The organism is Massilia sp. CF038, from assembly GCF_900129765.1.
Lineage (GTDB): Bacteria > Pseudomonadota > Gammaproteobacteria > Burkholderiales > Burkholderiaceae_D > Telluria_A.
Map to the genome: position 1 here is coordinate 1 of NZ_FQWU01000001.1, position 57671 is coordinate 57671.

A 57671-nucleotide genomic window follows, 5' to 3' on the forward strand; every position below is an offset into this window, starting at 1 on the left:
CGAAACAGGCTCACGGCCTTGAGGACGATTCAGCCTGCCTGCGCTCGGTTTTCCAAGCGTCCCTGGAATCATAACGTCTTCGTGACGTATAGAGGGCGATGTAGGGTCCGCGTCGAATTGAGTTGCACGCTTGCAGCCTCGCCAATACACTAGGCCTGCATTCTTACAATTCCAAGGAGACAACAAATGCAACGTCGTTCCTTCATCGGCAAGGCGGCGCTGGGCGCCTCGGCTGGCATCATCGCCGCCCCGGCCATCGCGCAGTCGCAGCCTGCCGTGACCTGGCGCCTTGCCAGCAGCTTTCCCAAAACCCTCGATACCATCTACGGCGCTTCGGACACGCTCACCAAGCGCGTGGCGCAACTGACCGGGGGCAAGTTCAATATCCGCACCTTCGCTGCCGGTGAAATCGTGCCGGGCCTGCAAGTGATGGACGCGGTCCAGGCCGGTACGGTCGAGATGGGCCACAGCGCTTCCTACTATTACTTCGGCAAGGATGCCACCTTCGCCTTCGACTGCGCGGTGCCGTTTGGCCTGACTTCGCGCCAGCACACCGCCTGGTACGAGCAGGGCGGCGGACGCGAACTGATGCGCGATTTCTTCAAGGGTTACGGCATCGTCAACTTCCTGGGTGGTAATTCCGGCACCCAGATGGGTGGCTGGTTCCGCAAGGAGATCAAGTCCGTGGCCGACCTGAAGGGCACCAAGATGCGCGTGGGCGGTTTTGCCGGCAAGGTGCTTGAGCGCCTGGGCCTGGTGCCGCAGCAGCTGGCCGGCGGCGACATTTACCCGGCGCTGGAAAAAGGCACCATTGACGCCGCGGAATGGGTGGGTCCGTACGACGATGAAAAGCTGGGCCTGTACAAAGTGGCGCCGTTCTACTATGCGCCAGGCTGGTGGGAAGCAGGCGCCAGTTTCTCGTTCTACGTCGGCATCAAGGAATGGGAAAAGCTGCCCAAGGAATACCAGGCAGCGCTGGAAGTGGCCACCTACGAGGCGCACATCGTGATGCAGGCCGAGTACGACGCCAAGAACCCGGCAGCACTGGCGCGCCTGCTCAAGAATGGCATCAAGCTGCGCACCTTCTCCAAGGACATCATGAACGGCTGCTATGCGGCCGCCCAGGATGTGATGCGTGAAGAAGCGGCCAAGAATGCCAAATTCAAGAAGGTGTACGAGCCTTGGCAGCGCTTCCGTCAGGATCAGAACATGTGGGCGTCCGTCTCGGAAGCAACCATGCAGCAATTCCTGATCAACGCCGGGCGTGCCAAATAAGCGATAATCCGCTATTCGGTCCCTGCGCCGCAGGGACCGCTTTCCCCGACCCGACCATCATGCTCAGAATCGTCTTTGTCATCTGCCTCGCCTTTGGCGCCTTCCAGTTCTACAAGCACGGCAACCCCTTCACGGCCGCGCCAGTGACCGACAAGGCGGGCAAGCCGCTGGTGATCTTGTTCACCGGACCCAATTGCGCCGAACATTGCGAGGGTCTGCGTGCCACCCTCAAGGCGCGCAAGGTGGACTTCACCGAAATCGATCTGGCCGGACCCGATGGCCGGCTGGCGCGCAAATATGGTGTCGATGCGTATCCGACCACCATGATCGGCAAGCGCATGGTGCGTGGCAGCGACGTCAAGCCGGTCGCCGGTGCGCTGGCGGAAGCGTTCGGATCGGACGTGCTGACCCGGGCCGAAAAAATGGCAATGAGTAATCACTTCGATGCCCAGGGCCGGCCCAAGGTGGTCCTGTACGGCACCACCTGGTGCGGTTATTGTGCCAAGCAGCGCGCCCTGTTTGCCGAACAGCAGATTCCGTTTGATGACATCAATGTCGAGGCGTCCGAGCGCGGCCAGCTGGCCTACAACGCCCTGGCCGGTACCGGCTATCCGCTCACCTACGTCGGCTACAACCGCTTTGACGGTTTCAATGATGATGAATTGATGGCGTCCGCCGCCGCTGCCGTCAAGGCACGCTGAGCGCACGCCCCTGAGCGATCAGGGCCAGCAGGCGCTCGGCCTCCACTGGCTTGACCAGATGCTGGTCGAAGCCCGCCTCCAACGCCCGCGTGCGATCGTTCTGCTGGCCGTAGCCGGTGACGGCGATGAGCATCGCGTGCGCTGTTTCCGGCATCGCGCGCAGGTGCTCTGCCAACTGGTAGCCGTCCATGTCGGGCAGGCCGATGTCAAGAATGCACACCGTTGGCGCATGCTGCGCCGCCAGCGCAATGGCGTCAGTTGGGCGGTGCGCCACCAGCACCGTGTGGCCTGATGCTTCCAGCAGCATCGCCAGCATGACGGCCGCATCTTCGTTGTCGTCCACGACCATGATGTTCTCGGGCCCGCCGGCCACTGGCGGTGCCGCTGTGGCTTGCACCGACTGCTTGATGGCCCGATGCCGTGGCAGGCGCACTTCAAAGGTGCTGCCGCGGTTGGCGCCGTCGCTCAGACAGCGTACCCGCCCGCCGTGCAGCTCAACCAGGCTGCGCACCAGAGCCAGTCCCAGACCCAGGCCGCCTTGCGATCGGTCGGACGTGCGTTCGGCCTGGGCAAACAGTTCGAATACGCGGGTTTGCATATCAGGCGCGATCCCGATCCCGTTGTCGCTCACGCGCACCAGCACCTGCCCCAGGTCTGCTTCCATCGACAGGCGCAATTGGCCGCCGTCGGCCGTGTACTTGGCCGCGTTGTTGAGCAGGTTGGTGAGGATTTGCACCAGCCGGTTGGCGTCACCCAGCACTTCGACCGGTTCCGGCGGCAGCGTCAGCGCCAGCTGATGGCGGCGCGCTTCGATCATGGGTTTGACCTGCTCAACCGCGCTGGCAACAACCGCCTTCATGTCTTGCGGACTCGGTTCGATCTTGACCTGGCCGCGGGTGACGCGCGACACGTCCAGCAAGTCGTCGACCAGCCCCGTCATGTGGCGCACCTGGCGGCTGATGATGGCGCTGGTACGGCGCAAGGCCGGGCCGTCCAGTACCGATTTTTCCATCAGCTCGGCCGCCGCGCTGATGGGCGCGAGGGGATTGCGCAGCTCGTGCGCCAGCATCGCCAGGAACTCGTCCTTGCGCTGGTTTGCCTCGCGCAGTTCGGCCTGGGTACTGGCGTTTTCCATGGCCGACCAGGTGCGCTCGGCCATGTCGCGTGCCATCTGGACCTCGGCCGTGGTCCACTGGCGCGGCTGCGCATCGTGCACCGACAAAATGGCGGTCATGCGGCCCGATTTGATCAGTGACAGCGCCAGGTTGGTCCCAATGCCGAGCGCCGCGTAGGCTTCGGAAAAGGCAGACGTGCGCGGGTCGCGTGCCACGTCGTTGACCACCATTGGTTCGCCGGCGCGCAGCAGGGCCACCACCTCGGGGCCAAAATCGTCGAGACGGCGGATCTGGCCTTCGATGCTGGCGGCGGCGCCTTGCATCCAGCCGCCGCGCACGCTGAACACACCGCGCTCGTCATCGACCTCGCAGTACTGCACGCGCGTGACGCCCAGCTGGCGCCCCAGGCTTTCGCTGGCGGCGGCGACCACCGCGTCGGCGGAGGCAAGGTCGCGCAGCAGATCGGCCAGGTGCAGCTGGAAAGCTTGCGCCTGGCGCGCAACGACCGACGGGGTTGTTTCGACCACGGTGCAATACAGGCCAGCCACGGTCCCGGCCCGGTCTTCCATCGGGGAATACGAAAAGGTGAACCAGGCCGGCTCGGGGTAACCGCGCCGATCGATCAACAGCGGCAAGTCTTCGAAGTAGGACGCGCGCCCGGCCATGGCCGCATCGATGATGGGCAGAATGTCGCTCCAGATTTCCGGCCAAACCGTGCGGAACGGCTGGCCCAGCCCGGCCGGATGCTTGTCACCCATGATGGCGGCGTACTCATCGTTGTACAGGAAGCCCAGTTCGGGGCCCCAGGCGACAAACATGGGGAACTTTGAACTGAGGATCAAATTGACCGTGGTGAGCAGTTCCTGCGGCCAATGGACTGGCGGACCGAGCGGCGAGGCTTGCCAGTCGAGCGCACGCAGGCGCGCGCGCACGTCGCCATCGCCGTCAAAACTGCGCGGTTGCCAGGAGATTTTGTCCATGCAATATTTTCGCATGAACCCCGTTTCCCGCGCGCCGCGCAATCGTGCGCGCTAAAACCGATAGCCGAGCCCGACGGCAATGAGGGTCGGATCGACCTTCACTTCACTGACAACCATGCCGCCCAGGCGCACGTCGCTACGGATATTGACACGTTTGATGTCGACATTGATCGACCAGTGGCGGTCGATGGCGACATCGACACCGGCCTGCAGGGCCAGGCCCACACTGTGGTTGTCCAGGTCGGCAGCGCCGTCCAGCAGATGCACGCTGGAAATTCGTGTGTAGTTCAGGCCGGCGCCCAGATAGGGCGTGAACTGGCCCACGGGATCAAACCGGTATTGCGCCAGCAGCGTAGGCGGCAAGTGACGGAAGCTGCCGATGCGCGCGCCATCGAGCATGACATCGTGTTTTTGCGGGACCGTCAGCACCAGTTCGGCAGCCAGGTTGGGACTGAAGAAGTAGCTGATGTCAAATTCTGGAATGGTGCGGCTTTCCACGGTCAGACGGTCGGCTGCCCCCACGCCGCCGATGGGCGCTGATTTGTCGGCCGGCGACAGGTGGACCGCGCGTGCGCGCACCAGCCATGGGCTGTCCTGCGCGCTTGCCACGGGCGCGGCGGCGCTAAAGACGGTGGCCAGGGTGGCGCTCAGGAGGGAGAGGGTAGTGCGTTTCATGCTTGCGTCCTTCATCGTTTTTGAAATGGGTATGCGATGAAGTTTATTGACTCGCCTCAATAAAATCGTTGATGCAAATCAAAAAAGACAATTCATGAATCGTATGACTGCCATCGCCCGCGCGAAGCAGGCGATGGCAGTGGCGCGCGTTACTTCGCCGTGCGCAAGGTATGCAGAATCGGCTGCAACACGGCCGCGCCCAGGCGCGAACTGCGGGCGCCGTCCCAGCCGCTATGCGCGTCCGGGTCGTTGGCATTGTCCTTGAACGGCAACTCCAGCGTCAGCGACAGGCAGCCAAAGGCGTGCGTGATGTGGGGCGAACCCATGCTCAAGGTTTCCGGCGTGTAAGGCGAGTCGCCATAGCCGTGTACATCCTGGAAGTCCGGGCTGGCCACCTTGTACAGGTCGGAGAAGGCTTTTTCCTGTGCTGCTTGCTCGGCGGTAAAAGTCGGCAGGGCCGCACTGCCGGCCACAAACACGTACGGCAAGCCTTCGTCGCCGTGCACGTCGAGGAACAGGTCGCAGCCAGTCTCGTGCATTTTCTGCTTGACCACGAACACTTCGGGGCTGCGTTCCATGGTCGGATTCAGCCATTCGCGGTTCAGATTGGCGCCGGCGGCGTTGGTGCGCAGATTGCCGCGCACCGAGCCGTCCGGATTCATGTTTGGCACCACGTAGAACACGGCTTCCTTCAGGCACTGGCGGCCAAAGGCGTCGGCCGGGTCGAGCAGGGCATCGAGCATGCCTTCGACAAACCATTCAGCCATGGTTTCGCCGGGGTGCTGGCGTGCGATGACCCAGACTTTTTTCGCCGCCGCCGGGTCGCCGATGACCAGGGCATTGATGTCGCGTCCGTCAACGGTGCTGCCCAGGTCGAGCATGCGCACGTGTTCCGACATTTGGGCACGGTCCAGCAGTTCCAGGTGGCGCTCCCACGAGTAGGGTTCGAAGTAAGCGTAGTACACGCTGTCCATGCCCGGCGTGTGGGAAATGGTCATCACGTCGCCGTCAAAGCTGGTCGGCACGCGGAACCAGTTCACGCGGTCGTAGCTGGCCATGGCTTGATAGTCGTTCCAGCCGTCAGGGTAGGCGGCTTTGCCGGCGTTTAAAAAGCGGATGGTGCAAGCCTGGCCTTGCGCGCCTTGCAGGCGGAAGTAGAACCATTGCGTGATGTCGGCATGCGAATCCTTGCGGATGTTCAGGTCGATGGCGTCGGCGCTGGTGGCGCGGACGACGTCGATAGCGCCAGCGTCGAACTGGGAGCTGATTTTGATCGACATTGTGTGTCCTTGGCTGAATAAATGGGAGGGCGCGAACCCGTGGCGCCATGATAACGCCTGGCCGGATGTCATGCACTCGAAACAAGCTTGCGCCATACTCATCCAATGTGTTCTTGTAAAGAAACAGAGGCTTCACATTTCATGACACTTTCTTCGCTTTCGCTCAAACAAACAGATACAATTGTCAGCTCATTGTCATGTTGGTAATGGCAACAAGTTGACAGGAACACCAGGAGAGTCGCATGCGTCGTCGGTCCTTCCTTAGCAGTGCAGCAGTGGGTGCAGGTACGGGCATGGTTGCCGCGCCCGCCCTCGCGCAAGCGCTGCCGGCAGTGAGCTGGCGACTGGCGTCGAGCTTTCCGAAGACGCTGGACACGATATTCGGCGCCGCCGATGTATTTACGCGACGCGTATCGCAGCTGACCGGCGGAAAATTCCAGATTCGCGCATTTGCAGGTGGCGAGATCGTACCGGGCCTGCAAGTGCTTGACGCGGTCCAGGCCGGTACCGTGGAAATGGGCCACACCGCGTCCTACTATTACTTCGGCAAGGATCCGACGTTCTCGTTCGATACCGCCATGCCTTTCGGGCTGACCTCGCGCCAGCAAACGGCGTGGTACGAGCAGGGCGGCGGGCGCGATTTGCTGCGTGAGTTCTTCCGCGGCTATGGTGTGGTGAACTTCCTTGGTGGCAACACCGGCACGCAAATGGGCGGCTGGTACCGCAAGCAGATCAAGACCGTGGCCGACGTCAAGGGACTCAAGATCCGTATCGCCGGCTTTGCTGGCCGCGTGATGGAGCGCATGGGCGCGGTGCCGCAGCAAATTGCCGGTGCCGATGTCTACCCGGCGCTCGAAAAAGGCACGATCGACGCGGCCGAGTGGGTCGGCCCGTACGACGATGAAAAACTGGGCCTGGCCAAGGTGGCGCCGTTCTACTACACGCCAGGCTGGTGGGAGGCGGGACCGCAGTTGTCGTTTTACGTCAACATCAAGGATTGGGAAAAACTGCCCAAGGAATATCAGGCAGCGGTGGAGGCGGCCAGCTACGAGGCCCACGTCGTGATGCAGGCCGAGTACGACGCGCGTAATCCAGCGGCGCTGGCGCGGCTGCTCAAGAGCGGCGCCAAACTGAACACCTTCTCCAAGCCGATCATGGATGCGGCGTACAAGTTTTCGCAGGAAGTGATGGATGAAGAGGCGGCCAAGAACGCCAAGTTCAAAAAGATTTACGAGCCATGGAAACGGTTTCGCCAGGACCAAAATATGTGGGCCTCGGTGGCGGAGGCGCAGATGCAGAATTATCTGATATCGGCCGGACGCAAGTAATTTGTTCAGCTTGTTTTTGTTTTAAGTCAAAACGCGTAATGGCGTCGCTGTTAATTTAGCCGGTGCGCGTCGACAAGGCGGGTCCGTAATGGAGGTTTTACATGATTGGTATTTTCTTGAAATCGGCAAAAGTCACTAGCATTAATAGCTATGGCTTCTGGATTCAGTGCGGCGAGGAAGAGCTGTACCTGCCGTTCGTCGAATTCCCCTGGTTCGAGCACGCGACCGTTCCGCAAATCTGCAAGGTGCGTTACGTCAGCTCCACCCGCCTGTACTGGCCGGACCTCGATCTGGACTTCACGCTCGAATCGCTGCGCAATCCTGTCGCATCGCCCAACAGTACCTTCCACTACGACTGCTAAGCGCCGTACAATGGCGACACAAACTCCGCGGGAGTGTCTGTGTCGCCCAAGCGCAAATGGCTGGTCGCTGTCCTGTTTGCCCCGGCCTTTGGCCTGGCGGCCGAACTGCGGATGTGCGTCGACCAGCATGCCCATCTTCCCTATTTAACGCCGCAAGGCGGTGGCACCGTCGGCCGCCTGGTTGAGCGCGCCGCGCGCGAAGCCGGTTTCAAGCTCACCCTGTTGGTTGCCCCAGTGGCGCGCTGCCGGGTTGAAGTCGAACGCGGTACGGCACACGCCTATCCTCTCACGCCATACCTTCCTGCAGTGCTGCCGTTCGCGCAGTACCCGATGCAGGGCGGCCTGGCCGACAGCACCCGCGCCACCGTGCGCGCGCGGGTGGCGCTGTTCCGCCCTGTCGGTGGCCAGGTCAAGTTTGACGGTGTCAGCATCAGCGGGCTTGATCGTAAAGTGCTGGTGCCCTTTGGCAGTCTGGTGCTGAGCGAGGTGCTGCGCGCACGCCAGGTGCCGTTCGATCAGGAAGGCCGTTCACTGGCCATCAATTTCGCCAAGATGCTGGCCGGGCGCGGCGATGCGGCAGCGGGTTTCGAAGCGGAGGGCCTGCAGCTGATGGCGCAGCCGCCGTTCGCGGGCAAGATCGAAATGCTGCCGCTACCGCTGTTCGAACAAACCTACTATCTGGGTGTGTCGAAGGATTACTACGCGCGCCACGGCGTCGCCGTCGAGCGCCTGTGGGATGCGATCGGCCGCTTAAACAAGGCCGCCGAAGCGCAGGAAAAATGAGGGGTCCGCAGGTGGCGGATGCAGCTCTTCGCGCAGCAGGGCATGCATAATATGGGTCTCGGCCGCAGCATAGGTCAGGCGGTACACGGCGCGCGCCAGTTCATAAGCCTGCGAACCGGGCCAGGGGTCGGGCAGCAGTTCCACCGGCAGCATCGGATCGTGCAGCTGCACCCGGCGGTAGGCGTGGATCAGCAGCGTGCGGATCATGAATGCCTGCTGGGGGCCGGCTGATTCACCGGCCTCCAACGCTGCCAGCAAAGGCTGGAACTCGCTGATGAAGCGGTGGTAGCCTTGTTCGACGATGGACAGATCCCAGCCTTCGGCGGCCAGCTCGCGCAGCGGCCGGCTCGATACGCCCGCCAGTTCGCTGCTGCGGCACACCAGCAGCTTGCCCTGGGCGCCGTGGCGCTGCAGGATTTCTTCGATCACGTCAGGGCTGGCCACCGGGTGGCCAAAGATGCCATTCGAGATCATGGCATAGCCTTCCCACTCAAGCTCCTTGCGCAGCTGTGCGCGGGTCGGCGCGTCCACCGCACCATTCGGCGCCAGCAGCATGGTCCAGCTGCCATCCCAGTGCGCGGTGAGGGGCGCGTAGATGCGGCGGTTGGCGCGCTCGAAGCGGGGCAGCGCCTGCGGCAGGATGGCATACGAACTGCGGCGCCCGTCGCGGTTGGCCACCAGCCAGCCTTCCTGCGCCAGGCGGAACACGCTGGTGCGCAGCAGCCGGTCATTGACGCCGAACGGCGCCAGCAACTCGATCAGGCTGCCCAGCCAGATGGTGCCGCCATGCGGGGCAATGGCGTCGCCGAAAATTGTCATCACCAGCGACTTCGAGCGCGGCGGGTCGTTGGCCAAAAATGCGGCTATCCATTCGGTGCTGGTGATTTGTTTCATATATGAATCTTAACGCGGAATCGATATGATTCACAAAAATAGGTGGACTAAGTCAAAAACTGTATCGTATTATGGATCTACAGCCTTTGCAAACGGGAGAAGCACCATGTACGCACAATTGGTAGAAACCGGCCTTCAAAAAGTTCAGACGGCCGAGGACATGGGCGCGGACGAGCTCGCCTTCCAGGCCCGCATCGACGCCGGCGTCAAGATCGAAGCAAAAGACTGGATGCCGGACGCTTACCGCAAAACGCTGGTGCGCCAGATTTCGCAGCACGCGCATTCGGAAATCGTGGGCCAGCTGCCGGAAGGGAACTGGGTCACGCGTGCGCCTACGCTCAAGCGCAAGTCCATCCTGCTGGCCAAAATCCAGGACGAAGCAGGCCACGGCCTGTATCTGTACAGCGCCGCCGAAACGCTGGGCGTCTCGCGTGACGAGCTGCTCGCCGCCCTCCATTCGGGCAAGGCCAAGTACTCCAGCATCTTCAATTACCCCACTCTATCGTGGGCCGACATGGGCGCCGTGGGCTGGCTGGTCGACGGCTCGGCCATCATCAACCAGATTCCCTTGTGCCGCTGCTCGTATGGTCCATACGCGCGCGCCATGATCCGCGTCTGCAAGGAAGAATCCTTCCACGCGCGCCAGGGCTACGACATCATGATGAGTCTGGCCAAAGGCACGCCCGAACAAAAAGCCATGGCGCAGGATGCGCTCAACCGCTGGTGGTGGCCGTCGCTGATGATGTTCGGCCCGTCCGACGCCGAATCGGTCAACAGCGCGCAGTCGGCCAAGTGGCGCATCAAGTTGTTCTCCAACGATGAGCTGCGCCAGCGCATGGTCGACCAGACCGTGCCCCAGGCCGAGTACCTGGGCCTGACCATTCCCGACCCTGACCTGAAGTTCAACGCCGAGACCGGCCACTACGAATTCGGCACCATCGACTGGAGCGAATTCAATAACGTCCTCAAGGGCAATGGCCCGTGCAACCGCGAGCGCCTGGCGACCCGCGTCAAGGCCTGGGACGACGGCGCCTGGTTCCGCGACGCCATGGTGGCCTACGCCGATAAAAAAAGCGCGCGCGCAGCCGCGTAAGTTCGAATCAACTGGAGAGCGACATGAGTAAAGAATGGCCACTGTGGGAAGTCTTCATCCGCAGCCAGCACGGCCTGGCGCACAAGCACGTGGGCAGTCTGCACGCGTCCGACGCTGAAATGGCGGTCAACAATGCGCGCGACGTCTACACCCGCCGCAACGAAGGCGTGTCGATCTGGGTGGTGCGTGCGGCCGACATCGTCGCCTCCAGCCCGGGCGACAAGACGGCGCTGTTCGAGCCGTCGAATAACAAAGTCTATCGCCACCCGACCTTCTTCCCGATGCCGGAAGAAGTCAAAAACCTGTGAGCGCGCCAGTGAACGAGAAGATCGACGGGGTCAAATTCGACTACCTGCTGCGCCAGGGCGACAATGCCCTGATCCTGTCGCAGCAGTTGTCCAAGCTGTGCGGCAAAGGCCCGGCGCTGGAAGAAGACATGGCACTGACCAACGTCGCGCTCGACCTGCTGGGCCAGACCCGCATGTGGCTGACCTACGCGGGCGAACTGGAAGGCGCCGGCCGCGACGAGGACAAGCTGGCCTACCTGCGCGACGCCCACCAGATGCGCAACTGCCTGCTGCTGGAACAGCCCAACGGCAATTACGCCGACACCATGGTGCGCCAGTTCTACTTCGATACCTGGCACTACTTCCTGATGCTGGGCCTGACCAAGGCTAGCGATGTGCGCATCGCCGAAATCGCCGAAAAATCGATCAAGGAAGTGACGTATCACCTGCGCCGCAGCGGCGACCTGATTGTGCGCATGGGTGACGGGACGCCTGAAAGCCATGCCAAAACCCAGGCGGCGGTCAACGCACTGTGGATGTACTCGGGCGAAGTGTTCCTGTACGACGCGGTCGATGAAGCGATGGTGGCGCAGGGCGTGGCGCCCGCCGCCGAAGGCTTGCGCGCCCAGTTCATGGAGCATGTGAGCGAGATTTTCGCCGAAGCCACCTTGACCATGCCGGATCCGGCAGCGTGGATGCAGAAGGGCGGCAAGCAAGGCCGCCACAGCGAGCACCTGGGCTACATCCTGGCCGAGATGCAGTTCCTGCAGCGCGCCTATCCCGGCAGCGAGTGGTAATGAACGCGCAAGCGGCCAGCGTGGCGGAAGTCTGGTCCTGGCTCGGCGAAGTGGCCGATCCGGAGATCCCCGTCATCTCGGTGGTCGACCTGGGCATCGTGCGCGATGTCGCTTTCGACGGCGACGCCTGCGTGGTCACCATCACGCCCACCTATTCGGGTTGTCCGGCGATGCAGGTGATTGCCGAATCGGTAGAGCAGGCCTTGCATGTGCATGGCTTGCGCGATGTGCGCCTGGTGACGCAGCTGTCGCCGGCCTGGACCACCGACTGGATGAGCGAGGCAGGCAAGGCTGCACTCAAGGGCTACGGCATTGCACCGCCAGCCCAGCAGGTGATTGACATCAGCGGCTTGCATGCTGGCGTCAAGCGGCGCGCCGCGCCACCGCTGGTGGTGAGCTGTCCGAATTGCGGCTCGCAGCACACGCAGCTGACCAGCCAGTTCGGTTCTACGCCGTGCAAGGCGCTGTACAAGTGCCTGGACTGCCGCGAACCCTTCGATTATTTCAAGTGCCACTGAGGCAAACCCGGGCCACCCATGAGTAAATTTTATCCATTGACCGTCGCGCGCGTGCACAACGAAACGCGCGACACCATCGCTGTGACCTTTGAGGTGCCGGCCGATCTGCAGCCCAGTTTCGGCTACCAGCAGGGCCAGCACCTGACGCTGCGGGCGCAGATTGAAGGTGAAGATGTGCGCCGCTCGTATTCGATCTGCTCCGCGGTGCAGGACAACTGCCTGCGCGTTGCCATCAAGCGCACCCAGGGCGGACTGTTCTCCAGCTGGGCCAATGAACATCTCAAGCCGGGCATGCAGCTGGAAGTGATGCCACCCATGGGCCACTTCAATGTGGCGCTGGCGCCCGAGAACGCGCGCCACTATCTGGCCTTTGCGGCCGGCAGCGGCATCACGCCGATCCTGTCGATCATCAAGACCACGCTGCTGCACGAACCGAACAGCCGCTTCACCCTGTTTTACGGCAATCGCGCCTCGTCATCGGTGATCTTCAAGGACGAACTGTCGGACCTGAAGGATATCTACACCGAACGCCTGAATCTGGCCTATGTGATGAGCCGCGAGCAGCAGGACATCGAATTGTTCAACGGCCGCATCACCAAAGAGAAGTGCGCGCAGTTCCTCAAGTACTGGGTGCGGGTGGAAGATATCGACGTGGCCTTCATCTGCGGCCCAGAGGACATGATGCACGGCGTGTCGAGCGCACTGCAGGAAGCGGGCATGCCGAAGCAAAATATCAAGGTCGAGCTGTTCGCGGCCAGTATTCCCAAGCACGAGCACAAACCGCGCGCGCAGGTGGCCGGTGAGCGTCACGAGACCGAAGTCACGGTCATCATGGACGGCAACCACACCAGCTTCACGATGGACAAGGACAAGGAGTCCATTCTGGATGCCGGTCTGCGCGCCGGCATCGACATGCGCTACTCCTGCAAAGGTGGCGTATGCTCGACCTGCCGCTGCAAACTGATCGACGGCAAAGTCGACATGGATGCGAACTACGCGCTGGAAGACTACGAGATTGCCCGCGGCTTTGTACTGAGCTGCCAGAGTTTCCCCGTCACCGACAAGGTGATCGTCGATTTTGACCAGGCTGAATAAGGCGGACCCCATGCTGAACATTGACTTCGAAAATATCCTGTTCCAGATCGAGAATGGCGTCGCCACCCTGACGCTGAACCGTCCCGATAAACTGAACAGCTTCACCGTCGCGATGCACCGCGAAGTGCGCGCCGCGCTGGACCACGTCCAGGCCGACAAGTCGGTGCGCGTGCTGCTGCTGACCGGTGCGGGGCGCGGCTTTTGCGCGGGCCAGGATCTATCCGATCGTGCGGTGGAACCGGGCGCGCAAGGCGTCGACCTGGGCTTCTCGGTCGAGACCTACTACGCACCACTGGTCATGACGCTGCGCGCGCTGCCCATGCCCGTGATTTGCGCCGTCAATGGCGTGGCGGCGGGCGCCGGCGCCAACATTGCGCTGGCCTGCGACATCGTCCTGGCCGGCAAATCGGCCAGCTTTGTCGAAGTGTTCTGCAAGCTTGGCCTGATTCCCGATACGGGCGGCACCTGGCATCTGCCACGCCTGGTGGGCCACGCGCGCGCCATGGGCATGGCCATGCTGGGCGAAAAAATCAGCGCTGAAAATGCCGAGCAGTGGGGCTTGATCTGGCGCTGCGTGTCCGACGAAGGCCTGATGGACGAAGCGCGCAGCATGGCCGCCCACCTGGCGATTGCACCGACCAAGGGACTGGCATTCACCAAGCGCGCGCTGCAGGCCAGCTACGCCAACACCTTGCCCGAGCAGCTCAAGCTCGAAGGCGAGATGATGCGCGAACTCGGTTACAGCCACGATTACCGCGAAGGTGTGGCTGCCTTCATCGCCAAACGCGCACCGCACTTTACGGGAGAATAAGATGGCCGCAGCACTCGCAAAGGACAGCATTGTCGCCGTCATCGGCAGTGGCGCCATGGGTGCCGGTATCGCCCAGGTTGCGGCCGCATCGGGTTACCAGGTGCGCCTGTTCGACACCCGGCCCGACGCGGTTGCCAAGGCGATTGCCGACATCGGCAAGGTCTACGGCAAGCTGGTGGAAAAAGGCCGCATGAGCGGTGACGAAGCCGCCGCTGCCAACGCCCGCCTGCACCGCCTCGGCGATCTGCACGAAGTCGATGGCGCCGCGCTGGTGATCGAAGCCATCGTTGAAAACCTCGACGTCAAGCGCATGCTGTTTGCGGACCTGGAAAAAATTGTGGCGGACGACTGCATCCTGGCCACCAATACCTCGTCCATTTCGGTGACCGCCATTGCCGCCAAGCTGCGCCGTCCCGAGCGTCTGGTGGGCATGCACTTCTTTAATCCGGTACCGCTGATGGCGCTGGTGGAAGTGATCAGCGGCCTGGCAACCGCGCAGGACGTGGCCGACACCGTGTATGCCACGGCTGCGGCATGGGGCAAGAACCCGGTGCATGCCAAATCCACGCCGGGCTTTATCGTCAACCGCGTGGCGCGCCCGTTTTACGCTGAAGGGCTGCGCCTGCTGTCCGAGCAAGCCGCCGATCCCGCCACGCTGGACGTACTGATGCGCGAAGCGGGCGGCTTCCGCATGGGCCCCTTCGAACTGATGGACCTGATCGGCCACGACGTCAATTTTTCGGTCACGCAGTCGGTCTTCAATGCCTACTACGGCGACCCGCGCTTCATGCCGTCGGTGCTGCAGCAAGAGATGGTCAACGCCGGCTTTTTGGGACGTAAATCGGGCCGTGGCTTCTATCACTACGGCGAGGACGCTGCCAAACCCGTGGCGCAGACGATGGCGCGCCAGAGCCGGCCCGAAACGGTCGGCATCAGCATGGAGCCAGGCGTCAAGAACGCCGTCACCGAGCCGGTTGAATTGCGTCTGCGGGAGGCTGGTTACACCGTCACCCACCGCAAACCGCTGCCGGGCGCTGGCCACAACGAAGCCCCTGGTTTCCACTGCACCGGCGCCGCGATTTTCCTGACCGATGGCCGCACCGCCACGGAACGGGCGAACGCCAACAAGCATCCCGACACGGTGCTGTACGACCTGCAGTTCGATGCTGCCGGCGCCACCCGCATTGCGCTGGCGCGTGCCGATCAGTGCAGCGAGAGTGCCTGGCTGGCCACGGTCGGCCTGTTCCAGGCCACCGGCCTGGAAGTCACGCAGATTGATGACGTGCCCGGCATGGTGGTGATGCGCACCGTGGCCATGCTGGCCAACGAAGCGGCCGATGCCGTCAACCAGGGCGTATGCTCGGCCGAAGCGGTCGACATCGCCATGCAGAAGGGCGTCAATTATCCGCGCGGGCCATTGGCCTGGGCCGATACGGTGGGCATTGCGCATATCGTGACGGTGCTGTCGAATCTGGCCGCTACCTACGGCGAAGACCGCTACCGTGTCTCGCCGCTGCTGCGCCGCAAACTGGCCAATGGAAGCCGTTTTCATGGATGATTTGCAGGCACTGGCTGAACTGGCCGGCAAAACCATGTTCGAGCGCGACCCCGCCAGTCAGGCGCTGGGCATGCTGCTGGCCGAGATCCGCCCAGGCTACGCGCGCATGACCATGCCGGTAAGGCAGGACATGCTCAATGGCCACCAGACCTGTCACGGCGGCTACATTTTCATGCTGGCAGATAGCGCGTTCGCGTTTGCCTGCAATTCGCATAACCACAATACGGTGGGCGCAGGCTGCACCATCGAGTATCTCGCACCGGGACAACTGGGCGACCTGCTGACCGCGGAGGCGGTGGAGCAGGCCTTGTCCGGCAAGACCGGCGTCTACGACGTCAAGGTCACCAATCAGGATGGGCGCACTGTGGCCCTCCTGCGCGGAAAATCGCATCGCATCAGCGGTCTGGTGGCCTCCTAGAAGGAGAAACACGATGGTTCAACGTATTCCCGCGCCCGGCGATCTGGAGCCGATCGAGATGGCCAGCCGCGACGAGCTGCAAGCCTTGCAGCTGCAGCGCATGAAATGGACGCTCAAGCACGCCTATGACAACGTCCCGCATTACAAGGCGGCGTTTGACGCGGCAGGCGTGCACCCGGAAGACTTGCGCACGCTGGCGGACCTGGCCAAGTTCCCGTTCACCGACAAGAAGACGTTGCGCGACAATTATCCCTTTGGCCTGTTCGCGGTACCGCGCGAGAAAGTCGTGCGCGTGCACGCTTCGTCCGGCACCACCGGCAAGGCCACCGTGGTGGGCTACACGCAGGGCGACATCGATACCTGGGCCAACGTGGTCGCGCGCTCGATTCGCGCGGCGGGCGGACGCGCGGGCGACCGTGTGCATATCTCCTACGGCTACGGCCTTTTTACAGGCGGGCTGGGTGCGCACTACGGCGCCGAGCGCCTTGGCTGCACCGTGATCCCCATGTCGGGCGGGCAGACCGAAAAGCAGGTACAGCTCATTTGCGACTTCGAGCCCGAGATCATCATGGTCACGCCTTCGTACATGCTTAATATTATTGAAGAATTCAAGCGCCAGGGGATGGATGCCGCCAAGTCCTCGCTCAAAATCGGCATCTTCGGCGCCGAGCCCTGGACTGACGCCATGCGTACGGAGATCGAAAACCGCGCCGGGATCGATGCGGTCGACATCTACGGCCTGTCGGAAGTCATGGGACCGGGCGTGGCCAGCGAGTGCATCGAGAGCAAGGACGGCCCGGTCGTCTGGGAAGACCATTTTTATCCCGAGATCATTGACCCCGTTACTGGCGAGGTACTGCCCGATGGCGCCGAGGGCGAACTCGTATTCACCTCGCTGACCAAGGAAGCGCTGCCGATCATCCGCTACCGCACGCGCGATCTGACGCGCCTGCTGCCGCCGACCTCACGCACCATGCGCCGCATGGGCAAGATCAATGGGCGTTCCGACGACATGCTGATCATTCGTGGGGTAAACGTCTTCCCCAGCCAGATCGAGGAACTGATCCTGAAGATGCCCGCGCTGGCGCCGCATTACCAGCTGGTGGTCTCGCGCGAGGGCCATCTGGACTGCCTGGCCGTGCGCGCGGAACTGCGCAACCCCGGACAAGCCCAAGACAGCATCGCCGCCGCCGCGCGCGAGCTGGAACACAACATCAAGACCTTCGTCGGTGTGACAACGAAGGTCACGCTGGTGCCGCCCGAAGGCATCGAACGCACGCTGACCGGCAAGGCCAAGCGCGTGATCGACCAGCGGCCGACGCCTTAGAACTCTGGAGAGACAATGAGCAAAATAATCGACGCCTATATTTGCGATGCCATTCGCACCCCCTTCGGCCGCTACGGCGGCTCCCTGGCTGGCGTGCGCGCCGACGATCTGGCAGCGCTGCCCATTGCCGCCCTGATGGCGCGCAACGGCGGGGTGGATTGGACCGCGGTGGATGATCTGTACTACGGCTGCGCCAACCAGGCCGGCGAAGACAACCGCAATATTGGACGCATGGCGGCGCTGCTGGCAGGCTTGCCGCCGGAAGTGCCAGCCAATACCATCAACCGCCTGTGCGGCTCCAGTCTGGACGCGGTGGGCATGGGCGCGCGCGCCATCAAGTCGGGTGAAGCCAGTCTGATCATCGCTGGCGGTGTAGAGAGCATGACGCGCGCCCCATTCGTGATGGGCAAAGCCGACAGCGCATTCTCGCGCGCAGCCAGGATTGAAGACACCACGCTCGGCTGGCGCTTCGTCAATCCGCTTATGAAAGCGAAGTACGGGATCGACAGCATGCCCGAAACGGCCGAGAACGTGGCGAAGGAATTCGGCATCAGCCGCGCCGACCAGGATGCGTTTGCCTTGCGCAGCCAGCAGCGCTGGGCGGCCGCCCATGCTGCCGGGGTGTTCAAGGAAGAGATCATTGGCGTCACGATCCCCATGAAAAAAGGGGAATCGCGCCTGTTCGATACCGATGAACATGCGCGTCCTGACAGCAGCATCGAGATGCTGGCCAAACTCAAAGGTGTGGTCACGCCGGACGGCACCGTCACGGCCGGCAATGCTTCGGGTTTGAATGACGGCGCCTGCGCCATCCTGCTCGCTTCCAGCGAAGCAGCCGCCCGCCACAGCCTGACGCCGCGCGCGCGCGTGGTCGGCATGGCCACTGCGGGCCTGGCGCCGCGCATCATGGGCTTCGGTCCATCGCCCGCGTCCAAAAAGGTGCTGGCCATGACCGGCCTGTCGATTGGGCAGATGGACGTGATCGAACTCAATGAAGCCTTTGCCGCCCAGGGTCTGGCAGTCACGCGCGATCTGGGCCTGGCCGATGACGCTGCCCACGTCAACCCGAATGGTGGCGCGATCGCCATCGGCCACCCGCTGGGCGCCTCGGGCGCACGCCTGGTGCTTGCGGCCGTCAACCAGCTGCACCGCACTGGTGGCCGCTACGCGCTGTGCACCATGTGCATTGGCGTGGGGCAGGGCATCGCACTGATCGTCGAACGCGTATAGGAGACTGCCATGGTCAAGGTGTATGAAATCGATGGGGTGCGGCCGGTGGTGCACCCGAGCGCCTATGTGCACCCCAGCGCGGTGCTGATTGGCGACGTGATTGTCGGCCCGCGCTGCTATATTGGTCCGCTCGCGTCGCTGCGCGGCGACTTTGGGCGCCTGATCATGGAAGAAGGCGCCAACCTGCAGGATACCTGCGTGATGCACGGTTTTCCAGGTGAAGATACGGTAGTCGGCATTGACGGCCACATTGGCCACGGCGCCGTGCTGCACGGCTGCCGCGTGCTGCGCAACGCCATGGTCGGCATGAATGCCGTGGTCATGGACAAGGCCGTGGTGGGCGAAGAGTCCATCGTTGCCGCGATGAGTTTTGTGAAGGCCGGCATGATCATCCCGCCACGCAGCCTGGTGATGGGCGCGCCCGCGCGCGTGGTGCGCGCACTGGAAGACAAGGACATCGCCTGGAAGAGTTTCGGCACCAGGCAATACCACGACCTGGCGATTCGCTCGATGCAGACCATGCGCGAAGTGGACGCCCTGACCGAACCTGAAGCGGACCGCAAGCGGATCGACTTTGGCCCCGACATGCACGCCCCAAAAAACTGATTATTCCGGAGAGACTCCCATGTCCAAAGTAGCAACCCTGCAAAGCTTGATTGGCGGCCGCTGGCTCGGCGCCGAAGCGTCCATGCCGCTGCACAGTGCCCTGAACAACGCGCTGATTTATCACACGCACGCCGAAAAGATCGACTTCGACGAAGCCGTCACCTACGCCCGCAAGACTGGCGTGCCGGCCTTGATGGCGCTCGACTTCCAGAAACGCGCGCAGATTCTCAAAGCGCTGGCGCTATACCTGATGGAGCGCAAGGAAGAGCTGTACAAGGTGTCGCACCTGACCGGCGCGACCCGTCCCGACAGCTGGGTCGACATCGAAGGCGGCATCGGCACCTTGTTCGCCTACGCCAGCATGGGCAGCCGCGAGCTGCCGTCGTCAAACGTGCTGCATGAAGGGCCGGCGCTGGCGCTGGGTAAAAATGGCGGCTTTGCCGGCACCCACATTCTGGTGCCGCGCGGCGGGCTGGCAGTGCACATCAATGCCTTCAACTTCCCGATCTGGGGCCTGCTTGAAAAATTCGCGCCCAGCTTCCTGGCGGCGATGCCCTGCATCGGCAAGCCGGCCACCGCTACCAGCTATCTGACAGAAGCGGTGGTGCGCATGATCCACGATTCCGGCTTGCTGCCGCCAGGTGCGCTGCAGCTGGTCATCGGCAGCACCGGTGACCTGCTGGACCGCCTGGGCGGCTTTGATGCCGTGACCTTCACCGGCTCGGCCGACACTGCCGCCAAACTGCGTGTGAACAAGAACCTGATCGCCAATTCGGTCCCCTTTACTGCCGAAGCGGACTCGCTCAACTGCGCCATCCTGGGCCCGGATGTCACGCCGGACGATGTGGAATTCGACCTGTTCGTCAAGGAAGTCGCACGCGAAATGACGGGCAAGTCCGGCCAAAAGTGTACGGCCATCCGCCGTATCATCGTGCCGCACCAGCATATCGAGGCAGTGGGCGAGCGCTTGCGCCAGCGCCTGTCCAAGATTGTTGTCGGCGACCCGTCGCTGGAAGGCGTGCGCATGGGCGCCCTGGCATCCATGGATCAGCACCGCGATGTGGGCGAGCGCGTGGCCATGCTTGCGCGCGGCAACGAAACGCTGTTTGGCGCCGCCGATGGCTTTGCGCCGGTGGGTGAGGGCGCGGCAAACGGTGCCTTCTTCTCGCCAACGCTGCTGCTGTGCCGCGACGGCATGAACAACGACGCGGTGCATGATGTCGAGGCCTTTGGCCCGGTCAGCACCATGATGGGCTATGCCGATCTGGATGAGGCGCTAGCGCTGGCCGCGCGTGGCAAGGGAAGCCTGGTCAGCACGCTGGTGACGCGTGATCCGATGATCGCTGCCAAGGCGGTCCCGGTGGCTGCTGCCTCGCACGGGCGCGTGCTGGTGCTGGACCGCGAAGCGGCGGTTGATTCGACCGGGCACGGCTCACCGCTGCCCCAACTTAAGCACGGCGGTCCTGGCCGCGCCGGTGGTGGCGAAGAGCTGGGCGGCATCCGGGCGGTGCGCCACTTCCTGCAGCGCGCTGCGGTACAGGGTTCGCCCACCATGCTGGCGGCGATCACGGGTGAGTATGTGCGCGGCGCCGCGGTGCGCGAGAGCGAGCTTCACCCATTCCGCAAGTACTTCGAGGACCTGGAGATGGGCGACTCGCTGCTGACCCACCGGCGCACCGTGAGCGAGGCAGACATCGTCGCCTTTGGCGGCATTTCGGGCGACTTCTTCTACATGCACTTTGACGAAATCGCAGCGAAGGATTCGCAGTTCGGCAAGCGTATCGCGCACGGCTACTTCGTGCTGTCGGCGGCGGCAGGCTTGTTTGTATCGCCAGCGCCAGGGCCGGTGCTGGCCAATTACGGGCTGGATAATCTGCGCTTCATCACGCCGGTGGCCATTGGCGACACGATTCGCGCGCGCCTGACGTGCAAGCGCAAGGTGGACCGCAACCGCACCGACGAAAAGGGTGTGGGACAGGGCGTGGTGGCGTGGGATGTGCAGGTGACCAATCAGAACGATGAGCTGGTGGCTAGTTACGACATTCTGACGCTGGTGATGAAGCGCGCGCTGCACGTGGTGCAATAAACCCACCACATCGCCCTCGCGAAGGCGGGGGCCCATAACGCTGAACAACTTCGGTGCTGTGTCATAGGCCCCCGCCTGCGCGAGGGCGATGTAGGTTCTGCCAGTGCCTGAACTATTCATTCTGACACTGGTGATGAAGCGCGCGCTGCACGTGGTGCAATAAGCACCACCACATCGTCCTCGCGAAGGCGGGGACTCATACCACACTATCGAAGTTGTTCAGCGTGCTATAGGCCCCCGCCTTCGCGAGGGCGATGTTGGTTCTGCACCAGCGCCATGAACTCGTGCGCTGGCAGGGGTTTGCTGAACAGGAAGCCTTGCATTTCATCGCAGCGTAGTGCGCGCAGTGCGGCCAGTTGCGCTTCGGTCTCAACCCCTTCCGCCACCACCTTCAATCCCAGACTATGCGCCATCGCGATGATGGCGGCGGCGATCGCCTCGTCTTCGGGGTTGCTGTCAATGCCGGCAATGAAGCTGCGGTCAATTTTGACAAAGTCGAACGGGAAGCGCTTGAGCTGGGCCAGCGATGAATAGCCGGTGCCAAAATCGTCCAGCGACAGCTGCACCCCCAGCGCCTTGAGTCCGTTCAAATTGCGCGCCGCTTCGTCGGGATTGTTCATTACCGCGGTTTCGGTCAGTTCAAATTCGATGAAATTGCGCTCCAGCCCATTTTCGGCCATGGCGATGGCGATCTGATTGAGCAGCTCGGACTGCACGCACTGCACCGCCGACAGATTGATCGCGACTGGCACGATCTCGATCCCGGCGCGGCGCCAGCTACCCTGCTGGGCACATACGTCTTCGATTACCCAGGCGCCGATAGGGCGGATCAGCCCCGTTTCTTCGGACAGCCCGATGAATTCGAGTGGGCTGATCATGCCGCGCTGCGGGTGGTTCCAGCGAATCAGCGCCTCCGCACTGACCACGCGTCCACTGTGCAAGTCCACGCGCGGTTGATAGTACATTTCGAACTGGCGTTCCTCGATCGCCAGCTGCAGCTCGTTTTCCAGCGCCACGCGCGCCGCCAGTGCGGCGTTCATGCGCGGCGCGTAATACAGATAGCGCTGGCCCGAGCTCTTGGCGTTTTTAAGGGCCGCTTCGGCATGCTTGAACAGGGTTTCCGCGTCGCCGCCGTCACCCGGATAAGTGGCCAGGCCGGCCCGGGTCGAGATGCGCACTTCCTGATCATCGAGCATGAACGGCAAGTCCAGCGCGCTGAACACCTGCTCGTGCAGTACCTCGGCCGCTTGTTCCGGCCCGCTCAGATGCGCCAGCGACAAGGCAAACGTGTCGCCGCCGATGCGCGCCACGTTGTATGAATCAGGCAGGCTGTGGCCCAGCCGGCGTGCAATCTGTACCAGCAGCGCATCGCCCGCATGCCGGCCCATGGTGTCGTTCAGGTGCGCGAAACGGTCGAGATTGATGAGCACCACGGCCACAAAGCCATCGGCCCCGGCGTGCAGGAGCTGGGTCAGGCGATCCTGGAAGCGGCGCCGGTTCGGCAGCGCCGTCATGACGTCGTAGTAAGCCAGGTAGGAAAGCTGCTCTTCGCGGTCGAGAAACAGGAGCGCAAAAGAGAGGTCGCCGGCGATTTCGTTGAGTATTTTCAGTTCTTCGGCATCGAACACACCTGGCGTTTCCGACACCAGCGTCAAGACTGCCACCACGCGCTGGCCCACCTGCAGCGGGAAGGCCGCCGCGGCGCGCAAGCCGCGCGGCGCCATGTGATCGCGAAACGCCGCCATGCTGGGATCGAAGGCGACCACGTTGCAAATGACAGGATGGCGCGCCTGCACCGCACGCGCGGCAATCCATTCGTGTTCGGTATGGGGCGGGCGCTGGGGCAGCGCGACGCCCGCGCTGACGATGTTTTCCAGTCCTTCGAGTTCGGCCATGTCGATGCTGGCAGCGACAAAGCCGCCTTCCACCGTGGCCAGCCGGCACGCCTCTTTGAACAGGGCATTGCGTTCGCGGATGCGCACAATGGCCGAATTGATGCCGGACAGGAGCGCATACACGCGGTTCAGACGGGCGATCTTGCGGTGCGCTTCGACCCGCTCGGTGACATCGTGCGCGAGCACGAATTTACAGGCATGGCCGTTAAATTGCAGCGGATGGGACGTGATCTCGACATCGATCAGGGTGCCGTCTTTTTTGCGGTGGCGCCAGGTGCCGGATTTTTCCAACGTGTCGAGCGGCGCATGGCGCAAATTGGCGAACAGCTTGGGCAGTTCTTCGGGCGGGCGCAGGTCGGCAATGGTCAGCGCCAGAAACTCGGCTTCGCTGAAACCATAATGCACGATGGCCGCCGTATTGACGGCCAAAAATGCCAACGTGTCCAGGTCGTACACCCACATGGGCATGGGGTACGCCTTGAACAGATCGTTAAATGTCGTGCCGTTTTCGTCTGCCATGAATTGAGGTTACCGTAACCTGAAATTACATGGACAGAGTTTATACGAAGCCGAGGTTGCGCACGCTTGAATTGTAGTTGGTCAAGTTCGGTAGCAAATCAAGCAAGTTCGAGTCCGAGATGCCCAGCCATGAACCGAGCGTGGCGGCAAGCTGCTCGACCGAGGTGGTGGGCAGCAGGCGGCCCTGGCCGACATCATCGACGCCATTGTTGGCCACCACGGGTGCGGTGCCATAGAAGCGCTGGCCCTTGACGGCGCCGCCCATCAGGAAGTGCATGCTGCCCCAGCCATGGTCGGAACCGTCGGCATTGCCTGCCATCGTGCGGCCGAAATCGGACGCCGTGAAGGTGGTGACCTTGTCGGCCACGCCCAGTTCGGCCGTGGCAGCGTAGAACGCGGCCATGGCGTTGCCGACTTTGGTCATCAGCGCCGGGTGGTCGGTCAGCATGCCGTCGTGGGTGTCGAAACCACCCATCGAGACGAAGAACACCTGACGCTTGGCGCCCAGTTCGGCGCCCACCGAAATCATGCGGGCCACCAGTTTGAGCTGGTCGCCCAGGTTGTTAGCGGTCGGGAACACGGTGGTCAGCGGCTTGGCGGCAGCCAGGGCGCCGGTCAGCACTTCATTGGCATCGATGGCGCGCTTGCTGACCTTGTTGTATTCGTTTTCCAGCGTGTGGGTACGGCTCTGGGTAATCAGGCTGCGCAGTGCGGACGAGGCGTTGGCCGAACCGAACAGGGCATTCTTGACGCCGTTGACCGGCGTCGAGCCATTGGTCGACACTTGATATTGCACTGCGGTTTTGCCGGACAAATACACCGCATTGCCAGACACGTTGACGCAGGTGAAGGTCGAGTTCGTGTTCCCGGACTGGAACAGATCGCCCATGCGGCCGCCCCAGCCGGAGGTCGCGCCTTCCGGCAGCGACGATTGCCAGACCGATTGCTGGTCATTGTGCGAGAACAGCTTGGGCGGCAGCTTGACCGATTTATTGTTGTATTGCAGTTTGGTGGTCGGCTGCACCAGGGTGCCGATATTGAGCATCACGCCCAGCTTGCCGCTGTTGAACAGCGGAATCAGGGGCGCCAGGCCGGGTGCCAGGGCGTACTGGTGGGCCGCGCCGGTGCTGTCGAGCGGCGCCACGGTTGGCTTCAGCTCGGTGGCCAGCAGCGCGTCGCGGGTGTACGCAAACGAGGGGCGAAAGCCCGTGTACAGCGCGTGGCTGGCGGTGTCATATGGCACCACGGTGTTGGCGTAGTCATTGCCGCCATACAGGAACACGCAGACCAGTGCCTTGTAATCGGTGGCGGTGGCAGCGCTTGCCTCGGCCATGGCGGCCAGGTTCAGGGCCCATGGGGTCGCCACACCAGCGAGCGAGAGGGTGCCGGCGCGTTTCAAAAACGCTCGCCGGGAAGCGGTCATTCCATCTTTATAGTTCAAGGCGAGCTCCTATTTCTGCACAATGAATTCGGGGGCGGCCATCACCATCACCAGGGCCGCGTAAATGCGGTTCAGGCGCGCCGGGTCGGTGCCCTTGGGCATGCTGTCGACGGCATTGCCGATGATGCTGATGGTCGCTTGCGACAATTGACCTGCGACCAGGACCAGATTGAGTTCATCGAGCAGCACCTGGGCCGAGTCAGCCATTGGCAGCAAAGGCGTGTAGTCAGCTTTGACGTCACCCGTCCCGCGGCTGATGATGTTCTGCATGTAGTTGATATATCCAACCACGGTCGATTCGTTGGTGATCTGGAATTCCGGTGCCACCATGTTGGCGCGGCCGATTTCCGTGTTCGGCGGCACATAGCCGGGACGGAAAAAGTTAAACACGCTGCCGGAACGCATCGGGCTTTGGCCGAGGCGGCTGGCAGGATCGGAGGTATTGCCAATCGCCCACAGATTGCCAGGCGAGCTTGCCTTGAAGGCGCGCGCCCAGGCGGTAAAGCGCAAAATCGGTTCGCGCAATTTGCCGAAGCTCGGTGCGGTCAGGCCGGCCGCGCCGCGTGCTTCCTCATCGAGCAGAATGGCGCGGATCACCGCCTTCATATCGCCCTTGACGCCATTGCCGTCGTTATTGAACGCGGTGGCCACGCGGGCGATATAGGCCGGCGATGGATTGCTGCAAACCAGACGCTGGATTAACTGGCGGCTGATGAACGGCGCCACGTTCGGGTGGGCGAAAATTGCGTCCAGCGCCATTTTCAGACTGACCACGCCGTCCGTGCCGGCAGGGATGGTGGTGCCAAGGAAGGTCTTGGCAGCCGTTTCGTGACGGGCAGCGGTCTGGGTCATGGGACGGCGCTTGAAATCGGGCACGTCCATGGTGGTATTGGTGGTGTCGTAGTTCCAGCCGGTAAACACCTTGGCCAGGCCAGTGATGTCGTCCAGGGTGTACGTTTCCAGTGCCACGCCGTTGGCGGTCTTGGGCGTGCCGTCCAGATTCAGCTGCAACAGGCCGATGGTAAACAGCTGCATGATTTCGCGCGCATAGTTCTCGTCCGGCAGGGCACCTGTTTTCGGGTTGAACTTGGCGTTGTTGCGGAAGGTGAGGTACTCGCCCATGGCCGGGCTGGTCGACACGTCCTGCAGCAGGGTGCGGTAATTGCCGAAGGCGTTCGCTTCCAGCATGTCCATGAAGGCGGCGCCAGTGAAGGCGTTCCAGCCGCTGGTAAATGCCGAAATCGAGGTGACGATGATTTCCGACAGCGCAAAGGTGACGCGCTGGCGCAGCGTGTCCGGGGCGGTGATCATCTTGACCCACAGGCAGGCATCGGCGCCCGATTCGCTGTTTTTCTTGTCGAGTGCGCCGTGGCCGCCGGCAATCAGCCAGTCCCAGCGGGTGGCGGACGGGGCCATCTTGAACTGCTCCTCGAGCCACGCGCGGTAGCCCACGGTTTGCACGCGGATCAGCTCCTCGCGCGTGGTGCCCATGGAGGACTGGGCCAGGAAGCGCGATGCTTCCGGCGCTGTGGGCGGCACAGTCGGCACGCTCTTGTCAGGTGCCAGAATGGGCGAGCCGTCGGATCCGCCGCTGCCGCCACAGGCGCTCAGGGCCACGCCCGACAACAGGGCAAGTGCGGGAACTTGCAATGCAGGCTTGTCGGCGCCGACCGTGTCCATCACATCGAGTTCGATGCTTTCGAGACAACTTTCGTGTGAATCTGGCATGAAAACCATCCTGGTGAGTAACATAACTCATGGATGGTAGATGATTAGAGGAAACTTTCCAAACTGCATCTTGTAAATATTTGTTATAAGTTAACACATCGCCGCTCGTCCCGTTTATGAGAATTTGACGAATAGTTATTCTGATATTGCAACCGCCATGCATGCGGACGGCATGTTCCGATCATGTTAAGGGGAGTAAGGGGGTGTTTGGCACGCGCAGGGTAACCCGCTGGCGCGCCCGCAAGCTGACAGTTCCCTTACAGAATGTGAAATGCATTTTTCGACTGCAATGTCGTGTTTACCCAACCACGACACGGCAAAAAAGTGCATGTGCGCTAGCGCGCCAGGGCGAACGGATCGTCGATGGTGTGGGCAGGCTCAGTGAACCATTTCGGTCCCGATTCGGTCATGTAGAAGTGGTCTTCGTGGCGTATGCCAAACTCGCCGGGAATGCAAATCATCGGCTCGTTCGAAAAACACATGCCCACGTCCAGCGGCGTGGCGTCGCTGCCCACCAGGTAGGGCCATTCGTGAATGTCCATGCCAATGCCGTGGCCTGTGCGGTGCGGCAGGCCGGGCAATTTGTAGCCGGGGCCAAAACCATTGGCCTCCAGCGAGGCGCGCGCGGCTGCGTCGACGTCGCGGCAAGGTACGCCCAGCTGGGCGGCAGCAAAAGCGGCCAGCTGCGCTTGCTTTTCCGCATTCCACACGAAGCGCTGGCGTTCGCTGATCTCGCCAAACACATAGGTGCGGGTAATGTCCGAAATATAGCCTTTGACCTGGCAGCCGGTGTCGATCAGTACCGTGTCGCCGCGCTTCAGGGTTTGCACATAGCTCACGCCATGCGGATAGGCGGTGGCCTCGCCAAACAGCACGATGCAGAAGTACGATCCCGGCGCACCGACTTTGCGGTGCGCGCGCGCAATGAAGTCAGCCACTTCCACCGTGGTGATGCCTTCGTGCAGAATGCTGGCAGCTGCCTTGTGGACTTCCAGCGTCATGTCCTTGCAGCGCTGCATGAGGGCGATTTCCGCACCCGACTTGCGCGCGCGGCAATGGGCCGTCACGCTCTTGGCGTTTTCCAGCGCATAGCCCGCAGCCAGCGGACGAATGCCGTCGGCAATGAAGAAGGCGGCGCTTTCGCAAATGCCAATCCGGGGCGGCTGCGCGGCGTTGGCAGCAATGCCCATCTTTGCCAGCACCGCAATGAACAACTGGTAGGGGCTCTCGTGCTCCTCCCAGCAATGGACCTCGCCTTCGACCAGCATGAAGTCGCGGATCGTGCTTTCCTCGAAGGCGGGCGCAATGTACGCCAGTGCGCCACGAGCCGGCAGGATCGCGCCCACCATGCGCTCGCTGGCGTACCACTTGGTACCGCTGAAGTACGTCATGTTGGTGCCGGCGTTCAGGTAGACGGCAGAAATGCCCTCGGCCTGCATGAAAGCCTGGGCGCGGGCAATGCGCGCCAGGTGTTCGTCCTTGCCAATGGCGACCATGCCGCCTGTCATGTCGGACAGGGCGGCCAGCGCCTCGTCCATGCTACTGCCGCCAATGCCCTTGCTGCCGATGTTCATACGCTTCCTTGCTATTTCTTTTCGGTGTCACTCGAAAAATTCAGTTCCGGGGTGCTGTCCTGGTCGGCCTTGTTCGGGTCTTCCGTACCGGCCGGGGGCAGCTGCATGGGCGTCTCTTCCATCGCAGGCGCGTCGATCTTCAGTTCCAGCTGTTCGGTCATGTCGACCTTTTTATCGACTGACACCAGGGTGGGGAACAGGATGATCAGCGCGACCATGATGACCTGGATTGCCACAAACGGTATTGCACCCCAATAGATGTCCGAGGTCTTGACCTCTTTCGGCGCCACCGAGCGCAAATAGAACAAAGCAAATCCGAACGGCGGGTGCATGAAGGAAGTCTGCATGTTTACGCCCAGCAGCACGCCAAACCAGATCAGATCAATCCCGAGCTTGGACGCCACCGGCCCCACCAGTGGCACCAGGATGAAGGCCAGTTCGAAAAAGTCCAGGAAGAAGGCCAGCACGAAGAACATCACATTGACCACCACCAGGAAGCCAGTGGTGCCGCCGGGCAGACCGGTGAGCAGGTGTTCGACCCACAGGTCGCCCGAGACGCCGCGGAATACCAGCGCAAACACGGTGGAACCGACCAGAATGAACATCACAAAGCACGACAGGCGGGTGGTATGGGCCATGGCCTGGCGCAGCAGGGTCCATGACAGGCGCCGGTTGATCAGGGCCACCACGATGGCGCCCACCGCGCCCATGCCACCGCCTTCGGTCGGGGTGGCGATGCCGACGAAAATGGTCCCTAGCACCAGAAAGATCAGCACCAGCGGCGGCGCCATCACGAATACGACCCGTTCGGCCATGCGCGAAAGCAGGCCCAGTTTCATGGTGCGGTTGGCCAGCGCGATCACGAATGCGACGGCAATGCCGAAGGTGGCGGCGTACACGCCCACCTGGTCGGCCGGCAAAGCAGGGTGGCTGGCACCCCAGAATGCATTGAAGCCCAGGCCCGCAGCGACGGCTGCCACCACCAGCAACAGCAGCGACACGCCGCCACTGTCGCCGTTTGGCTCGCGCAGATTGCGCGCCTCGGGCGGCAGCGTCGGCACTGCTGAAGGCTTGAACAGCGACACCGCGAGCACATAACCGGCATACATGGCCGCCAGCAAGACGCCCGGCAGGAAAGCAGCGCGGTACATATCGCCGACCGAGCGGCCCAGCTGTTCGGCCATCACGATCAGCACCAGCGATGGGGGAATGATTTGCGCCAGCGTGCCCGACGCGGCAATGACGCCACTGGCAACGCGCTTGTCGTAGCCGTAGCGCAGCATCACCGGCAGCGAAATCAAGCCCATTGAAATGACCGATGCCGCCACCACGCCGGTGGTCGCTGCAAGCAGGGCGCCAACGAAAATGACGGCGTAGGCCAGACCGCCGCGGATCGGCCCGAACAGCTGGCCGATCGTGTCAAGCAGGTCTTCCGCCATGCCCGACCTTTCCAGGATCAAGCCCATGAAGGTAAAGAAGGGGATCGCCAGCAGGGTATCGCTGGCCATGATGCCGAAGATGCGGTTGGGCAGTGCCTGCAGCAGCTCGGGCTTGAGCAAGCCCAGTTCGATGCCGACCAGGCCGAAGAACAGACCATTGGCGGCCAGCGAGAAGGCGACCGGGAAACCCGACAACAAGAAGATCACCAGGCAGCCGAACATGATCGGCGCGATATTCGCAATGAGGAATTGTTCCATGTGGGGGCTCAGTCGATCTGGTTGGCGGCTTTGATCGCGTCGATCTCGTCCTGGGGCGTGGCGGCATGCTTGGCGAATTCGTGGCCATCGATGCGGCCGGCCAGGAAGGCGATGCGTTTGATGATCTCCGAGATACCCTGCAGTACCAGCAGCAGGAAGCCAAGCGGCACCAGCAGCTTGGCAGGCCACACGATCAGCCCGCCGGCATTGCTGGACATTTCAGCGCTGCGGATCGAGAGCAGGGCGAACGGGATCCCATACCAGAGAATGAGCAGACAGACCGGGAGCAGGAACAGCACAAAGCCGAACAGATCGATCCAGACCTGGGTGCGCCTGGAGAAGCGGCCGACCACGACGTCGACCCGCACGTGTTCATCGCGCTTAAGGGTGTGGGCCGAAGCCAGCATGAAGACGGCGGCGTACAGGTACCACTGAATTTCAAGCCAGCCGTTGGAACTATAGTTGAACAGGTAGCGCACCAGGGCATTGCCGGCGCAAATGAGCACGGCAGCCAGGAGCGCCCAGCTGACCGCGCCAGCGATTTTCTCGTTGACGCTGTCGATCAGGCGGGAAAGTGACATGAACATACGGTGAAGTCTCCATTATGGTTATTTTTTTCACGTACTCATATACATCGTCCTCGCGGAGGCGGCGGTCCGACGACTCGGGACCCATGGCACAGTGACCGACTTCGATACCTGTCTATGGGTCCCCGCCTGCGCGAGGACGATGTCGTGGTACTTCTACTGCTACCACCTCATCGTCCTCGCGAAGGCGGGGACCTATAGCACCTCGGCTTCGTGTTATTTTGCTTCTAAGCTCAGGTGCCATGGGTCCCGAGTCGTCGGACCGCCGCCTCCGCGAGGACGATGTCGTGGACCTTCTATTTCTGTGTTCCTTGCTCCATCAGCTGCTTGCGCACCCGTTCAATGGCCAGGCGCACCTGGCGCGGCGCGGTGCCGCCGACATGGTCACGCGCGGCCACCGAGCCTTCCAGCGTCAGCACGGCAAACACATCGTCGTCAATCAGCGTGGAAAACGCGCGCAGGCGCTCCAGCGACATCTCCGACAGATCGCATTTGGCGTCATCGCAGGCACGCACTGCATGCGCCACTGCTTCATGCGCATCGCGGAACGGCAATCCCTTCTTGACCAGGTAGTCGGCCAGATCGGTCGCGGTGGCATACCCTTGCAGGGCAGCGGCGCGCATCGCATCCGGCTTGACCGAAATTCCGCCTGCCATGTCGGCAAAGATGCGCAGCGTGTCGATGACCGTGTCGACCGTGTCGAACAGCGGCTCCTTGTCTTCCTGGTTGTCCTTGTTGTAGGCCAGAGGCTGGCCCTTCATCAAGGTCAGCAGGCCGGTCAGGTGGCCATACACGCGCCCGGTCTTGCCGCGCGCCAGTTCCGGCACGTCCGGGTTCTTCTTTTGCGGCATGATCGACGAGCCCGTGCAGAAGCGGTCGGCAATGTCGATAAAGCCCACGCGCGGGCTCATCCAGATCACCAGTTCTTCCGACATGCGCGAGATGTGGGTCATGATCAAGGCAGCGGCAGCACAGAACTCGATGGCGAAATCGCGGTCTGATACAGCGTCGAGCGAATTGTGGCACACATCGTCAAAGCCCAGGGTGCGGGCCACGCGTTCGCGGTCGATCGGGAAGGTGGTGCCGGCCAGGGCGGCGGCGCCCAGCGGCAGGCGGTTCACGCGCTTGCGGGCGTCGAGCATGCGTTCGGCGTCGCGGCCGAACATCTCCACATAGGCCAGCATATGGTGGCCAAAGGTGATCGGCTGCGCCACTTGCATGTGGGTAAAGCCAGGCATGATGGTGTCGGCGTTCTTTTCGGCCAGGTCCGTCAGGGCGCCGCGCAGGGTGTGCAGCAGGGTGACAATGTCGTCAATGGCAGCGCGCACGTACAGGCGAATATCAGTCGCCACCTGGTCATTGCGCGAGCGGCCCGTGTGCAGGCGCTTGCCGGCGTCGCCTACCAGTTCGGTCAGGCGTTTTTCGATGTTCAGATGAACGTCTTCCAGGTCCAGCAGCCATTCAAAGCTGCCGGCTTCGATTTCGGCCTTGATCTGGGCCATGCCGCGCTCGATTTCGGCGCGGTCGGCCGCGCTGATGATGCCCTGGGCCGCCAGCATCTCGGCATGCGCCAGCGAACCGGCAATGTCAAACAGGGCCAGGCGTTTATCGAAGAAGACAGAAGCGGTGTAGCGTTTGACGAGGTCGGAAACAGGTTCGGAAAAGCGCGCCGACCAGGCTTCGCCCTTCTTGGAGAGTTGTGCGGTCATGTGGGAGGGTTCCTTTGATTTACCTGATTATAAACAAGGTCCGCAGCCTTGGTAAAAAACCCGCCCGGGCCAAAAGTGCAAAGGAACGTGATTGTTCTTCCTTTCGACGGTAGAATTGTTTTTTTACCCGGATTCTCTCCACCATGGCCAGCACGTCCACTTTACAGATCAGCACCGACCGCTCCGAACTCGATGTACCGCTGATTTACCGCTTCCTGAGCGAGCAATCGACCTGGGCCGTGGGTATCTCGCGCGCCATTGTCGACCGGGCCATCGAAAATTCGCTGTGCTTCGGCGGCTACGTCGATGGCCGCCAGGTGGCTTTTGCCCGCGTCGTCACCGACTACGCCACCTTTGGCAACCTGGTCGATGTGTTCGTTATCCCCGAATTCCGGGGGCGCGGCTACAGCAAAGAGATCATGAAAGCGGTCATGGCCCATCCCAGCCTGAAGGGCTTGCGCCGCTTCATGCTGGCCACGGGCGACGCCCACGGCCTGTACGCCCAATTCGGCTTTACCGCGCCGCAGCGGCCCGAAACGCTGATGGAGCGCTACTTCCCCAACATTTACGTCAGCTGATCAATCGAGCGGGCGGCCTGCCAGCAGGCTGACCAGGCTTTTCCATGGCCCGATGGCCATCGACACTTCGTAACTGGCTTGCTGCAATAGCAGCAGCACCAGCAAAATCACATACGGCGCGCGCACCTTGCCGGCGCGCCAATCGTTCACGATCAGGGCCACCGCAATCAGCGCCGCCGCCAGATAGCTCAGATGGAAGGCTTGGGCAAAGGTGGCGCCATCGGGCATCACAAAATGCCCGAGTGCGCGCGACAGGGCTGGCGGCAGCAAGGGCAGGGCGGTACAGCTCATATATCTTGCATGCAGCTGGACATCGCGCCGGTGCACGATCGCCATCAGGTAGGCGAACACAAAGAACCCCACTGAACTGATGTCGACAAACGCCAGACGGGGGCCGAAGCGGCGTGAAAAGCCGCCTTCGCCGGTCAGCATGGCATGCACGATCATCAGACCCGAGACCACAAACAGCGCTGCCAGCACGATCGACGCTTTGCCGACAGCACGGTGCAGCGCCAGCTTGCGCTGGCGCATCAGATAGCTTTGACCGATCAGCAGCAGCATCCACAGCGTGGCAATGGCGCCGTGGAACTGGTGCGCGAACTGGCCGCTGCCCAGCTTGCTGTAGTACGAGGGGAAGAAGCCGACCAGGGCGGTCAGCAGAAGCAGGATGAAATACAGCGGCGCGTCGCTGTAGAAGGGCGAGGTGCGAGCGTGCATCGGGGGCTCCCTGAGGAAGTTGTCATGTTGACAATCCACTCAGGGTAGCACCGTTTCACGAAAAAATCACTGCCAAACCATCAGGCAGGGTGGAATCAGCAACACCATGGCCATCACAAAGTACATCAGTTGCAGCGGCACCATCCACTTGGCCCAGGTAATCCAGGGAATCCTGGCCAGGGTCAGCACGCCCACGGTGATGCCCGAGGTGGGGATCATCGGCGTGGTCAGTTCGCCCAGCTGGTAAGCCAGGATCGCGGTCTGCCGCGTCACGCCCACCAGGTCTGCCAGCGGCGCCATGATCGGCATGGTCAGCGCAGCCTGACCGGTGCCGGAATGGATGAAGAAGTTCACCACCGTCTGAATCACGAACATCTTCTGCGCCGCGATGATCGGGCTGGCCGACTGCACCAGCGGCATCAGGCCGTGCAGCATGGTGTCGATGATGTGTGCGTCGCGGGCCAGCACCACGGTGCCCTTGGCCAGTGCGATGACCAGCCCGGTGGTCACCAGGTCCTTGGCGCCCTGAATAAAGGCGGCGACGAATTCATCGGACGACAAGCGTCCAACGGCGCCAATGACGATGGCCATGACCAGGAACAGGGCGGCGATTTCGTTGATGAACCACTCGTAGCGGGTCACGCCCACCAGCATCGCGACCATGAAGCCGACGAACAGAGCCAGCACCAGGCTGTGGGTGCGCGTCATGCGTTCGAAGCCGTCCACGCTGACCATTTTCTCCTTGCGCTTCTCCTGGTCGATCAGGTAGGTCGGGCTCAACTCCGGACGGCGCTTGATGCGCGCTGCGTACCACATCATGAAGCCGGCGGTGATCGCCGTGGCGACTGACCAGACCAGGATCCGGTAACCCATGCCGGAATACAGGGGGAGGCCGGCGATGCCTTGCGCGACGCCCACGTTGAAGGGGTTCATGAAGGCGGTGGCAAATCCCACCTGCGAGCCGACGAAGGGAATCGACACGCCGACCACCGAGTCGTAGCCAAGCGCCAGCGCCAGCGGTACAAAAATCAGCACGAAGGGAATCGCTTCTTCGCTCATGCCGAAGGTGGCCCCGCCAATCGAGAACATGGTGATGAACACGGGGATCATGGTGGCGCGCACGAAGGCCGAGCGGGTGTGCGCCTTGGCCACGGTCTTGATCATCGAATCAATCGCCTCGGTGCGCTGCAGGACCGAAAACGTGCCACCCGCGATGAGCACGAAGGCGATGATCTGCGCCGCTTCGACGAAGCCTTTGATGGGCGCCATCATCAGCGCCACAAAGCCCTGTGGATTGCTGGCGATGTACTGGAACGAGGCTGGGTCGATGCGTGGTTTGCCGTCGACCATGACGGTGCCGTACTGTCCGCCGGGCACCAGCCAGGTCGAGATGGCGATCATCGCCAAAATCATGAACAGCAGGACGAAGGTATTGGGGAGGCGCAGCTTCATGGTTATTGGCTCAGCAGTTTGCCGGCGCGGAAGGCGACCGGTCCGGCGATCTTACCGACCTGCATGCCACGCAGCAGGTGGCGGTGGGCGGTACGCGCAAAGAACACGCCCGCGACTTTGGTATGCAAGGTGGTGGTGGCGCCGCTGACCGGGTCGATCAAGTCGGCAATCGCGTCACCGGCGGCGACTTTGTCACCCAGCGCCTTGAGGAACACCAGAACGCCCGCATGCGGGGCCGCGATCGGCTCCACGCCTTCCAGCGGCGTGGCGGCGCACAGCGGCGCCGGCATCGGATCGGGTGTCCCGTCCAGCACACCCACGTGGGTCAGGTAATTGATCAGGGCACGCGCATCGTTGCGCGCGTAGTCGTAAGCGACATCCATCTCGCCGCGCAGCTCCACCGTGACCGACATGCACGCAGGCGGTAACGGGAAGGCGGGACCGAAATGGGCGGCCAGGTCCCACCACAGGCGGCTGCACGCTTCGTCGAACGGCTCTTCGCCTGCTTCCAGTGCCAGCAGCAGGGCATGCGCGCCCAGGTAGGCCGATAACGGCGCGGCCGCCTCGGCCAGCGGCGTGCCGGCGTAAATATGCAGCACTGCCTCGTTATCGCAATGCAGATCGAGCACGATGTCGGCGTCAATGGCCAGGCCGAGCAGGGTCTTCTTCAGCGTGTCGGCATCGGTCGACGGCACCCATGCGGCCACCGAATCGCGGGCATGCGCGCGCACCAGGGCGACATTGGCCTCGGCGCTGTCCGTCAACAGGCCGGACAGCGATTTTTTCAAGTCTTCGGCCACATGCTTGTAAGCGCGGTTGAAATTGATGCCGGTGGTCAGGTCAAAGCGGCCAAAGGGCGCACCTTGAATGGCTTGCGCCAGGCCGATCGGATTGGCTGCGGGCACCAGCACGATTTCGCCACGGATTTTGCCGGCCGCTTCCAGGGCCTCGAATTCGGTGCGCAGGAACTGGGCGACCAGCATGCCCGGTACTTCGTCGGCATGCAGTGCGCCCTGAATGTATACCTTCTTGCCCGAACCGGGCGTGCCGTAGTGAAAACTGGTCAGCGTGGGCGACATGCTGCCGCCGGCCGGAGAGAGAGGATGTTTTTGTGATTGCATGAGTCAGGTAGGTGTTGGTGCGGTTGGCCGACAGTGTGGCATGAAAGAATTATGTCTCATTTTTTTCATTCAGTCCACGCATGTAAAAAATTTTTCAGAAAAACGTTGAGTTTTTGTTTTGATGCCGGTACAGTCAATGACATCTTGCAATTAGTCTTACAGTACAGGACCGCCATGAAGTCGACCCCGCCCGCCAGTCAACGCGATTATGCCTCGCCCGAGATCGCATTTGCAGAATCCTCGCTTGGCGAATCGCTGCTCAAGATCCTCGCCGAGGGCTCGGTCTCGAACCGCGCCATTGCCGACTACCTGCTGCGCAACCAGGTGCGCGTGACGGCGCTTGGCATTGAGGAGCTGGCCGACAACTGCCAGGTCTCGACTGCCACCATCAGCCGCTTTGCGCGCGAACTCGGTTTCAAGAACTACGCAGCCATGCGCAACGAGATCGCCACCACCTTGCAGTCGGTCCTGCAGCCGGTCGACAAGCTGCGTAATAATATCGCGCGCCGGGCCGGCGCCACCGCACCTGCGCTCGAGAGCCTGGAGTATGCCGCCGCCAATGTCAAGGCAGCCGGCCAGGCGCTTGACCTGCGTGAGCTGGACAAGATCGTCAAGGTGCTGACCGCGGCGCGCTCGGTGTATGTGATGGGCTTTGGCCTGTCGTCGCAGCTGGCGGGCATGCTGTCGCTGCACCTGCAGCCGTTCTGCCAGCAGGTGATCGAGGTGGCAGGACCGGGCGGCACCGAAGTGGCAGCCGGCCACCTGGCCAATATCACCAAAGATGACGTGCTGGTGGTGATCTCGTTCCCGCGCTATTCGCTTGATGTGATCCGCCTGGCCGGCTTTGCGCGCGCGCGCGACGCCTGTGTGGTGTCGATTACCGATTCGCCGGCGTCGGCCCTGGCCGGCGTGGCCACTTACGCGCTGTACGCGCAATCGACCCATCCTGTCCTGCCGAGCAGCGCGACCGCGGCCATTGCCGTGATCGAAGCGCTGGTGGTGTCGCTGATGGTATCGAACAAGGACAACGTCGCCAAGGCAGCCCGCCTGACTGACGCCATTTCGGCCTGGTTGTACGGCGCCGATCCCGTTTTTGACAGCAGCACCGACGGCACCCGTCGTTCCCAGCCCCGCCCCAAGAAGCAGGTAATAAAACCACAGGAGTAACAACATGAGTCAGCACTACAAAAAGCAGCCCGCGAGGACTGCTCTGGCCGCCGCATTGTCCGCCGCTTTTGGCCTGATGCCTTTCCAGGCGCACGCCCAGGAGGCGGAAGCGCCAAAGATTCAACGCGTCGAGATCACGGGTTCGTCCATCAAGCGCCTTGAAAACGAGACCGCGCTGCCGGTCCAGGTGATCAAGCGCGAAGACATCGACAAGAGCGGTGTGACCACTGCCGCTGAACTGCTCAAGAACATCAGCGCCAATACCGCGCCGCTGTCGGACGGTGCCAGCATCACCGACGGCACGTCCGGCCAGCGCGGCTTCAACGGTGCCAATCTGCGCGGTCTGGGCGTATCGTCCACGCTGGTGCTGCTCAATGGCCGCCGCCTGGCCAACTTCGCTTCGCCAGGCGACAACGCCGGCGTTGACTTGAATAATATCCCGGCTGGGGCGATTGCCCGGGTCGAAATTCTGAAAGACGGCGCTTCGGCCATCTATGGCACCGACGCCATTGGCGGCGTGATCAACTTCATCACCCGCAAGGATTATCAGGGCGTGGACCTGAACGCGTCGGTGGCAGGCACCCAGGAAGGCGGCGCAGGCAAGCGCACGGCCAGCATCAGCGGCGGCCTGGGCGACCTGTCGACCGACCGTTTCAATGTGTTTGGCGTGCTGGATGTGCAAAAACTGCAGTCGCTGCGCTCAAGCCAGCGCGACTTCATCGCCGAACGGCCGCTGGCATCGAACCTGCCGGCTCTGATGTCGAGTAATACCTACCCGGCCAATATCGATATCTCCAGCGCTCAGCGCAATGCCCTGATCAATGCGGGCGCGCTGCCGGCGGGTGCCACCCGCACCCGCGTCAATCCAAGTGCGCCAGGCTGCAGCGGCCCGGCCACCGTGTACGCGCCGCAGGGTCCGGGCGGGCCACTGGGTTGCAGCTACGACTACATGCAGGATACCGAGCTGTATCCGGAGTCGAGCAAAATCGGCTTCATCGGCCGCGCCACCTTCCAGGTCACACCCGATCACCAGGTGTTTGCAGAACTGGTGCAGTCGCAGGCCAAGAGCCGCTATGTGCTGAGCCCGAACCCGATCCGCATCCGCAATCTGGCGGTCAACCGCCTGCCGGCAAACTACGCCAGCGCACTCTCGGGTGCCGGGCTGCCGACGACCGTGAGCGGCATCCGCTACCGCATGGAAGAAGCGGGCAACCGTACCAATGAGGTGGAAAGCACCGCCCAGCGCCTGGTATTGGGCGCCAATGGCAGTGTGGCAGGCTGGGACTATGACGTCGGCGTGTCGCGCGCCGAAAACCGCGCGGTGGACAAGTACGTTGACGGCTACGTATTGTTCGACCAGTTTGAAGCCGGTGTGCGCTCTGGCGCGATCAACCCGTTCGGGCCATCGAGCCAGGCAGGGCGCGATCTGATCAACAGCATCAAGATCAATAACGAGGCCCGCAAGTCGAAGGGCATTTCGACTTCGGTCGACGGAAAAATGTCGCGCAGCCTGATGGCACTGGACGGGGGCGACCTGGCCATTGCCGTGGGCGGCGAAGCGCGGCGCGAAAAGACCAGCTTCACGCCATCGGCACTGCTGCTGTCAAATAACATCGCCGGTGACCGCGGAACCGGCTCGGCCGAATTGACGGCCACCGCTGACAGCCGCCGCGTATGGTCACTGTTCACCGAACTCAATGCGCCGTTGAGCAAGACGCTGGAAGTGCAACTGGCTGTGCGCCATGACGACTACAGCCAGGTGGGCGGCACCACCAATCCAAAAATCGGCGTGCGCTGGCAGCCGGCGGCCAGCGTGCTGCTGCGCGCCTCGGCCAATACGGGCTTCCGCGCGCCGTCGCTGTCGGATTTGAACCGTCCGGCCACCTTTGGCAGCGCGGCCAGCTTCCTGACCGATCCCCAGTGCGTGGCCGATGGCCTGGACACGATTGATGGCTGTACCGACCAGTATCCGGTCGAGCGCCGTTCCAACCCCGACCTGAAGCCGGAAACCTCGCGCCAGTTCGCGCTGGGCGCGGTGTGGGATGTGAGCAAGCAGCTCAACCTCTCGGTCGACTACTGGAACATCCAGAAAAAGGACGTCATCAGCACGCTGGGCGAGCAGATCATCGTCGATAGCCCGGATAAATACAACGGCAAATACATCCAGCGCGACGACGACGGCTTCATCACCAACATCCTGCTGCAGAAGGAGAATCAGGGCCAGCTCAATACCTCCGGTCTGGACTTCGGGCTCGATTACAAGACCGCCGCCGCACCGGAAGGGCGCTTCAGCATCAACATGAGCGGGACGCTGGTGCTAAAATACGACCGTCAGTTCGGACCGCTGGAAGCGGAGCGCAGCAATCTTGGCCTGTTCCTGAATGACCAGGTGATCCAGAAATGGCGTCACCGCATCAGTTTCGGCTATGACCGCGGCCCGCTCAGCGTGACGCTGGCAAACCAGTATTCGTCGTCGTACACGGACCAGAACACCACGTACGATCCGGCTAGCGACAGCGTGCTGCCGTCGCGCAGGGTCAAGGCGTACTCGCTGTGGGACATGACTGCCAGTTACGCGGTTAGTAAACAGATCAAGCTCCGGTTGGGCGTGCTGAACTTGCTCGACACGGCGCCGCCGTTTTCTAATCAAGCGTATTACTTCCTGGCCGGGTATGATCCTACGTATACCGACCCGCGTGGACGCAGTGCGTTCCTGAGCTTGAACTATTCATTCAAATAGAAAGAACACCGATGCTGAAAATGGCCCGCCGCTGTGCACAGATTGCTTTACTGGCGCTAGCCGCATCAGGCCATGTCACGGCGCAGACGCAGACGGGGGTATCGCCTGCACCTGCGCCGGCCGCATCGGAGCTCAAGCAGCAGGACGAACCCAAAAAAGCGCCGGTGCCACAGTCGGAAGTCAAGGCGCCGGCCACCGCATCCACCGCGCCCAAGGGCACGCTGGTCATTATCGGTGGCGGCCTGCGCGGCGAGAACGAACCCGTATGGGAGCGCATCGTCGAACTGGCCGGCGGCAAGGGCGCCCGTATTGCCGTATTCGGCACCGCGTCTGCCAGCCCCGAACGCGCGGCCCGTCTTGACGCCGAACGTCTCAATTTCTACGGTGCCGACGCCTTCGTGGTGCCAGTTGCTGTACGCCTGAAGGGCACCGATTACCGCGCTGCCGCCAACGACCCTGTGCTGGCGGCCCAGGTCAGCTCCGCCGCCGGCGCCTATTTTGTCGGCGGCGACCAGGCCCGCATTACCGAAGCGCTGCGCAAACCTGACGGCAGCAGCACCCTGATGCTGGACGCGCTGTGGGATATGTACCGCCGCGGCGGCGTGATTGCCGGCACCAGCGCCGGCGCCGCCATCATGAGTAAAACCATGTTCTACAACGTCAGCTCGGTGCTGTCGACGCTCAAGCGCGGCGTGGCCGATGGCATGGAACTGGCGCCTGGCATCGGCTTTATTGGTGACGACGTCTTCGTTGACCAGCACTTGCTGGTGCGTGGCCGCTTTGCCCGCATGCTGCCCGCCATGATGGCCAAGGGGTACAAAACCGGTCTTGGTATCGATGAAAACACGGCCATGATCATTCACGCCAACCGCGACGTGGAAGTGCTGGGTTACAAAGGCGCTTTGCTGATCGACCTCAATAGCGCCACCAGCGTGCCGGGCGACTTCAATGTCACCAATGCGCGCTTGTCGTATCTGGATAATGGCGACCGCTACAACATCGCCAAGCAGACCTTCACGCCTTCGCCTGACAAAGCTAGTGGCAAGTTTGATCCGGCCAGACCGTACTACAAAGGGCCGCTGTTCACGGCCGACATTCTGGGTCACACTACCATTGTCGACCTGATGACTAAATTGATCGACAGCGATCAGCCGGACGCAATTGGGATTGCCTTCGGCAGCCCGCGCGATCTGCAGGCCGATCTGGGCTTTGAATTCCGCCTGTCCCGGATCAGTGACAGCGTCGGTTATGCGTCGGCCGTGGCGGACGCCTACTCGGTGTACAACATTCGTCTGGATGTCCGTCCGATCAAGATTCAGCAGCCGTTCTACCAATACAAATAACCAACAACATCGTCCTCGCGAAGGCGGGGACCTATTCCACGCTGAACAACTTCGGAAACGTGGAATAGGTCCCCGCCTTCGCGAGGACGATGTGCGTTTACCGAGGATAGTCCATGCTTCGTGCTTTGTCCGCCGCAGCGCTGCTGCTTGCCACCGCCTCTGCCCTGGCCCAGGCCCCCGCCACCGTGCGGGTCGACTACAACCACAGCGGCAACGCCCTCGGCGAGCAGTACGCGCTGGAGCGGGTCCTGATCGAGCCGCTGCCCTGGCCGGGCAGCCTGTCCCAGAACTTCGACAACACCGACCGTGGCCAGAACCGGCTTGAAGTGGTCGACGCCAAAACCGGCGACCTGCTGTACTCACGAGGCTTTTCCACCATCTTCGGCGAGTGGCGTACCACCGACGAAGCCGCGCGCGTGAGCCGCGGCTTCCATGAATCGGTGCGCTTTCCCAAACCCGCCAAACCGGTCAAGGTCCGCATTCTCAAGCGCGACGAGCGCAATCTGTTTTCGGTTGTCTGGACGGTCGACATCGATACCGACGCGCAGGACGTGATCCGCGCCCAGCCGCCTGCGCCGGCCAAGCCGATCCCCATCCGCGTGAGCGGACCCTCGCCCGACAAGGTCGACCTGCTGGTGCTGGGCGATGGCTACACTGCTGCGGACATGGGTAAATTCGAGGCTGATGCGCGGCGCCTGTCCGACCATCTGTTCTCGGTGTCGCCGTTCAAGGAACGGGCGCGTGACTTCAATGTATGGGCCCTGGCCGTGCCGACCCAGGAGTCGGGCGTGTCGCGCCCCTCTACCGGTCTGCACCACGCGTCCGCGCTAGGCACACGCTACGATATTTTCGGCAGCGAGCGCTATGTACTCACGCTCGACAACCGCGCCCTGCGCGACATCGCTCAGAACGCCCCGTACGAGTTCATTGAAATCCTGGTCAACAACGACACTTACGGCGGCGGGGGCATCTTCGGGCAGTTCAGCACCGCGGCCGCCGGCAACGACTGGGCCAATTATCTGTTCGTGCACGAATTTGGCCACCACTTCGCCGGCCTGGCAGACGAGTACTACACCTCGCCGGTGGCCTATGCGGCAGCGGCGGGCCGGCCCGAACCCTGGGAGCCAAACGTGACGGCCCTGCGCGACCCGACCAAGCTCAAATGGAAGCAGCACGTCAAGGCAGGGACGCCACTGCCAACGGCCTGGCCCAAGGCCGAGTACGAGGAATATTCGCGCGCCTATCAAAAGCGCCGCGCCGCCCTGCGCGCAGCCAATCGGCCGGAATCGGAAATGAGTGCGCTGTTCAAGGAAGACTTACAGCACACAACGGAATTATTTTCCAAACAGAAACATGTGCACGCCATCGGCGCGTTCGAAGGGGCGAACTATGAGGCCACCGGATATTACCGCTCCGAAATGCGCTGCATCATGTTCGATCGAAGTGAAAGATTCTGTAAGGTATGTAACGAGGGCATCGGTGCGGTCATTGACCTGTACGCTGCACCCGCCAGGGCAAAATAGGCATACGCCCCGTGGTTGGAGGCGGTCTTGCGCACAGTCCGCCTTTTTTAATGCCAAAAAAATTTCTGATTGGCACGGAAGACTAAGTGCGTTTGCGCACAGACCCTGATGTCTTTACCTCATATTCTGAACACGTTCCTCGACGAAACATACAGTTGAGAACGGTAGATGGACGACAACGTCCACGATTGTTCCCTCCATATACATAAAGGTAAAATGCCATGAATAAATTGCTCGTAACCATGATCGCCGGCCTGTTCGCTACTTCGGTTTATGCACAAACCCCAGCTACCCCAGCGGTAGTAAAGGCACAGGAAGAAGCCAGCAAAGACATCGCCAAGGCTGAAAACAAAGAAGCCAAGGCTGACGCCAAAGCCAACGAAAAAATCACCAAGGCCCAGGCCGATGCGTCCGAAAAGAAAATGAAGGCGCATAACAAAGCAGTCAAGGAACACGCTGAAGCGCACACCGACGTCGCCAAAGCTGACCCAGAAGACAAAATGAAAGCAGAAGCCAAGGCCGACGAGAAAGTCGCCAAAGCCAACCTGAAGGCTGAGAAAAAAATGATCAAAGCCGACGTCAAAGCTGAAAAGAAAATCACCGAAGCCGCTGGCGACAAAGCAACCGCAGCAGCCAAAACCGCTGAAGCGAAAGCCGAAGCCAATGCTGAAGTGAAAAAAGCAGCCACCAAGTAATCTGGTGCGCTTGAAATGAAAAACGCAGCCTTCGGGCTGCGTTTTTTTTCGTCTATGCGGGCTTTTGCGATTCTCCATCGCTTGTTGCCTGCCGCCACAGCCACACCGCCAGCAGCAAGCGCGACACGGGCTGCAACACGGGGTACACCATGCCCACAATCCCGTCGAAGTTGCTGATTGACGTGTAGCCACCCAACATGATGGCCACGGTGAGCGGGACCGCGAGCAGGAACAGCCACCCCAGCGTACGCTCGACTTTTTGCTGGCGCACCAGTGCCAGCCCGTAGCAAAGCGAGCCCAGCAAAAAGCACACGAGCAACAGGAAGAACATGCCATCCCAAACGCCCTGGAACCCCAGCAGCAGGATGCGCAGCTGATCCTGCACTGCGGGCGCGCTGATGGCAAACTGCGCACGCCAAGTGGCGTTGACCGCAAACAAATTGACCGACACGCCCAAAAGTTCGGTCAGCGCCCACATGAACATCGAGATAAAACCAGCTCCGGCCAGCGCCGGACTGCGGCGCCACAGCAGCCAGGTCGCCCCCGCGTATGCGCTCAGGGCGAAAAAGATATGGATGAAATTAACCCACAGGCGGCCAAGATACAGCGGGTTGGCATGCAGCGCGATGGTCTCGTCGAAAGTAGCGGGAGCCACGGTCAGGCGCGGCAGCAGCCACAGGAGAAAGGTCGTCAGCGCCGACAGGGCGGCTGCGACGGCAGCCAATCGAAGGGCGGTGCGTGGCATTAAATTTCTCCTCTGAATTTTTATGGCAGAGCGTAGCGCATATCGTCAGCAGGGGCAATCAGGCAGGGGCGGAGCCGACATGAGCGCCGCGCCCGTCCTGGCCAAAGAAAAAGACCCGGTCAGGGATTCTGAGCGGGCCTTCGCGGAAGGTGCGCCTCTGGTCTGTCAGGCCAGGGCTACTACAGGTTTATACGATGGCCTTGAGCGCCAGCGCCTTCACCTTCGCTTCAAGCGCCTTGCCTTTGCGGGCGCGTTTGCCGAAGTGGACCGCCAGACCGGAGGCCGACAGATCCACTTCGCGCGGCTTGCCGCCGGCCCAAGTGCCGACCACGGTCACGCCCTTCTGGGTGATCGGCTGCACTGCAGCCAGCTTCTCTTTCGCTTCCAGTTCCATCAGAGTGACGCCGCGACCGCCATTGGTCAGTGTCTTGAGTTCGTCCATGCCGAACACCAGCAGGCGGCCTTTCTCGGACAGGCAGGCGATTGCGCTGGCGCCGGTGGCGATGACGCGCGGCGTCAGGGGGACTGCGCCTTCATCAAGGGTGATGAAGGATTTTCCACCCTTGAGACGGCTCACCATATCGCCTGCTTTGGCTGCGAAGCCGTAGCCGGCGGACGACGCCAACATCAGATTGGTGGCAGCGCTGCCAGCGAAGAAGTGCAGCAGGCGCACGCCGCCCGACAGATCGACCAGGGTCGTCATCGGCACGCCGTCCCCGCGCGCGCCCGGCAGGGCCGATACCGGCACCGAGTACACCTTGCCGTTGTCGCCGAAGGCCAGCAGGGTATCGACAGTGCGGCATTCGAAGGCGTTGTGCAGCGAGTCGCCGGCCTTGAAGGTGAACTGGGTGACGTCGTGGCCAATGCCGGTGCGGGCGCGGACCCAGCCTTTTTCGGACACGATCACCGTCACCGGTTCATCGATGACTTTCTGTTCGGCGGTGGCGCGGGCGGCTTCTTCGATGATGGTGCGGCGCGCGTCGCCAAAGGTCTTGGCATCGGACTCGATTTCGCGAATGATCAGGCGTTTCATCGACGATGGGTTGTCGAGCAGGTCTTGCAGCGTCTCTTTTTCCTTGCGTAGTTCGCCCAGCTCTTTCTCGATCTTGATCGCTTCCAGACGCGCCAGTTGGCGCAGTCGGATTTCAAGAATGTCTTCGGCCTGGATGTCGGTCAGGTCGAATTCGGCGATCAGGGCCGCCTTCGGATCGTCCGAATTGCGGATGATGTGAATCACCTTGTCGATATTGAGCAGCACCGTCATCCGGCCTTCGAGGATGTGGATGCGTGCGTTGACTTTGCCCAGCCTGAATTCGGTGCGGCGCCGTACCGTGACGAAACGGAATTCGATCCACTCCTGCAGAATTTCGGTCAGACCCTTCTGGCGCGGACGGCCATCGCCGCCAATCATCACCAGGTTGATCGAATTGGACGACTCCAGCGACGTGTGCGCGAGCAGCATCAGCATGAATTCGTTCTGGTCCTGGTTTTTCGATTTTGGCTCGAATACCAAGCGCACCGGCGCCTCCCGCCCCGATTCATCGCGCACCTTGTCGAGCGAGCCAAGAATGTTCTGCTTCATCGCCAACTGCTCGGGCGAGAGCGACTTCTTGCCCAGCTTGATCTTGGGATTGGTCAGCTCTTCGATCTCTTCCAGCACTTTTTGCGAGGAGCAGCCCGGCGGCAGTTCGTATACCACCGCCTGCCACTGGCCACGCGCCAGTTCTTCGATTTTCCAGCGCGCGCGCACCTTCATGGAGCCGCGTCCGCTGGTGTACATGTCGGCGATCTGCGACTGCGGTGTGATGATCTGGCCACCGCCCGGGAAGTCCGGGCCCGGCATGAAGGCCATCAGTTCGGCGTGGGTGATCTTCGGATTGCGGATCATGGCCACCGCCGCCTGCGCCACTTCGGTCAGGTTGTGCGAGGGGATTTCCGTGGCCAGGCCCACCGCAATGCCGGAAGCGCCGTTGAGCAGCACCATGGGCAGGCGCGCGGGCAGTGCCTTTGGTTCGTTGTGAGCGCCGTCGTAGTTGGGCTGGAAGTCGACCGTGCCTTCGTCGATTTCTTCCATCAGTACGCGGGCAATCGGTGTCAGGCGCGCTTCCGTGTAGCGCATGGCTGCCGCGCCGTCGCCGTCGCGCGAGCCGAAGTTGCCCTGGCCGTCGACCAGCGGGTAGCGCAGCGAGAAATCCTGCGCCATGCGCACCAGCGCGTCGTAGATCGACTGGTCGCCGTGCGGGTGCAATTTACCCATCACGTCACCCACCACGGCGGCGGATTTACGCGGCTTGGCGGTGGCACCCAGACCGAGTTCGTTCATCTGGAACAGGATACGGCGCTGCACCGGCTTCTGGCCGTCGCTGACATCAGGCAGGGCGCGGCCCTTGACCACTGAAACAGCGTAGTCAAGGTAGGCGCGCTCGGCGAACGTGGACAGGGTCAGCGTGTCGCCGTCTTCTGGTGGCGGCGGTGGCGGTTCTGCAAAAAGGTCGGTCTGGTTAGTCATGTACGTGTGTCGATTGGTGTTGATTTGCGTGGTGTTAAACGGTGCCGATTATGGCCGTTGATTCAGATAGTCGCGGTAAAAATGCAGCCGCGACAGGATCGCTTCCGCCTCTTCCGGCATTTCGCGGTAAATAAACGAGGGATTCTGCTCCCAATGAAAATAGTCTGCCAGGTCGATCCGGAATTGGTCGTCGCAGCCGGTGCCGGCGCAGTACTGCACTGCGCACAGTTCGAAGCATTCGCGCACCTCGAGATCGAGAAAATCGCCGCGGGCCGCCAGCGCGGCAAGCTGCGCGCCGGTATTGATGTGCGCGCGCGGTAGAAATTCGGCCCAGATCCGGCGTGCCTCGACCACTGCCGAGGCCCCGGACGATGACGTTTCGGGGACAAAGTCAAACACGGCGCGGTACACCGGCACGTCGGGATCGGTGTCAGGGTCCCATTCGTAGCAAGCCGTGTACACGGGCTGCTCCGGTGGCGCAGCGATTTCGCGATCCGACTCGTCCTCGAGCGGCTCGTCGAGCTCCATGCCATAGGTGTCGGCGTGGCGTGCCACGCGCAAAGCGGTTTCGTAGGCGTCACGCAGGTCCTGGAAACCCTGCGGATCGTCCTCCGGGCGCGTGGTCTTGAGCTGGCGCGCATAGGCGCGCTTGATTTCGCGCTCGTCGCTGGTGGCCCTGATGCCCAGTATGGTCCAGATATTCATGGTGCTAACCTGCCTGCGCTTCAATGCGCGGTGCTTCATGCATGTTGATCGCCGCATGAATGCCCAGCGTCAGCAGGATGATGCCAAAGATGAAAATCAGGTTGTCCTGGAAGCGAAGATCTGGAACCACCACTTTGACCATGGACATCAGGAACAGGGTAACGATCGCAATTCCCGCGGTCTCTTCGACGGCGCGGAAGAAGACAAAGCCCGCAAGCACCCATGCCCACATGATCAGGCTGAAGGGGAATTCGGCTTTCGTCGTCGAGAAGCACATCAGGAACAGGGCCATCGCGCCGATGAACCATACCATACGGCCAGCGGTCCGTTTGCGCTCCACGCAGCCTAGCCAGGTAAGCAAGTCGCCGCCACCGCGGAACAGTATCTGTAAAGCGCCAAATGTGGCGAACGTGTTCGTCAACAATGACAAGTCGCGGAAAACATTCGTCTGCAGGATCAGTCCCAGAATGATCGCAAAGGCGGCATGCGTCAGAAACGCGATCGGAAGAAAATGCGTGGAGTTGGCAAAGACACTTGCCAGTACGGTCGCCAGCAGGAACGCGCCCAACAAAAAACCGAGCACGGAGGACCCCTGCGCCAGGGGCATCAACATGGTGCCAGCGCAGTAGGCTGCCATCCATCCGAACTGCCATTGCGGCCGATAACGGTGGTGGTGCGTAAAGATGTTGAAGCTTTCCTGCCAAGCGCGAAACCGTTCCGACTGCAGGAAGGCAGGGGGACGCTGCGTCCACCTTGCGACCGCGAAAAAGGCCAGTGCCTGCGACAGCGCAAGCGCGATGAGCGCCACTGGCATGGAGAACTTCTGGCCGCTGGTGTAGTGGATAGCGGTGGCCAGCAAGGCGATGACCAGGCCGGTGTAAGCAGACAATTTGAGCGTCTGCTTGAAATAGCGGCGCTCATTGGCCGCCTTTTCCCACGCTTCGAATACCTGCTGATTCAGTTTGTAGTGCAGCATATTGCGGTGGCCCCAGCGGATCGTGGCGATCCAATGCTGCATGGAGCGGGTGAAGTCGCGATCGAAGGTGTCGCGAAAGCTGCTTGGCACACTGGTTGCAAGCAAGGCGCTCACCACCGGATTGTCATGGTGCGAGTACAGCCAGCAGTGCGAACGGTAGGCGTCCAGACGGTTCATGGCTTCCCGGGCTTCCTGCGGCATTGCGCGCTGAGCGCTCGAATTACCAAGATCCCATTCAAAGAATTCAGCCATGTGCTGGCGAAACTTGTCTTCGCATTCGGCCCGGGCGCAATGGCGCAGCGCGCACAATTCAAAGCATTCGCGCACCTGGAGGTCGAGCAGGTCGCCGCTGGCGACCAATTCATCGATGCAGGCGCGCGTGTCGCGCAGACCTTTGCGCGAGAAGGCCTCCCAAAGGCGTTGCGCTTCGACTTCGGGAAGTTCAGCAATGGCGGGCTCGCCCCAGTGGCGTTCGTAGGCAGCGGAATAGGCCGGGCCACCGCCGGAGCGCAGCGCAATTTTGGGCTCGGGCGGCGCTGGTGGCGGCGCATCATCGCGCAGGTGACGGCGCATGCGTGGTGGCGCGTCTTCTTCGGCCACAATTGCGACCGGTGCTTGCGGATCGATCGCATCTTCCTGGTACGGGGAAGAAGGCGGTGCCGCGTTTTCGCTGGCGGCGCCATTGGCTGCCATCGACAGGGCCCGCTCATAAGCTTCGCGCAGAGTCTGAAATGCCGCGGGATCGTCCTCGGGACGGGTCGTTTTGAGCTGCAACGCGTAGGCGCGCTTGATCGCACGTTCGCCGCTGTCGGACTCTATCCCGAGGATTTCCCACGCATTCACAGGAATGAACCCCGATCCAGCGCATTCATGGCCTGTTCCAGTGCCTCGCGCGCGCGCCGGGTGGCCTGCGCATCCTGCTGTTCCAGTACCGCGATAAAGTGGGCCACGTACTGCGCCAGATGTTCGCGGTCATTTCCCAGCAGCTGTTCGTAGAGGCGGTCCGCCTTGGCGACGAGGGTGCGGTTTTCAATCCGGTCGCGCGGGTGAATCTTCAGGTCGGCCAGTTCGGCCAGGCGTTTTTCGATCTCGTCCGGCGACATGACGCCAGCGTTTTCCGTGATCAGAAGTTTGTGCTTTTCCTGGGTCGGCAGCACCGTGATTTCGCACTCGAGCACACCGCTGATATCGTAAGTAAAGCGAACGTCGGCACTGATCTCGCCGGATTTTTTCGGCGCGATCGGGAACAGCAGCTTACCGAGGAAAATATTGTCGGCAACCCGTCGTGCTTCGCCCTGATAGATCATGACCATCAATTCATTCTGATAGTCGTTGATCGTGGTAATGCGTTCCACGCGCGATACCGGCACCGCGGAATTGCGATCGATAATCGGCAGGTAGTGGCCGGACTCATAGTTATTCGGACCCATCTGGCGCGAGATGTTAATGCCGAGCGAATAAGGCGCCACATCGGTCATGACGATTTCGCTGAGGGCGGCATCACGCATCTTCAGCCCGGCCTGCACGGCCGCGCCAAGGGCGATCGCTTCGTCGGGATCGAGATGAATCAGCGGGAAGCGGCCGAACATGCGCGAGGCAAGTTTGCGTACCAGCGGCATGCGCGTGGCGCCACCGGCCAGTACCACCGACTCCAGCTCCGAAGCCTTGATGGTGGCGTCGCGCAGCGCGCGTTCGACCGGGGTGCGCAGGCGTTGCATGAGTGGCTCGCACAGCTGCGCCAGCACGTCTTCGGTCAGCTCCCATTGGTATTCGGTGCCGTCATAATGCATCAGCATCTTGACTTGCGGTGCTTCCGACAAAGCGCGCTTGGCCCGCTCGCCTTCGTCGCGCAGGCGCTGGCGCTGACTGCCCGTGAGGACATTGCTGCCAATGGCCTTTTCCAGCCCGCTTTTCTGCAGGAAGCCATCCACGATGGCGGTAACGAAGTCTTCACCGCCGAGGAAGTTGTCGCCAGCCGAGGCCCGCACTTCCATCACGCCGTCGAACAGCTCCAGAATCGAGACGTCGAACGTGCCGCCGCCCAGATCGAACACCAGAAATTTGGTTTCGCGCTGGGCATCCTGAATGCCATAGGCGAGGGCCGCTGCGGTTGGCTCGTTGAGCAAGCGTTCCACCTTGAGCCCGGCCAGCTGGCCGGCCACGCGGGTGGCCTTGCGTTGCGCGTCACTGAAGTAAGCTGGCACCGTGATGATCGCTTCGGTGACGGTTTCGCCCAGATAGCTCTCGGCATCTTCCTTGAGCGCGCGCAGCACCATTGACGACAGTTCCTCCGGGCGGAAAACCTGCTTGCCCAGCTGCGTCTTGCGTTCGCTGCCCATGTAGCGCTTGAACACGGCTGCCGTCAGGTGCGGGTGGGTCTGCAGACGCGCGTGCGCCGCTTCCCCGATCAGGATCGTGCCGTCATCATCAATCCCCACGCACGAAGGCGTCAGGTTCTTGCCCAGTGCATTGGGAATGATGGAAGCTTTCCCGTCGCGCCAGACCGCCACCAGGCTGTTGGTGGTGCCAAGGTCGATCCCGATGATCATGTCAGATATCCGCTTCCGTTTCGTTACCGTGTTCTTCGATCCAGGCCCGCCGTGCGGCAGCCTCGCCCTTGCCCATCAACATATTGAAGCGCGCCGACGCATCGATATGCTCGAAGTCGCCCAGCATGACCGGCAGCAGGCGCCGGGTGTCCGGATTCATGGTGGTTTCCCACAGCTGCTCGGCGTTCATTTCACCCAGACCCTTGAAGCGCGAGATGCTCCAGGCGCCTTCCTTCAAGCCGTCCTTGCTCAATTTGTCTTCGATCGCCAGCAGCTCGCCGGCGTCGAGCGCGTACAGCTTCTGGATCGGCTTTTTGCCGCGCGCCGGTGCGTCGACCCGGTACAAAGGTGGACGGGCGATGCAGATGTGGCCCTTGTCCAGCAGCGCCGGGAAGTGCTTGAAGAAGAGCGTCAGCAGCAGGACCTGGATGTGCGAGCCATCGACGTCGGCATCGGACAGGATGCAGATTTTGCCGTAGCGCAGACCGGACAGGTCAACCGTGTCGCCATGGCTGTGCGGGTCCACGCCAATAGCCACGGCGATATCGTGAATTTCGTTGTTGGCAAACAGGCGATCGCGGTCGGTCTCCCAGGAGTTGAGCACCTTGCCGCGCAGCGGCAGGATGGCCTGGAATTCCTTGTCACGGCCCATCTTGGCCGAGCCGCCTGCCGAGTCACCCTCGACCAGGAAGATTTCGTTGCGGGCGATGTCGGTTGATTCGCAATCGGTCAGCTTGCCCGGCAAAACGGCCACGCCGGACGATTTTTTCTTTTCGACTTTCTGCAGCGAGCGCAAACGCGACTGCGCCTGCTTGATCACCAGCTCGGCCAGCTTCTTGCCGTATTCGACGTGCTGGTTCAGCCATAATTCCAGCGGCGGCTTGGAGAAGCTCGATACCAGGCGCACCGCGTCGCGCGAGTTCAGGCGTTCCTTGATCTGGCCCTGGAACTGCGGGTCCAGCACCTTGGCCGAGAGCACAAACGACACCCGTGCAAACACGTCTTCGGGCAGCAGCTTGACGCCTTTCGGCAGCAGCGAGTGCATCTCCACGAAGCTCTTGACGGCGCCGTACAGACCGTCGCGCAGGCCCGATTCGTGGGTGCCGCCGTTGGAGGTGGGGATCAGGTTGACGTAGGATTCGCGCACCACCGCGCCTTCTTCGGTCCACGCCACCACCCAGGCCGCGCCTTCGCCTTCGGCAAAGCCGTCGGTTTCGCCGTTTGAATACTGGGCGCCTTCGAACACGGGAATCAAGGTCTCGCCATTCGAGGACTGGGCCAGCATCTCGTTGAGGTAGCCGCGCAGGCCTTCATCGTACTTCCAGGTGGTGACGTCGCCAGTCTTGGCGTTGGTCAGCGTGACGGTCACGCCCGGCAGCAGCACCGCTTTGGAGCGCAGCAGACGTTGCAGTTCGACCTGGGAAATGGCAGGCGAGTCAAAATACTTCGGATCGGGCCAGGCGGTCACGCGGGTGCCGCTCTTTTTGCCGTCGCGCGGGGCTGGCACCGACACCAGCGGTTCGACCACGTCGCCATGGGCAAACGCCATCTTGTGCAGGCCGTTGCCGTTGTCTTCCTTGCGCCAGACGGTAATTTCCAGGCGCGTCGAGAGGGCGTTGGTGACCGAGACGCCCACGCCGTGCAAGCCGCCCGAGAACGCGTAGGCGCCGCCCGAGCCCTTGTCGAACTTGCCGCCGGCGTGCAGGCGGGTAAACACGATTTCGACGGTGGGCACGTTTTCTTCCGGGTGCAGTCCAACCGGAATGCCGCGGCCGTCGTCCTCCACCGTAATGGAGCCGTCCGTGTTGAGAGTAACGCCAATGTTCTTGCAGTGGCCGCCGAGCGCTTCGTCGGAGGCGTTGTCGATGACTTCCTGAATGATATGCAGCGGATTTTCAGTGCGGGTATACATCCCCGGACGCTGTTTGACGGGTTCCAGTCCTTTCAGGACACGGATGGATGATTCGCTGTAGTCGGATGCAGGTTTTTTGGTGGCCATATCAAAATTCTTTATGCGGATGCCTGCGCATTCTATCTTGTCGGACGGAAAAGTAAGCCATTTTGGCGCGAATGAAACGCTTGCCAGCGTCAGCGATAGTGGTTAGATTCACTTCAAGCGTGTCGCAATCACCCGCGCCGCTTCACAAATTTGCAAGAAAAGCATGTATAAGTATCCATTCGCCATCCGCCTTGCCGGCTTCGATCCGGACGAAAGGCCCCGTCTGGCGAACGCGCTCGCCAAGGCGCCCGGAGACGGGCCGGGATATTCTTGCCTGCTTGACGACAGTTTGCAAGACCCCGATCTGGTCATTGCCAATGGCGATGATCTGAAAGCCATCGCCTCGGTCCTGGCTGCGCCGCCGACGGCACTCGATCCCGTCATCGTCATCGGCGGAGCGGTGCTGGAATTTCCCTATCCCCGTTTGCTGCGCCCGCTGGACCTGGGCAGCCTGTACGCGATCATGGCTGACCTGCTGCTGCGCCGCGCCGAGGCGCAGGCACAGCTGCTGGCGCGCGGCTTACCGCTGCTGACGGAGCGGCGCCGCAAACCGCGCCTGGATCTGGACATTACCGACCCGGCCGACTACCTCAAGCGGCGCAAGGCGCCACCGACGGGCGCGGTACTGATCATCGACAAAAGCGAAGCCCTGCGCGACCACCTGGACACCCTGATGGGCGCCGGACGCATGACCATCACCTGGACCGACAGCGCCGCCACCGCCTTGCGCCTGTGCGAGGAAACGGCGGTGTCGCTGGTGCTGATTAATACCTCCACGCCTGTGATCGACCCTTACGGTCTGACCGCCGCCATCAAGGGCCAGCCGGGCGGCAAGCGCACTGCCGTGGTGCTGCTGGTGGGGCCGGGGTTTCACTATCACACGGCGCGCGCAAGAGCGGCGGGGGTGCGCGGCATGCTCGATAAGCCAGTGGCCGACCAGCATCTGGTGGCGACCCTGAAAAAGCTGCTGTCGCTGCCGCTGTGATCAGGAACACCACAATTTTGTTACAACTTTGAATCGTGCGCCCGGTGGCAATTGCTATATTGAAGCCATGCCAGATACAGACAAGCCCGACAGACGCGGCCCCCCTACAGAAAAAGACGGTGTACCCCACGCGACGCGGGTACCCGACCGGCGGGCGGCCGATGCGCCACCGCGCTACCTGAAAGTCAACGACACGCCGCTGTCGCTGGCCAAGCGGGTATTCAGTTCGCGCTGGCGCGCGGTACGCGACAAGATCGGCCGCGACTTCATGCGGCGCACGTTGCGCATTGGCGTGTCGGCCCGGATATTTCATCCCGAAGCGGGCGCGACCGGCCTGCGCAGCAAAAATCTGCAATATCTCGAAGAATCGATTGCCCAGTGGGTCATGTCGCGCGACGTGCTGGTGTTCATGGTGCCGACGGTGAATACCAACGGCCTTCTGCATCCCAGCAATATTACTCTTCGCCACTACGCGAAACACCTGGACGGCTTGGTGCTGCAGGGTGGGGCGGACGTGTCGCCGCAGACGTATTCCGAGTCGCCCACGCGGCCCGAGTGGAGCGGCGACCGCGCGCGCGACGTCTACGAACTGGAACTGCTGCATGAGTTTGTAGACGCTGGCAAGCCGGTGCTGGGCATTTGCCGCGGCTGCCAACTGATCAACGTGGCTTTTGGCGGTACCTTGTACCAGGATGTGGCGACCAATGTGCCTGACGCGCTGGCGCACGTGCACAGCGATTACGACGCGCACCGGCATGCGATTCTGTTCCCGCAAGGTTCATCGCTGGCGCGCATGTTCCCCAAGGTGCAGCGGCCGATCGTCAATTCGATCCACCATCAGGCGGTCAAGGATCTGGGGCGCGACATCATGGTCGAAGCCGTGTCGGAACCGGACGGGATTGTGGAGGCGATTCGCTACCAGCGGGCCAGTTTCGTGATGGGCTTGCAGTGGCATCCGGAGTTTCACCGGGCCGGCGGCGTCGATCTGCTCGATTGCACGCCCATCCTCGACGAGTTCCTGCGCGCCGCCCGCGAAACCCGGCTGTAAGTTGCATTGGGTTTTGCGCTTGCCCGCAAAATCGCCCTTCACGCACATCGTCCTCGCGAAGGCGGGGACCCATGCCACGCTGACCTAAGCCGTAAAATCAGCGTACAGGTCGCGCCATGTCGGATTACTTTTTGAAATCAGCGAAATCTTCCACGCGCGCTTGAATTTCTTGATCCGCTTCTCGCGAGCCACGGCCTCCATCACATCGCCGTGAATCTCATACCAAACAAGCCGGTGCACGTGGTATGTACTTGTAAAACACTCCAGGAATTCTTCGCGGTGTTCCCATACGCGGCGTACCAGGTCGGTTGAAACGCCGGTGTAGAGCGTACCGTAGGGCTTGCTTGCCATGATGTAGACGTAGCTGGGCTGGTCCATCCAGACATGGTGCGGCCCCGGGCTTGATCACAGTTTGGTGCGGATCAAACGTGGGATGGGCCCCCGCCTTCGCGAGGGCGATGTGGTGGGCGCTTAAGCGATGTGGGGGTGCTTAAGCGATGTGGGGGTGCTTAAGCGATGTGGTGGTGCTTAAGCGATGTGGTGGGCGCTCAAGCGATGTGGTGGCTACGCGTCGCCGCGGAATTTGTGGATGGCGGCATTGACCATGCCTTCGGCGCTGCCCTGCTCTGCATACTGCCGGCGCAGGTAGGTCGAATCGCTTGAATCCTGCGCTGCCGCCGTCAAGTGACGCAGGGCGCCCAGCGAACCCAGGGCTTCGCCATGCGGCTCCATCTTGCGCAGCGTCGTCAGAATATCCTCGCGCAGCGACATCGTCTCGTACGTTTTCGGATGCGTGATCGCGCCGTCCAGACCGAAGCGGCATGCCTGGAAACGGTTGAAGTTGTAGACCAGGTAGTCGTCTTCCACGGGCGGCTCTTCACGCCGTTCCAGCAGGTGGCGGCACAAGGCCTGCAAATACCCTGCCAGCGCCGCGGCCCGCTCCACCGTCAGCGGCGTGTCGCACACGCGCAGTTCGATGGTGCCGTATTCCGGCTTGGGCCGGATGTCCCAGTAAAAGTCCTTCATGCTCTTGATGATGCCGGTGCCTTCCATCTTGGCGAAGTAGACGTTGGCAAATTCATCCCAGGTCAGGGTGAACGGCGCCCGTCCGCTCATGGGGAAGGCAAACACGGAATTGAGCCGGGCCGAATCGAACAGACTGTCGTGGCCCTGGACGAAAGGTGAGGAGGCCGACAGGGCAATGAAGTGCGGGATGTAGCGGCTGAGCGAATGGAGCAGGAACATGGCGTCGTCGCCCGAGGCGCAGCCAATGTGCACGTGTTGTCCGAACACGGTGAACTGCTTGGCCAGGTAGCCGTACAGCGAGGACAGTTCGCGAAAGCGCGGCTTTTCGAAAATCTTCTGTTCCGACCAATGCTGAAACGGATGGGTGCCGCCACCGGACAGGCCGATGTTGAGCTGGTCGCCTGCGGCCACCAGCAGGTCGCGAATTTCCAGCAGCTCGGCCAGCAGCGGTGCGTGCTGCGAATGCACGCTCGAATTAATCTCGATCATGCTCTCGGCAATCTCGGGTGTGACGTTGCCGGGGAAGGGTTTCTTGCCCAGTAAATGAAGCAGGTCAGGGCTGGACGCGGTCAGGTCGAAGTCCGACAGGCTGACCAGCTGCAGTTCCAGTTCGACCCCGAAGGTCAGCGCCTGCGACTGCGCGAAGGGTTCCAATGGCATCTTATTCTCCGTGTGATTCTTTGGCCCAGACCAGCGCACGCTGGATCAGGATCGGACCGAACACTTCGAGCAGCAGCGTCACGCCAGCCATGGCGCGCAGTTCTTCGGCCAGGTTCACGCCGCGCAGACGCGCATGTTCGAGCAGCAGGATGACAAACACCGACACCGGCGCCAGCGCCAGGCCGGTGAGCGCACCCTTGCGCCAGGAGATGCCCGACAGCTCGGAGAACGCGGTCACGCCGACGATTTTGGTCAGCATGCGCACGGCCACCACCGCCAGTGCCAGCGCGGTGCCGCTGGTGATGGTGCGCCAGTCAAGGGTGGACGCTGCAAACACGAACAACAGTACGGTAAGCAGTTCGCCCAACGCGCCAAAGTTGCGTTGCGCCTGGGTGAAGGCCACACGCCGGTGACGCGCTGTCAGGCCAAAAGCCAGGGTGGCCACGACGGGCGAAAGCTGGGTCGTGTAGGTAACTGCCACCAGCAGGATCACCGCCAGCGCGAAGCCGACCGTAGCATCCTTGGACAGGTTGCCCATGTGGCGCAGCACAGCCGGTACCACCAGGCCAAACACGGCGCCCGTCAGCGCCGACAGCGCCAGTGCGACCAGGCTGTTGAGCGTGGCGTCGCCAATGTCTTCGGAGCTGCGGAAGATCCAGAAGCCGATAATGACGTTGAAGGTAAACACCGACAGCACGCAGTTAATCGCTGTCAGATGCAGGGCGCGTTCCGTCACCTGGCCGGAGCTGCGCATCTCGTTAATC

Annotated in this window: 48 protein-coding genes (1 of these 48 running past the window's edge); 25 read left to right on the plus strand and 23 right to left on the minus strand. The window is 62.0% G+C overall.

Going from position 1 to position 57671, the window contains the following annotated elements; genetic code table 11:
* Nucleotides 1-186 precede the first annotated feature (186 nt).
* Nucleotides 187-1275: a TRAP transporter substrate-binding protein gene (locus BUC24_RS00005; protein ID WP_073212060.1), complete on the plus strand. Its 1089-nt coding sequence runs from the start codon at nt 187-189 to the stop codon at nt 1273-1275.
* A gap of 59 nt (nt 1276-1334) precedes the next feature.
* Nucleotides 1335-1976 carry a glutaredoxin family protein gene (locus tag BUC24_RS00010; protein ID WP_073212061.1) on the plus strand — a complete coding sequence of 214 codons (642 nt, stop codon included), beginning with the start codon at nt 1335-1337 and terminating at the stop codon, nt 1974-1976.
* Here the strand turns inward: BUC24_RS00010 and BUC24_RS00015 are convergent.
* From BUC24_RS00015 to BUC24_RS00025, 3 genes are all read right to left on the minus strand, one after another.
* Entirely contained in the window at nt 1963-4071 is a 2109-nt protein-coding gene (locus tag BUC24_RS00015; protein ID WP_229447920.1) for a hybrid sensor histidine kinase/response regulator, read from the minus strand. The genes BUC24_RS00010 and BUC24_RS00015 overlap by 14 nt on opposite strands.
* 51 nt (nt 4072-4122) lie before the next feature.
* Nucleotides 4123-4746 (minus strand): OmpW/AlkL family protein, encoded by a 624-nt coding sequence (locus BUC24_RS00020; protein WP_073214514.1) that lies wholly within the window; start codon nt 4744-4746, stop codon nt 4123-4125.
* 149 nt (nt 4747-4895) lie between these two features.
* Nucleotides 4896-6026, minus strand: coding sequence for a M14 family metallopeptidase (locus BUC24_RS00025; RefSeq protein ID WP_073212062.1), 1131 nt, complete (start codon nt 6024-6026; stop codon nt 4896-4898).
* Between the two features lie 242 nt (nt 6027-6268).
* On the opposite strand from BUC24_RS00025, the gene BUC24_RS00030 reads away from it, so the two are divergent.
* From BUC24_RS00030 to BUC24_RS00040, 3 genes are all read left to right on the plus strand, one after another.
* Nucleotides 6269-7354, plus strand: coding sequence for a TRAP transporter substrate-binding protein (locus BUC24_RS00030; protein ID WP_073212063.1), 1086 nt, complete (start codon nt 6269-6271; stop codon nt 7352-7354).
* 101 nt (nt 7355-7455) lie between these two features.
* A complete protein-coding gene (locus BUC24_RS00035) occupies nt 7456-7716 on the plus strand; it encodes a DUF2442 domain-containing protein (protein WP_073212064.1) in 261 nt (86 codons plus the stop codon).
* 39 nt (nt 7717-7755) lie between these two features.
* Nucleotides 7756-8499 carry a hypothetical protein gene (locus BUC24_RS00040; protein WP_073212065.1) on the plus strand — a complete coding sequence of 248 codons (744 nt, stop codon included), beginning with the start codon at nt 7756-7758 and terminating at the stop codon, nt 8497-8499.
* On the opposite strand, the gene paaX is transcribed toward BUC24_RS00040, so the two are convergent.
* A complete protein-coding gene (paaX, locus tag BUC24_RS00045) occupies nt 8467-9393 on the minus strand; it encodes a phenylacetic acid degradation operon negative regulatory protein PaaX (protein ID WP_073212066.1) in 927 nt (308 codons plus the stop codon). The genes BUC24_RS00040 and paaX overlap by 33 nt on opposite strands.
* A gap of 106 nt (nt 9394-9499) precedes the next feature.
* On the opposite strand from paaX, the gene paaA reads away from it, so the two are divergent.
* Genes paaA through paaZ form a run of 12 tightly spaced genes read left to right on the plus strand, consistent with a single transcriptional unit; the run spans nt 9500 to nt 21219 of the window.
* Nucleotides 9500-10486, plus strand: a complete 987-nt coding sequence (gene paaA / locus BUC24_RS00050) for a 1,2-phenylacetyl-CoA epoxidase subunit PaaA (protein ID WP_073212067.1) — start codon at nt 9500-9502, stop codon at nt 10484-10486.
* A gap of 23 nt (nt 10487-10509) precedes the next feature.
* Nucleotides 10510-10794, plus strand: coding sequence for a 1,2-phenylacetyl-CoA epoxidase subunit PaaB (gene paaB / locus BUC24_RS00055; RefSeq protein ID WP_073212068.1), 285 nt, complete (start codon nt 10510-10512; stop codon nt 10792-10794).
* A gap of 8 nt (nt 10795-10802) precedes the next feature.
* On the plus strand, nt 10803-11570 hold the full coding sequence (gene paaC, locus BUC24_RS00060) for a 1,2-phenylacetyl-CoA epoxidase subunit PaaC (RefSeq protein ID WP_073214517.1): 768 nt from the start codon (nt 10803-10805) through the stop codon (nt 11568-11570).
* Entirely contained in the window at nt 11570-12088 is a 519-nt protein-coding gene (gene paaD, locus BUC24_RS00065; protein WP_073212069.1) for a 1,2-phenylacetyl-CoA epoxidase subunit PaaD, read from the plus strand. The genes paaC and paaD overlap by 1 nt, the downstream gene beginning before the upstream one ends.
* A gap of 18 nt (nt 12089-12106) precedes the next feature.
* A complete protein-coding gene (gene paaE / locus BUC24_RS00070; RefSeq protein WP_073212070.1) occupies nt 12107-13183 on the plus strand; it encodes a 1,2-phenylacetyl-CoA epoxidase subunit PaaE in 1077 nt (358 codons plus the stop codon).
* A 10-nt stretch (nt 13184-13193) separates the two neighbouring features.
* Nucleotides 13194-13994 carry a 2-(1,2-epoxy-1,2-dihydrophenyl)acetyl-CoA isomerase PaaG gene (gene paaG, locus BUC24_RS00075; protein WP_373887961.1) on the plus strand — a complete coding sequence of 267 codons (801 nt, stop codon included), beginning with the start codon at nt 13194-13196 and terminating at the stop codon, nt 13992-13994.
* 1 nt (nt 13995) lies between these two features.
* Nucleotides 13996-15552 carry a 3-hydroxyacyl-CoA dehydrogenase PaaH gene (gene paaH, locus BUC24_RS00080; protein WP_073212071.1) on the plus strand — a complete coding sequence of 519 codons (1557 nt, stop codon included), beginning with the start codon at nt 13996-13998 and terminating at the stop codon, nt 15550-15552.
* Entirely contained in the window at nt 15545-15970 is a 426-nt protein-coding gene (gene paaI / locus BUC24_RS00085) for a hydroxyphenylacetyl-CoA thioesterase PaaI (protein ID WP_229447927.1), read from the plus strand. The genes paaH and paaI overlap by 8 nt, the downstream gene beginning before the upstream one ends.
* A 13-nt stretch (nt 15971-15983) precedes the next feature.
* The gene (paaK, locus tag BUC24_RS00090; RefSeq protein ID WP_073212073.1) at nt 15984-17297 is read left to right on the plus strand and encodes a phenylacetate--CoA ligase PaaK; all 1314 of its coding nucleotides are present in this window, start codon (nt 15984-15986) and stop codon (nt 17295-17297) included.
* Nucleotides 17298-17312: 15 nt separating this feature from the next.
* Nucleotides 17313-18527 (plus strand): 3-oxoadipyl-CoA thiolase, encoded by a 1215-nt coding sequence (pcaF, locus tag BUC24_RS00095; protein ID WP_178372451.1) that lies wholly within the window; start codon nt 17313-17315, stop codon nt 18525-18527.
* Nucleotides 18528-18536: 9 nt separating this feature from the next.
* On the plus strand, nt 18537-19133 hold the full coding sequence (gene paaY / locus BUC24_RS00100) for a phenylacetic acid degradation protein PaaY (RefSeq protein WP_073212074.1): 597 nt from the start codon (nt 18537-18539) through the stop codon (nt 19131-19133).
* Between the two features lie 19 nt (nt 19134-19152).
* On the plus strand, nt 19153-21219 hold the full coding sequence (gene paaZ / locus BUC24_RS00105) for a phenylacetic acid degradation bifunctional protein PaaZ (protein WP_073212075.1): 2067 nt from the start codon (nt 19153-19155) through the stop codon (nt 21217-21219).
* Nucleotides 21220-21446: 227 nt separating this feature from the next.
* Here paaZ and BUC24_RS00110 read toward each other — a convergent pair whose 3' ends face one another.
* The 7 genes from BUC24_RS00110 to argH form a co-directional block, all read right to left on the minus strand.
* Complete coding sequence (locus BUC24_RS00110; protein WP_073212076.1) at nt 21447-23633, minus strand: sensor domain-containing protein; 2187 nt, start codon at nt 23631-23633, stop codon at nt 21447-21449.
* Between the two features lie 40 nt (nt 23634-23673).
* A complete protein-coding gene (locus BUC24_RS00115) occupies nt 23674-25056 on the minus strand; it encodes a DUF1501 domain-containing protein (RefSeq protein ID WP_073212077.1) in 1383 nt (460 codons plus the stop codon).
* 27 nt (nt 25057-25083) lie between these two features.
* Nucleotides 25084-26802 (minus strand): DUF1800 domain-containing protein, encoded by a 1719-nt coding sequence (locus BUC24_RS00120; RefSeq protein WP_083598808.1) that lies wholly within the window; start codon nt 26800-26802, stop codon nt 25084-25086.
* 335 nt (nt 26803-27137) lie between these two features.
* Entirely contained in the window at nt 27138-28376 is a 1239-nt protein-coding gene (locus tag BUC24_RS00125; RefSeq protein ID WP_073212078.1) for a M24 family metallopeptidase, read from the minus strand.
* 11 nt (nt 28377-28387) lie between these two features.
* The gene (locus BUC24_RS00130; protein WP_073212079.1) at nt 28388-30073 is read right to left on the minus strand and encodes a TRAP transporter large permease; all 1686 of its coding nucleotides are present in this window, start codon (nt 30071-30073) and stop codon (nt 28388-28390) included.
* 8 nt (nt 30074-30081) lie between these two features.
* On the minus strand, nt 30082-30654 hold the full coding sequence (locus BUC24_RS00135) for a TRAP transporter small permease subunit (RefSeq protein ID WP_073214529.1): 573 nt from the start codon (nt 30652-30654) through the stop codon (nt 30082-30084).
* Nucleotides 30655-30956: 302 nt separating this feature from the next.
* Nucleotides 30957-32369: an argininosuccinate lyase gene (gene argH / locus BUC24_RS00140; protein ID WP_073212080.1), complete on the minus strand. Its 1413-nt coding sequence runs from the start codon at nt 32367-32369 to the stop codon at nt 30957-30959.
* 143 nt (nt 32370-32512) lie between these two features.
* Between argH and BUC24_RS00145 the strand changes: the two genes are divergently transcribed.
* Nucleotides 32513-32947 carry a GNAT family N-acetyltransferase gene (locus tag BUC24_RS00145; protein ID WP_073212081.1) on the plus strand — a complete coding sequence of 145 codons (435 nt, stop codon included), beginning with the start codon at nt 32513-32515 and terminating at the stop codon, nt 32945-32947.
* On the opposite strand, the gene BUC24_RS00150 is transcribed toward BUC24_RS00145, so the two are convergent.
* The 3 genes from BUC24_RS00150 to BUC24_RS00160 form a co-directional block, all read right to left on the minus strand.
* Nucleotides 32948-33664 (minus strand): hypothetical protein, encoded by a 717-nt coding sequence (locus tag BUC24_RS00150; protein WP_073212082.1) that lies wholly within the window; start codon nt 33662-33664, stop codon nt 32948-32950.
* A 66-nt stretch (nt 33665-33730) separates the two neighbouring features.
* Nucleotides 33731-35116, minus strand: coding sequence for a YfcC family protein (locus tag BUC24_RS00155; protein WP_073212083.1), 1386 nt, complete (start codon nt 35114-35116; stop codon nt 33731-33733).
* 2 nt (nt 35117-35118) lie between these two features.
* Nucleotides 35119-36237: a succinylglutamate desuccinylase/aspartoacylase family protein gene (locus BUC24_RS00160; RefSeq protein WP_073212084.1), complete on the minus strand. Its 1119-nt coding sequence runs from the start codon at nt 36235-36237 to the stop codon at nt 35119-35121.
* A 174-nt stretch (nt 36238-36411) separates the two neighbouring features.
* On the opposite strand from BUC24_RS00160, the gene BUC24_RS00165 reads away from it, so the two are divergent.
* The 5 genes from BUC24_RS00165 to BUC24_RS00185 all read left to right on the plus strand — a co-directional run bounded on the left by BUC24_RS00165 (nt 36412) and on the right by BUC24_RS00185 (nt 43705).
* Complete coding sequence (locus tag BUC24_RS00165; RefSeq protein WP_073212085.1) at nt 36412-37404, plus strand: MurR/RpiR family transcriptional regulator; 993 nt, start codon at nt 36412-36414, stop codon at nt 37402-37404.
* A gap of 4 nt (nt 37405-37408) precedes the next feature.
* On the plus strand, nt 37409-40144 hold the full coding sequence (locus tag BUC24_RS00170) for a TonB-dependent receptor (RefSeq protein WP_073212086.1): 2736 nt from the start codon (nt 37409-37411) through the stop codon (nt 40142-40144).
* Nucleotides 40145-40155: 11 nt separating this feature from the next.
* Nucleotides 40156-41487, plus strand: coding sequence for a cyanophycinase (locus BUC24_RS00175; RefSeq protein WP_229447930.1), 1332 nt, complete (start codon nt 40156-40158; stop codon nt 41485-41487).
* Between the two features lie 113 nt (nt 41488-41600).
* Nucleotides 41601-43010 (plus strand): IgA Peptidase M64, encoded by a 1410-nt coding sequence (locus BUC24_RS00180; protein ID WP_073212087.1) that lies wholly within the window; start codon nt 41601-41603, stop codon nt 43008-43010.
* A gap of 221 nt (nt 43011-43231) precedes the next feature.
* Nucleotides 43232-43705 carry a hypothetical protein gene (locus BUC24_RS00185; RefSeq protein WP_073212088.1) on the plus strand — a complete coding sequence of 158 codons (474 nt, stop codon included), beginning with the start codon at nt 43232-43234 and terminating at the stop codon, nt 43703-43705.
* Between the two features lie 52 nt (nt 43706-43757).
* Here the strand turns inward: BUC24_RS00185 and BUC24_RS00190 are convergent, their stop codons facing one another.
* From BUC24_RS00190 to BUC24_RS00215, 6 genes are all read right to left on the minus strand, one after another.
* Nucleotides 43758-44450, minus strand: coding sequence for a hypothetical protein (locus BUC24_RS00190; RefSeq protein WP_143167345.1), 693 nt, complete (start codon nt 44448-44450; stop codon nt 43758-43760).
* Nucleotides 44451-44637: 187 nt separating this feature from the next.
* The gene (gene parC, locus BUC24_RS00195; protein ID WP_073212090.1) at nt 44638-46959 is read right to left on the minus strand and encodes a DNA topoisomerase IV subunit A; all 2322 of its coding nucleotides are present in this window, start codon (nt 46957-46959) and stop codon (nt 44638-44640) included.
* A gap of 48 nt (nt 46960-47007) precedes the next feature.
* A complete protein-coding gene (locus tag BUC24_RS27080; protein ID WP_073212091.1) occupies nt 47008-47664 on the minus strand; it encodes a J domain-containing protein in 657 nt (218 codons plus the stop codon).
* Between the two features lie 4 nt (nt 47665-47668).
* Nucleotides 47669-49483, minus strand: a complete 1815-nt coding sequence (locus tag BUC24_RS00205) for a J domain-containing protein (RefSeq protein WP_073212092.1) — start codon at nt 49481-49483, stop codon at nt 47669-47671.
* The gene (locus BUC24_RS00210; protein ID WP_073212093.1) at nt 49480-51189 is read right to left on the minus strand and encodes a molecular chaperone HscC; all 1710 of its coding nucleotides are present in this window, start codon (nt 51187-51189) and stop codon (nt 49480-49482) included. Before BUC24_RS00210 ends, BUC24_RS00205 begins: the two co-directional genes overlap by 4 nt.
* A gap of 1 nt (nt 51190) precedes the next feature.
* Nucleotides 51191-53188, minus strand: a complete 1998-nt coding sequence (locus tag BUC24_RS00215; protein ID WP_073212094.1) for a DNA topoisomerase IV subunit B — start codon at nt 53186-53188, stop codon at nt 51191-51193.
* A gap of 163 nt (nt 53189-53351) precedes the next feature.
* Between BUC24_RS00215 and BUC24_RS27150 the strand changes: the two genes are divergently transcribed.
* Nucleotides 53352-54173, plus strand: a complete 822-nt coding sequence (locus BUC24_RS27150) for a response regulator (protein ID WP_073212095.1) — start codon at nt 53352-53354, stop codon at nt 54171-54173.
* Nucleotides 54174-54240: 67 nt separating this feature from the next.
* Nucleotides 54241-55221 carry a gamma-glutamyl-gamma-aminobutyrate hydrolase family protein gene (locus tag BUC24_RS00225; protein WP_073212096.1) on the plus strand — a complete coding sequence of 327 codons (981 nt, stop codon included), beginning with the start codon at nt 54241-54243 and terminating at the stop codon, nt 55219-55221.
* 84 nt (nt 55222-55305) lie between these two features.
* Here BUC24_RS00225 and BUC24_RS00230 read toward each other — a convergent pair whose 3' ends face one another.
* The 3 genes from BUC24_RS00230 to BUC24_RS00240 all read right to left on the minus strand — a co-directional run.
* Nucleotides 55306-55599: a GIY-YIG nuclease family protein gene (locus BUC24_RS00230; RefSeq protein ID WP_073212097.1), complete on the minus strand. Its 294-nt coding sequence runs from the start codon at nt 55597-55599 to the stop codon at nt 55306-55308.
* A 186-nt stretch (nt 55600-55785) separates the two neighbouring features.
* Nucleotides 55786-56907: a YbdK family carboxylate-amine ligase gene (locus BUC24_RS00235; RefSeq protein WP_073212098.1), complete on the minus strand. Its 1122-nt coding sequence runs from the start codon at nt 56905-56907 to the stop codon at nt 55786-55788.
* Between the two features lies 1 nt (nt 56908).
* On the minus strand, nt 56909-57671 hold the 3' portion of the coding sequence (locus tag BUC24_RS00240; protein WP_073212099.1) for a cation:proton antiporter. The gene runs 416 nt beyond the window's last position; only the last 763 of its 1179 coding nucleotides appear in the window; the start codon falls outside the window, past its right edge — the gene reads right to left on this strand; it ends in the stop codon at nt 56909-56911.

Excerpts from the sequence above, each read along its gene's own strand:
- BUC24_RS00005 (WP_073212060.1), top strand. The coding sequence starts at position 187 with ATGCAACGTCGTTCCTTCATCGGCAAGGCGGCGCTGGGCGCCTCGGCT.
- BUC24_RS00010 (WP_073212061.1), top strand. The coding sequence starts at position 1,335 with ATGCTCAGAATCGTCTTTGTCATCTGCCTCGCCTTTGGCGCCTTCCAG.
- BUC24_RS00015 (WP_229447920.1), bottom strand. The coding sequence starts at position 4,071 with ATGGACAAAATCTCCTGGCAACCGCGCAGTTTTGACGGCGATGGCGAC.
- BUC24_RS00020 (WP_073214514.1), bottom strand. The coding sequence starts at position 4,746 with ATGAAACGCACTACCCTCTCCCTCCTGAGCGCCACCCTGGCCACCGTC.
- BUC24_RS00025 (WP_073212062.1), bottom strand. The coding sequence starts at position 6,026 with ATGTCGATCAAAATCAGCTCCCAGTTCGACGCTGGCGCTATCGACGTC.
- BUC24_RS00030 (WP_073212063.1), top strand. The coding sequence starts at position 6,269 with ATGCGTCGTCGGTCCTTCCTTAGCAGTGCAGCAGTGGGTGCAGGTACG.
- BUC24_RS00035 (WP_073212064.1), top strand. The coding sequence starts at position 7,456 with ATGATTGGTATTTTCTTGAAATCGGCAAAAGTCACTAGCATTAATAGC.
- paaX (WP_073212066.1), bottom strand. The coding sequence starts at position 9,393 with ATGAAACAAATCACCAGCACCGAATGGATAGCCGCATTTTTGGCCAAC.
- paaA (WP_073212067.1), top strand. The coding sequence starts at position 9,500 with ATGTACGCACAATTGGTAGAAACCGGCCTTCAAAAAGTTCAGACGGCC.
- paaB (WP_073212068.1), top strand. The coding sequence starts at position 10,510 with ATGAGTAAAGAATGGCCACTGTGGGAAGTCTTCATCCGCAGCCAGCAC.
- paaD (WP_073212069.1), top strand. The coding sequence starts at position 11,570 with ATGAACGCGCAAGCGGCCAGCGTGGCGGAAGTCTGGTCCTGGCTCGGC.
- paaE (WP_073212070.1), top strand. The coding sequence starts at position 12,107 with ATGAGTAAATTTTATCCATTGACCGTCGCGCGCGTGCACAACGAAACG.
- paaG (WP_373887961.1), top strand. The coding sequence starts at position 13,194 with ATGCTGAACATTGACTTCGAAAATATCCTGTTCCAGATCGAGAATGGC.
- paaH (WP_073212071.1), top strand. The coding sequence starts at position 13,996 with ATGGCCGCAGCACTCGCAAAGGACAGCATTGTCGCCGTCATCGGCAGT.
- paaI (WP_229447927.1), top strand. The coding sequence starts at position 15,545 with ATGGATGATTTGCAGGCACTGGCTGAACTGGCCGGCAAAACCATGTTC.
- paaK (WP_073212073.1), top strand. The coding sequence starts at position 15,984 with ATGGTTCAACGTATTCCCGCGCCCGGCGATCTGGAGCCGATCGAGATG.
- pcaF (WP_178372451.1), top strand. The coding sequence starts at position 17,313 with ATGAGCAAAATAATCGACGCCTATATTTGCGATGCCATTCGCACCCCC.
- paaY (WP_073212074.1), top strand. The coding sequence starts at position 18,537 with ATGGTCAAGGTGTATGAAATCGATGGGGTGCGGCCGGTGGTGCACCCG.
- paaZ (WP_073212075.1), top strand. The coding sequence starts at position 19,153 with ATGTCCAAAGTAGCAACCCTGCAAAGCTTGATTGGCGGCCGCTGGCTC.
- BUC24_RS00110 (WP_073212076.1), bottom strand. The coding sequence starts at position 23,633 with ATGGCAGACGAAAACGGCACGACATTTAACGATCTGTTCAAGGCGTAC.
- BUC24_RS00115 (WP_073212077.1), bottom strand. The coding sequence starts at position 25,056 with ATGACCGCTTCCCGGCGAGCGTTTTTGAAACGCGCCGGCACCCTCTCG.
- BUC24_RS00120 (WP_083598808.1), bottom strand. The coding sequence starts at position 26,802 with ATGCCAGATTCACACGAAAGTTGTCTCGAAAGCATCGAACTCGATGTG.
- BUC24_RS00125 (WP_073212078.1), bottom strand. The coding sequence starts at position 28,376 with ATGAACATCGGCAGCAAGGGCATTGGCGGCAGTAGCATGGACGAGGCG.
- BUC24_RS00130 (WP_073212079.1), bottom strand. The coding sequence starts at position 30,073 with ATGGAACAATTCCTCATTGCGAATATCGCGCCGATCATGTTCGGCTGC.
- BUC24_RS00135 (WP_073214529.1), bottom strand. The coding sequence starts at position 30,654 with ATGTCACTTTCCCGCCTGATCGACAGCGTCAACGAGAAAATCGCTGGC.
- argH (WP_073212080.1), bottom strand. The coding sequence starts at position 32,369 with ATGACCGCACAACTCTCCAAGAAGGGCGAAGCCTGGTCGGCGCGCTTT.
- BUC24_RS00145 (WP_073212081.1), top strand. The coding sequence starts at position 32,513 with ATGGCCAGCACGTCCACTTTACAGATCAGCACCGACCGCTCCGAACTC.
- BUC24_RS00150 (WP_073212082.1), bottom strand. The coding sequence starts at position 33,664 with ATGCACGCTCGCACCTCGCCCTTCTACAGCGACGCGCCGCTGTATTTC.
- BUC24_RS00155 (WP_073212083.1), bottom strand. The coding sequence starts at position 35,116 with ATGAAGCTGCGCCTCCCCAATACCTTCGTCCTGCTGTTCATGATTTTG.
- BUC24_RS00160 (WP_073212084.1), bottom strand. The coding sequence starts at position 36,237 with ATGCAATCACAAAAACATCCTCTCTCTCCGGCCGGCGGCAGCATGTCG.
- BUC24_RS00165 (WP_073212085.1), top strand. The coding sequence starts at position 36,412 with ATGAAGTCGACCCCGCCCGCCAGTCAACGCGATTATGCCTCGCCCGAG.
- BUC24_RS00170 (WP_073212086.1), top strand. The coding sequence starts at position 37,409 with ATGAGTCAGCACTACAAAAAGCAGCCCGCGAGGACTGCTCTGGCCGCC.
- BUC24_RS00175 (WP_229447930.1), top strand. The coding sequence starts at position 40,156 with ATGCTGAAAATGGCCCGCCGCTGTGCACAGATTGCTTTACTGGCGCTA.
- BUC24_RS00180 (WP_073212087.1), top strand. The coding sequence starts at position 41,601 with ATGCTTCGTGCTTTGTCCGCCGCAGCGCTGCTGCTTGCCACCGCCTCT.
- BUC24_RS00185 (WP_073212088.1), top strand. The coding sequence starts at position 43,232 with ATGAATAAATTGCTCGTAACCATGATCGCCGGCCTGTTCGCTACTTCG.
- BUC24_RS00190 (WP_143167345.1), bottom strand. The coding sequence starts at position 44,450 with ATGCCACGCACCGCCCTTCGATTGGCTGCCGTCGCAGCCGCCCTGTCG.
- parC (WP_073212090.1), bottom strand. The coding sequence starts at position 46,959 with ATGACTAACCAGACCGACCTTTTTGCAGAACCGCCACCGCCGCCACCA.
- BUC24_RS27080 (WP_073212091.1), bottom strand. The coding sequence starts at position 47,664 with ATGAATATCTGGACCATACTGGGCATCAGGGCCACCAGCGACGAGCGC.
- BUC24_RS00210 (WP_073212093.1), bottom strand. The coding sequence starts at position 51,189 with ATGATCATCGGGATCGACCTTGGCACCACCAACAGCCTGGTGGCGGTC.
- BUC24_RS00215 (WP_073212094.1), bottom strand. The coding sequence starts at position 53,188 with ATGGCCACCAAAAAACCTGCATCCGACTACAGCGAATCATCCATCCGT.
- BUC24_RS27150 (WP_073212095.1), top strand. The coding sequence starts at position 53,352 with ATGTATAAGTATCCATTCGCCATCCGCCTTGCCGGCTTCGATCCGGAC.
- BUC24_RS00225 (WP_073212096.1), top strand. The coding sequence starts at position 54,241 with ATGCCAGATACAGACAAGCCCGACAGACGCGGCCCCCCTACAGAAAAA.
- BUC24_RS00230 (WP_073212097.1), bottom strand. The coding sequence starts at position 55,599 with ATGGACCAGCCCAGCTACGTCTACATCATGGCAAGCAAGCCCTACGGT.
- BUC24_RS00235 (WP_073212098.1), bottom strand. The coding sequence starts at position 56,907 with ATGCCATTGGAACCCTTCGCGCAGTCGCAGGCGCTGACCTTCGGGGTC.